This window comes from Bartonella sp. 220B (assembly GCF_026930205.1).
GTDB lineage: Bacteria > Pseudomonadota > Alphaproteobacteria > Rhizobiales > Rhizobiaceae > Bartonella.
Window position 1 is genome coordinate 173,015 of record NZ_JANHOI010000003.1, and the last position, 41,908, is coordinate 214,922.

Annotated in this window: 31 protein-coding genes, 1 tRNA gene and 1 pseudogene; 14 read left to right on the top strand and 19 right to left on the bottom strand. The window is 38.1% G+C overall.

Annotation, left to right across the window (positions count from 1 at the left end; all coding sequences use genetic code 11):
• Positions 1-21: 21 nt before the first annotated feature.
• Genes NPX99_RS03650 through petA form a run of 3 tightly spaced genes read right to left on the bottom strand, consistent with a single transcriptional unit; the run spans position 22 to position 2,706 of the window.
• Positions 22-903 (bottom strand): cytochrome c1, encoded by an 882-nt coding sequence (locus tag NPX99_RS03650; RefSeq protein ID WP_269030522.1) that lies wholly within the window; start codon positions 901-903, stop codon positions 22-24.
• Positions 897-2,153: a cytochrome b gene (locus NPX99_RS03655; RefSeq protein WP_269030524.1), complete on the bottom strand. Its 1,257-nt coding sequence runs from the start codon at positions 2,151-2,153 to the stop codon at positions 897-899. The genes NPX99_RS03650 and NPX99_RS03655 overlap by 7 nt, the downstream gene beginning before the upstream one ends.
• Before the next feature lie 4 nt (positions 2,154-2,157).
• Entirely contained in the window at positions 2,158-2,706 is a 549-nt protein-coding gene (gene petA, locus NPX99_RS03660) for a ubiquinol-cytochrome c reductase iron-sulfur subunit (RefSeq protein WP_269030526.1), read from the bottom strand.
• An 829-nt stretch (positions 2,707-3,535) separates the two neighbouring features.
• Here petA and NPX99_RS03665 point away from each other — a divergent pair.
• Positions 3,536-4,012, top strand: a complete 477-nt coding sequence (locus NPX99_RS03665; protein WP_269030528.1) for a tRNA (cytidine(34)-2'-O)-methyltransferase — start codon at positions 3,536-3,538, stop codon at positions 4,010-4,012.
• Positions 4,013-4,313: 301 nt separating this feature from the next.
• Here the strand turns inward: NPX99_RS03665 and NPX99_RS03670 are convergent, their stop codons facing one another.
• The gene (locus NPX99_RS03670) at positions 4,314-5,564 is read right to left on the bottom strand and encodes a CCA tRNA nucleotidyltransferase (protein WP_269030530.1); all 1,251 of its coding nucleotides are present in this window, start codon (positions 5,562-5,564) and stop codon (positions 4,314-4,316) included.
• Between the two features lie 237 nt (positions 5,565-5,801).
• Here NPX99_RS03670 and NPX99_RS03675 point away from each other — a divergent pair, with 237 nt between their 5' ends.
• From NPX99_RS03675 to NPX99_RS03695, 5 genes are all read left to right on the top strand, one after another.
• The gene (locus tag NPX99_RS03675; RefSeq protein WP_269030532.1) at positions 5,802-6,833 is read left to right on the top strand and encodes an AAA family ATPase; all 1,032 of its coding nucleotides are present in this window, start codon (positions 5,802-5,804) and stop codon (positions 6,831-6,833) included.
• A complete protein-coding gene (locus NPX99_RS03680; RefSeq protein WP_269030533.1) occupies positions 6,834-7,745 on the top strand; it encodes a DUF58 domain-containing protein in 912 nt (303 codons plus the stop codon).
• Entirely contained in the window at positions 7,742-10,552 is a 2,811-nt protein-coding gene (locus tag NPX99_RS03685) for a DUF4159 domain-containing protein (RefSeq protein WP_269030534.1), read from the top strand. The genes NPX99_RS03680 and NPX99_RS03685 overlap by 4 nt, the downstream gene beginning before the upstream one ends.
• Entirely contained in the window at positions 10,549-12,645 is a 2,097-nt protein-coding gene (locus NPX99_RS03690; protein WP_269030535.1) for a hypothetical protein, read from the top strand. The genes NPX99_RS03685 and NPX99_RS03690 overlap by 4 nt, the downstream gene beginning before the upstream one ends.
• A gap of 256 nt (positions 12,646-12,901) precedes the next feature.
• Positions 12,902-13,798: a metallophosphoesterase family protein gene (locus NPX99_RS03695; protein WP_269030536.1), complete on the top strand. Its 897-nt coding sequence runs from the start codon at positions 12,902-12,904 to the stop codon at positions 13,796-13,798.
• A gap of 340 nt (positions 13,799-14,138) precedes the next feature.
• On the opposite strand, the gene NPX99_RS03700 is transcribed toward NPX99_RS03695, so the two are convergent.
• Positions 14,139-15,047: a cation diffusion facilitator family transporter gene (locus tag NPX99_RS03700; protein WP_269030537.1), complete on the bottom strand. Its 909-nt coding sequence runs from the start codon at positions 15,045-15,047 to the stop codon at positions 14,139-14,141.
• Between the two features lie 790 nt (positions 15,048-15,837).
• Here NPX99_RS03700 and NPX99_RS03705 point away from each other — a divergent pair.
• Positions 15,838-16,653 carry a TrmH family RNA methyltransferase gene (locus NPX99_RS03705; RefSeq protein WP_269030539.1) on the top strand — a complete coding sequence of 272 codons (816 nt, stop codon included), beginning with the start codon at positions 15,838-15,840 and terminating at the stop codon, positions 16,651-16,653.
• A gap of 67 nt (positions 16,654-16,720) precedes the next feature.
• On the opposite strand, the gene mnmA is transcribed toward NPX99_RS03705, so the two are convergent.
• Positions 16,721-17,929 carry a tRNA 2-thiouridine(34) synthase MnmA gene (gene mnmA, locus NPX99_RS03710; protein ID WP_269030541.1) on the bottom strand — a complete coding sequence of 403 codons (1,209 nt, stop codon included), beginning with the start codon at positions 17,927-17,929 and terminating at the stop codon, positions 16,721-16,723.
• 323 nt (positions 17,930-18,252) lie between these two features.
• Here mnmA and sciP point away from each other — a divergent pair, with 323 nt between their 5' ends.
• Entirely contained in the window at positions 18,253-18,528 is a 276-nt protein-coding gene (gene sciP / locus NPX99_RS03715) for a CtrA inhibitor SciP (RefSeq protein WP_269030543.1), read from the top strand.
• 122 nt (positions 18,529-18,650) lie between these two features.
• Here the strand turns inward: sciP and NPX99_RS03720 are convergent, their stop codons facing one another.
• Complete coding sequence (locus NPX99_RS03720; RefSeq protein WP_269030545.1) at positions 18,651-19,031, bottom strand: flagellar export protein FliJ; 381 nt, start codon at positions 19,029-19,031, stop codon at positions 18,651-18,653.
• A gap of 561 nt (positions 19,032-19,592) precedes the next feature.
• Here NPX99_RS03720 and ctrA point away from each other — a divergent pair.
• Complete coding sequence (ctrA, locus tag NPX99_RS03725; protein WP_269030547.1) at positions 19,593-20,294, top strand: response regulator transcription factor CtrA; 702 nt, start codon at positions 19,593-19,595, stop codon at positions 20,292-20,294.
• Positions 20,295-20,485: 191 nt separating this feature from the next.
• Here ctrA and chpT read toward each other — a convergent pair whose 3' ends face one another.
• Complete coding sequence (gene chpT / locus NPX99_RS03730; RefSeq protein WP_269030548.1) at positions 20,486-21,124, bottom strand: histidine phosphotransferase ChpT; 639 nt, start codon at positions 21,122-21,124, stop codon at positions 20,486-20,488.
• Between the two features lie 215 nt (positions 21,125-21,339).
• On the opposite strand from chpT, the gene NPX99_RS03735 reads away from it, so the two are divergent.
• Both NPX99_RS03735 and NPX99_RS03740 read left to right on the top strand, forming a co-directional pair.
• The gene (locus NPX99_RS03735; protein WP_269030549.1) at positions 21,340-21,936 is read left to right on the top strand and encodes a DUF1134 domain-containing protein; all 597 of its coding nucleotides are present in this window, start codon (positions 21,340-21,342) and stop codon (positions 21,934-21,936) included.
• A 27-nt stretch (positions 21,937-21,963) separates the two neighbouring features.
• Positions 21,964-22,611: a hypothetical protein gene (locus NPX99_RS03740; RefSeq protein ID WP_269030550.1), complete on the top strand. Its 648-nt coding sequence runs from the start codon at positions 21,964-21,966 to the stop codon at positions 22,609-22,611.
• A 197-nt stretch (positions 22,612-22,808) separates the two neighbouring features.
• On the opposite strand, the gene NPX99_RS03745 is transcribed toward NPX99_RS03740, so the two are convergent.
• Both NPX99_RS03745 and NPX99_RS03750 read right to left on the bottom strand, forming a co-directional pair.
• Positions 22,809-23,927 carry a DegT/DnrJ/EryC1/StrS family aminotransferase gene (locus NPX99_RS03745; protein ID WP_269030551.1) on the bottom strand — a complete coding sequence of 373 codons (1,119 nt, stop codon included), beginning with the start codon at positions 23,925-23,927 and terminating at the stop codon, positions 22,809-22,811.
• A gap of 71 nt (positions 23,928-23,998) precedes the next feature.
• Positions 23,999-24,952 carry a Gfo/Idh/MocA family protein gene (locus tag NPX99_RS03750; protein WP_269030552.1) on the bottom strand — a complete coding sequence of 318 codons (954 nt, stop codon included), beginning with the start codon at positions 24,950-24,952 and terminating at the stop codon, positions 23,999-24,001.
• A 170-nt stretch (positions 24,953-25,122) separates the two neighbouring features.
• Between NPX99_RS03750 and NPX99_RS03755 the strand changes: the two genes are divergently transcribed.
• The 3 genes from NPX99_RS03755 to NPX99_RS03765 all read left to right on the top strand — a co-directional run bounded on the left by NPX99_RS03755 (position 25,123) and on the right by NPX99_RS03765 (position 29,732).
• A tRNA-Met gene (locus NPX99_RS03755) sits at positions 25,123-25,199 on the top strand.
• Between the two features lie 901 nt (positions 25,200-26,100).
• Positions 26,101-26,442 carry a hypothetical protein gene (locus NPX99_RS03760; RefSeq protein ID WP_269030554.1) on the top strand — a complete coding sequence of 114 codons (342 nt, stop codon included), beginning with the start codon at positions 26,101-26,103 and terminating at the stop codon, positions 26,440-26,442.
• 284 nt (positions 26,443-26,726) lie between these two features.
• Complete coding sequence (locus tag NPX99_RS03765) at positions 26,727-29,732, top strand: autotransporter outer membrane beta-barrel domain-containing protein (RefSeq protein WP_269030556.1); 3,006 nt, start codon at positions 26,727-26,729, stop codon at positions 29,730-29,732.
• A gap of 590 nt (positions 29,733-30,322) precedes the next feature.
• Here the strand turns inward: NPX99_RS03765 and NPX99_RS03770 are convergent.
• The 9 genes and pseudogenes from NPX99_RS03770 to NPX99_RS03810 form a co-directional block, all read right to left on the bottom strand.
• Positions 30,323-31,105, bottom strand: coding sequence for an ABC transporter ATP-binding protein (locus tag NPX99_RS03770; RefSeq protein ID WP_269030558.1), 783 nt, complete (start codon positions 31,103-31,105; stop codon positions 30,323-30,325).
• The gene (locus NPX99_RS03775) at positions 31,102-31,977 is read right to left on the bottom strand and encodes an ABC transporter ATP-binding protein (RefSeq protein WP_269030560.1); all 876 of its coding nucleotides are present in this window, start codon (positions 31,975-31,977) and stop codon (positions 31,102-31,104) included. The genes NPX99_RS03770 and NPX99_RS03775 overlap by 4 nt, the downstream gene beginning before the upstream one ends.
• A complete protein-coding gene (locus tag NPX99_RS03780; protein ID WP_269030562.1) occupies positions 31,970-32,899 on the bottom strand; it encodes an ABC transporter permease in 930 nt (309 codons plus the stop codon). Before NPX99_RS03780 ends, NPX99_RS03775 begins: the two co-directional genes overlap by 8 nt.
• Positions 32,900-32,901: 2 nt before the next feature.
• On the bottom strand, positions 32,902-33,975 hold the full coding sequence (locus NPX99_RS03785) for an ABC transporter permease (RefSeq protein ID WP_269030564.1): 1,074 nt from the start codon (positions 33,973-33,975) through the stop codon (positions 32,902-32,904).
• Positions 33,976-34,075: 100 nt separating this feature from the next.
• Entirely contained in the window at positions 34,076-35,692 is a 1,617-nt protein-coding gene (locus NPX99_RS03790; RefSeq protein WP_269030565.1) for an ABC transporter substrate-binding protein, read from the bottom strand.
• A 357-nt stretch (positions 35,693-36,049) separates the two neighbouring features.
• Positions 36,050-37,675, bottom strand: a complete 1,626-nt coding sequence (locus NPX99_RS03795; protein WP_269030566.1) for an ABC transporter substrate-binding protein — start codon at positions 37,673-37,675, stop codon at positions 36,050-36,052.
• 1,405 nt (positions 37,676-39,080) lie between these two features.
• Positions 39,081-39,707 (bottom strand): DNA-3-methyladenine glycosylase I, encoded by a 627-nt coding sequence (locus tag NPX99_RS03800; protein WP_269030568.1) that lies wholly within the window; start codon positions 39,705-39,707, stop codon positions 39,081-39,083.
• On the bottom strand, positions 39,685-41,115 hold the full coding sequence (xseA, locus tag NPX99_RS03805) for an exodeoxyribonuclease VII large subunit (RefSeq protein WP_269030570.1): 1,431 nt from the start codon (positions 41,113-41,115) through the stop codon (positions 39,685-39,687). The genes NPX99_RS03800 and xseA overlap by 23 nt, the downstream gene beginning before the upstream one ends.
• Positions 41,116-41,542: 427 nt before the next feature.
• Positions 41,543-41,908: pseudogene (locus tag NPX99_RS03810) on the bottom strand (ABC transporter substrate-binding protein); the annotation flags it as partial.

Genomic DNA, 41,908 nt, shown 5'->3' on the forward strand with positions numbered 1-41,908 from the left:
ATCTCTAAGCTTTTCTCCTTTTCAGTCTTTTTTTATCCTCTCTCCCAATTTGTCTTCTAAACAACGCCAGATACAGACTTTTAAAATATAAATCAGTCCTCCTAAAATGATTAAAAATAAGATGACACGAAAACCCGTTTTTTTCCGAATTTCCATGTGGGGATCAGCAGCCCACATCAGAAAAGCAGAGACATCCCGTGCATATTGTTCAACTGTTTCCTGGACTTCATCCCCATAGGACACAACGCCATCATGTAATGGAGGCGCCATAGTTAAAGTATCGCTTGCAATAAAATAAGGATTATACCAATAACCTTCAGCAATTTTTGTATTTTCTGGTGCCTTTTGATATCCTGTTAACAGAGCTGTAATATAATCTGGACCCGCCGTATTGTAATGCATTAATACATCAGAAATAATAGCAGGAAATGGCAAAGATATGGCGCGCGCGCGCACCATCAACGAAAGATCTGGAGGATAAGCACCATTAAGAATAAATTTTTCTTCTTCTTCATTAGCAAAAGGGGAAGGAAAAGTGTCTGTTGCAATACCAGCACGTTTAAAAAATTTTCCTTCTCGATTAGGTCCATCGCTCACTTCATATTGCTTGGCGAAATCCTGAATCTGTTTTTGATCATAGCCTAACGCCTTTAAATCACGAAAAGCCACATATTTCAGCCCATGGCAACTGGAACAAACCTGTTTATAAACCTTTAACCCACGCCGCAGCTGTGCCTTATCATAAACTCCAAATGGTCCTGAAAAACTCCATTCTTGTTTTTTAGGAACGCGTAATGGGAAAGAAACAAACTCTTGCTCTTTATCAGAAACGTCACGCGCAACACTCTGAAAAGGAAGACTAACCACCGCTATAATAATCAATCCAATAAAAACATTCACCATAATTTACTTTTTCTTTGGTTCATATCTTCAGTAATTGAAGAAGGAAGAGAACGCCCCTTTTCAAAAATAGGAAGGATCGGCAAAACAACCAAAAAGAATATAAAATAATAAGCGATTGCTAAGTACGTCCATAAAAAAGTGCTATCACTTATTTCTCTTGACCCTAACCAACCAAGAAAAAGAACATCAACAATAAATGCCCAAAAGAAAATTTTATAAAGAGGTCTATATCTTGCGGAGCATATTTTAGAACGATCTAACCATGGAACAAAAATCAGAACAAAAACTGAACTCACGACAAGAAGAACACCTAGAAAAGTTGATGAAAGAGCACCAATATTAAAAGTTATAGCACGCAGCATCGTATAAAAAGGTAGAAAATACCATTCCGGCACAACACGAAGAGGCGCTTTTAAAGGATCAGCAACGCTATAATTTTCAGCCTGTCCCATATAATCGGGCATATAAAACAAAAACCAAGCAAAAAAGATTAGAAAAACAATAATAGCAAAAATATCTTTGATAAGCGCATAAGGTGCAAAAGGAACAATTTCCTTCTCGAATTGTATTGGAAGACCGGTCGGATTACCCTGTCCAACTTGGTGAAGTGCCCAAATATGCAGCCCAACAAGAAAAAGCAAAACAAATGACAAAAAATAATGAAAAACATAAAAACGGTTCAACGTCGGTTGTCCTACGCTATAACCACCAAGAAGTGCCTCATGCAACCATGTCCCCATCAAAGGAATAGCTTTTACAAGTCCAACAACCACTGAAGCCGCAGAAACAGACATCATCCCCCAAACCAGCACATAACCAAAAAATGCTGTTGCCATCATGATCATATAGATACAAATGCCCGTGATCCAAACCATTTCTCGCATATTCTTATAAGAACCATAATAAAGTCCACGTGCTAAATGGATATAAAGAGCAATAAAAAAGAACGAAGATCCTACACAATGCCATGGACGAAAAAGCCAACCAAACTGCCCCTCTCGTCTAAATCTTTCACCAGTTTCAAAAGCCAAATGAACATCTGGCACATAATGCAGCGCCAAGACAATACCAGTCAAAAGTTGTGATAAAAGCATAACGGTCAAAATACCGCCAAATGTATAAAAATAATTCAGGTTACGGGGTACCGGAAAAATAACAAATGCATTATAAAAAAAACGGGGAAGAGGTAAACGCTTATCAAACCAACGGGCAACAGCACTTTTAGGAATATAGGGAGAAAATTTGGTCATCCTCTTATCCTATTTTCAGCAAGGTATCGGAAAGAAAGCGATAAGGTGGAATAGCTAAATTATAGTTAGCTGGGCCTGAGCGCACTCTTCCAGCTGTATCATAAACAGATCCATGACATGGACACAACCACCCTCCAAATTTCCCTGATTGTCCAAGTGTTACACAACCTAGATGCGTACAAAGATTAATAATAATAAGCCAATTCTCACGCCCCTTCCCTGCTGAACGCGCGAAATCCGTCGCGTCTTCTTCACTTTCAAGATTAGGATTGCGCGCTTGACGATCTCTCAGAATACTCAATTCGGTAGCACGCGCTTCAGCAATTTCTTTTGCGGTACGATTGCGAATAACGACAGGCTGTCCACGCCACTTAACCGTCACCGACATGCCCTCTTCAATCCCCGAAAGATCCACCTCAACAGAAGAAGAAGCCAAAACGGACTCATATGGAGACAGTTGACGAATAAACGTCCATGCAACGGCACCCAATCCAACCGCCCCTGTAAGACCTGTTACCAAAAACAGAAAATCGCGCCTTGTTTGCTCATTCATTACCTTAACTAACGAGCTCCTTCTTCAAAATACTCTTTTACTATACCCTCCTCCATTGCACAATCCCTGATTATTCAATTCCCTAAACCATGAAAAAACCTAGAAAAAACTTTCTACTATTTTTGTAATCTATCTTCTCTTAGTAAAAAATTTTATGGCACCCATTCACCAAAATGCTGCTTACTCTTTCCTGTTTTTTCTATTTTCTATCTTCCCTCCTCAAATGTAAGAAAATATCATCAAATATATTCTCTACTATCATCCGTTTATTGTAAAAATCAGCAATTCTTTTAATTCAAGCAGCGTTTTAACCATTCATTCTCAACTCAAAAGTCTTTGTTTTATAGGAAAAAATTACACTCCCCTTTTACAACCAAACTTCTACAAACAAGACACAAATTTTGCATTCAATGGAATGCTTCGTCGAAATCATAGAGTTTGGGTTTCATTGGATTGGTATGAGTAAAGGCGAATGCTTAATTTTAAATTGCTATTCCCCCACACGTTCTTTTAATGACCAATAAAGTTTTCGCTCTCATAAGCATTCACCCCATACAATAAAGTTGTACAAAGAAAATAGCCCAATATTCTAAAGAATCGAACACATTTTTATAATGATTAACACCCCTATAGAAACGCATTAATTCTCGTTGTCATTCATTGATGATCATTCTGCACATCTCATAATAAACCCAGAAACATAAGTTTTTCCTAAAATCCAAACCAAAATGGTCGTGAAAAGCAAAAACTCCACGCTTCTCAATTATATTTTTTAAATATGCAACAGAGCTTCTTTACAAACGTAAAGAAAAAATCATACCTAGAGCACATGACACTTCACATCGCTCTTTTTCAACCTGATATTGCTGGTAATACTGGAACAATTTTGCGCCTTAGTGCTTGTTTTGGTTTACATGTACATATTATTGAACCAGCCGGCTTTAATCTGTCGGATCGCAACCTTAAGCGCGCAGGATTGGATTATCTCGAATATGCTTCTCTAGAAAGACATATGGATTGGCAACATTTTATGCACACCATGAAATCCTGTAACCGTCGTCTTTTGCTTTTAAGCACAAAAGCACAAACATGCTATACGCAAATATGCTATCAGAAAAATGACGTTTTACTTTTTGGTCGTGAATCAGCAGGGGTTCCCGATTATGTTCATGAAACTGTTGATGCTGTATTGAAAATTCCCATGCAACCCCATACGCGCTCTTTAAATCTCGCAATGAGCGTAGCTATGACGACAGGGGAAGCACTTCGCCAAATTGGTTATTATGAAAAAAGAGAAACTTTATAAAAAAGATAAAAATCTTATCGCGCGATTCAATATACTGATAAAAATATCAATATTTGGTGGATAATAAGCGGTTTTTAAAAGAATGAAATCACCATATTTCTATAATCTGAGAAGAGCATGAAAATCTTACACTTCTACTAGAATAATGACAAAACGCTTTTATAAATCATCAGAAAAACTACGAAGCGTTCAATAAGCTTAAAGCTTGTAATACTTCATTGCACTATTTTCACTACCAATCATCAAGACGCAAAAACCCTCTCCTCTAAAAATAACAAAAGCTTCTTTATAAGAATCCCTATTACAAATTAATTTTTTCTAACAATGCATTACGATCCAATAAAAATCCACTTTCAATCCATATCATTTCCAGCTCTTTGAGCTTTTTTCCCAAAAGCACTCCTTTAGACACTCCTTTTTCCATCAAATCCTTGCCATTAACAGGAAAAGTGGGAACTTGCCAGTTTTGAGTAAGATGATAAAGCTTGGTATAATTTGCTTTTTGCAAAGCTTCCTCCCCGTCTAGAGCGTCGACATGTGCTGCTGCCATCCGCAAGGATAATTGATCCAAAACTGGCTGACGACCATGAAAATAAATCAGTTTTTGTACCTCCGCCTCTGAACAGTTTTGGTTAATCATTTTTAACTCTGCCCATTCCTTCAATCGCGTTATTTCCTTATGAGAGAAACGCAAACGCTGTGCCATTTCATGAAGGCGGATAGGATCAGGAGGGAGAAGACTTTCCAACCGTAACAAGGGATCGATTTTCCAACCAAGAGCTTGTTCTGCTTTTACCAATGAGTGAATTGCATCAATGCCCCATTTTTCTGTTTCGGGAAAAATGCCTGTCAAAATTCCACTTTGACGCATCCATAAAAGAGCACGTGTTGGATCTGAAGCAGCGAGAAGTTTTTTCATCTCTGCCCAAATACGCTCAGAGGAAAGTTTTTGTAGACCTTCTTTTAAACTCACACATGCTTTCAATCCTTGCACATCAGGACGTCCTGCTCCATACCAAGCAAAAAAGCGAAAAAACCGCAAAATACGTAAATAATCTTCACGAATACGATTTTCTGCAATACCGATAAAACGGACTGTTCGGCTGGCAATATCATTCAATCCCCCCACATCATCATAAAGGTTGCCAACAGCATCACAATAAAGCGCATTAATTGTAAAATCGCGCCGTTCCGCATCTTTTTGCCAATCACGACCGAATGCCACTTTTGCGTAACGACCATCCGTTTCAATATCAGAGCGAAGCGTTGTTACCTCATAAGAACACGAAGGAGAAAGCACCGTTACAGTACCAAATGCAATCCCTGTAGGAATGGTCTTAAATCCTGCTTCTTCTACACGCATTATAATCTGTTGTGGCAAACAGGTTGTGGCAATATCAATATCACTGATAGGTTGCCCTAGCAGCTGATTGCGTACAGCACCACCGACAATACGGGCCTCTTCACCATCTAAAGACAAAACATGAAGAAGTGTTTGGATATCACTATGCTGTAACCATTTAACTTGTTTGAAATTTTGTCTTCTATTCACCCTTTAACCTTTCAAAAAATTGCTCTCATTGCCTTAAACAGATATTCCCATGAGAATTTTCTAAGAGAGCCCTCAATGTATCTATTTATTTCCCCAAAAAAATAATTTGTATGTGAGAAGATGAAAAAACAACATAATACACTTCTTTTCTTCTCATTTTCTGTTACAAATTATAAAATATTCATTATCATACAGAAAAAATTACCGATTTTGCGATAAACGCCTTAAGGAAGCAATATGAGCCAATGTAATACATCATCCAATTCTCTTAAAAAGGTCAATATCAAGGATGAAGCCCAAGCGATCATTGATGATATTGATGCAGCCCATAAAGAATTGAACATTTTGCAGCAAGAAATTGACAAAGTCATTTTTGGGCAAAATCATGTGATTGAATATGCTTTAACAGCTATTTTTGCTGGTGGACATGCTCTTCTTGTTGGCGCTCCAGGACTTGCTAAAACACGTCTTGTTCAAACTTTGGGGACAGTATTAGGACTTGATGAAAAACGCATCCAATTTACCCCAGATTTAATGCCTTCAGACATTATCGGTTCTGAAATTATGGATTCAGATAAAGGTGGGAAACGTTCCTTCCGCTACGTTAAAGGTCCTATTTTTACCCAACTTCTTATGGCTGATGAAATCAATCGTGCCTCTCCGCGCACACAATCAGCTCTTTTACAAGCCATGCAGGAGTATCATGTCACCGTGGCTGGTACCCGTTATGATTTACCACAACCTTTTCATGTGCTTGCAACACAAAATCCTCTTGAACAAGAAGGAACCTACCCACTTCCTGAAGCACAACTGGACCGCTTTTTGATGCAAATTGATATTGACTATCCTGATCTAACCACAGAACGGCGTATTATTTTAGAAACAACAAGAGATAAAAAGCAAAAAGCAAAACCGATTTTGTCAACAGAAAAACTACAAGAAATTCAAAAGATCGTTCGTAAAATGCCCCTCTCAGAAACTGTTATAGAGGCCATTTTAAAGATTGTTCGTTTGTCCCGTCCTCATAAAGACAATACTCTTGCCAATACGTATGTTGCTTGGGGACCTGGCCCACGCGCTTCACAAGCACTTTCACTTTGTGTTCGTGCCCGAGCACTTTATTATGGGCGTTTAGCACCTTCACTTGATGATGTTGAAGCATTAGCTTTTCCCGTATTACAACACCGCATGGCACTTAATTTTTCTGCACACACAGAAGATATCACCGTAAAAGATATTATTAATAATCTCATGAAAGACGTTCTCTAAATGGCTATTGGCAAAAAAGTTTCCCCAATGCCCCCCATGTCGCTTGCAGCTAAACTGCATGAAGATATTGCAAAGATGCCGTCTTTTCTTCTACAAGCACGTCGGATTGCAAATACATTGATAACGGGATGGCATGAACAACGTAAACGGGGTAACGGGGAAAATTTTTGGCAATTTCGACCCTATGTTGAAGGGGAATCTATTACACGCATTGACTGGCGTCGCTCAGCGCGTGATGAACACACCTATCTACGTGAGCAAGAATGGCAAGTGACACAGACAGTTTGGCTTTGTCCTGATCAAAGAGCCTCTATGCATTATTGTTCACGCTTTTCTAAAATCTCTAAAGGTGATTATGCCATCATTCTTACTCTCATCTTGGCATCCCTGCTTACACACAGCGGCGAACATATTGCTATCCCTAACCTCATGCCCCCCACGAAAGTATCTAATGTATTAGAACGCACAGCACTAACCTTAGCAAATCATCAAAGTGGAAATCCATTTGCAAATTTTTCAACTCTTACGCGTTTTTCACACGCCATTATAGTAAGTGACTTTCTCGATTATCCTGAAAAAATCATCAAACATTTAACCATTTTATCCACAAAACAGGTCACTGCTCATTTAATCGAAATTGCTGATCCCGCAGAAGAAAATTTTCCCTATACAGGTCGTACAGAATTTTTTGATCCCGAAACAAAAGAAAAGCATATTTTCGGAAAAGCAGAAAAGCTTCGTAATCACTATTGCAAGCTCTATCAAGCAAGGCGACGAGAATTAGCAAATTTTTGCGCACGCCAAGGATGGACTTATCACGTGAGTAGAACAAATCAACCCTTCACAGAGACCATTTTGCATCTTGCAAACAAAATGGGGAGCTCTCCATCTTACTCTAGGAGGTTGTCTTGAGTTTTGCTGCTCCCTTTCTTTTACTAGGACTTTTATCTCTACCCGTCATTTGGTGGTTGTTACGAATAACACCTCCATCCCCACATAAAGAACCCTTTCCCCCTTTGCGCTTTCTACCAAAACCAGCGCATCAACAGGAAAGCGCAAAACATACACCTTGGTGGTTACTGTTATTACGCTTAACCATAGCAGCGCTGATTATTATCGCTTTGGCACGACCCACTTGGAATCAAAAACCAGTAATACTTTCCGGCTCTCAACCACTTGCACTCATTATTGATAACGGATGGGCATCAGTGAAAGAATGGAAAAAACGCCTCTCTGTTGCCGAAGCCCTCCTTACGCAAGCAGAAAAACACCAAAAAGATATTTATTTTCTTGCCACAGCTGAAAATGACATCGCCAATATAGGTCCCTTCCCTGCGAAAGTCATAAAACAACATTTAATGCATTTGCAACCCCGCCCTTGGTCTGTCAATCGTATGGATGCATTAAAAAAACTGATGGAAAGAACCAAAAGAAAACCTCTTGATATTGCATATTTAAGTGATGGGTTACAAACAAATGAAAATGATGAAACTTTTGCGCTGATTGAACAATTAAAACCCAAAACATTTTTGTGGTACTCACCTGATATTTCCGATTTAACCGCTATAACAGCCATAGAAAATAACAATGGAAACATGGTAGCGCGCGCCATCCGCTCAATGACACACAGCGAGACTCCCGTCACACTGAACCTTTATGATGCAAATAATCAACTTCTTGGTCATTTTACAACGAAATTCCTTGAAGGAGAAACAACAACGCTTGTTCCTTTTAATGTACCACTTGAACTACGCAACGCCATTGCTTGGATAAAAATTAACAACCAAAATCATGCTGCTGCTACCTTCTTAGTGGATAGCCACAATAAAATAAGTCGTGTTGCTCTCCTTTCACCCAATACGCGTGAAATGGCACAACCTTTGCTTTCTCCATTTTACTATATTATCAAAGCATTAGAAGGCACTACACAGCTTATAACAGCTGGAGGAGGAGAACTTTCAACGGATCTTGATCATTTACTCAAACAAAATCCTTCTGCTATCATTATAGGTGACATTATAAACATGTCAGAAGAAGCAGAAAAAAAACTGTCTGATTTTGTGAATAAAGGGGGAACACTCATCCGCTTTGCAGGAGAAAACCTGAGTACCGCAGAACACTATGATAGTCTGCTTCCGGTGTCACTGCGTCATGGTAAACGTTCACTTGGTAGTATTATGTCTTGGACAAAACCGCAAAAACTAGCACCATTTGCAAAAACGAGCCTATTCTCTGATCTTCCTTTTCCAGAAGAAGTCACTGTCTCACGCCAAATTTTAGCAGAACCAAGTCCAGATCTTTTTGAAAAAACGTGGCTTAGTCTCTCTGATGGAACCCCCCTCATTACAGCGACTGAACGTGGCAAAGGAACACTCATCCTTATTCACATTGCTCCCGACCCCACATGGTCAAATCTTCCACTCTCTGGTTTTTTTGCACAAATGTTGCAAAAATTGATCACATTGAGTGCCTACCAAAACACCAATCCAACACCCACAAAAAAAGAAACAGCAATAAAAAACCCTTGGCGAACAATAACCACTGATGGACAATTACAAACACCTCCCTCCTCTGTTGTTCCACTGGTCCTTGATGCCCAAAATCCACTTCGTCCCTCCTATCGTACTCCACCTGGACTCTACGGCGACAAAAATAATTTTTATGCACTCAATCTCCTCAATCATGCATCGCACTTGGTAAAACAATCGTCATTGTCCCCCTCTTTGAGCAAAAATTCTTTATCTTATGACACAAAAGAAAAGCATCTTATTGGTCCACTTTTAGGATTAGCCATCTTATTATTTGCCTTTGACAATTTTCTAACTTTATGGATGGGAGGCGCTTTTTTTCTTAACCGACAGCGCAATATGCTCCTTTTTCTCCCCCTTACAATAGGTTTCCTTGCCTTTTTTTGCCATACTCCAAGAGTTTATGCAAAAGACACAGAAAATCATTATAATGAGGACATCATTCAAGCAGCTGGTGCGACGCATCTTGCTTACGTTGTCACGCATAATCATGAAATTGATACAACGAGCAAGAGTGGCCTAGAAGCCCTCAGTCAATTTATCGCAGAACGGACAATCCTTTCGCCCAGCTCTGTGAGAGCACTTGATCTCGATAAAGATGAACTTGCTTTCTATCCTCTGATTTACTGGCCCATTGATGCCAACAGTCCTCTCCCAACACAAAAGAGCCTTGAAAAAATAAATAGCTTTATGAAAAATGGAGGCACAATTTTATTCGACACACGCGATCAGATAAAGAGCAACCTTAATCTTGAAGGAGCAGCCACCCCAGCCACACAAAGATTACGGATCATTTTAAAGGGATTAAATATTCCAAGCCTTGAACCAGCGTCAACGGATCATGTTGTTGCACGCTCTTTTTATATTATGCCGGATTTTCCCGGTCTCTACCGTGGTTCACCTTTGTGGGTTGAATCATCATCAACCAATAAAAAAGAAAAAAATTCTCTCGGCTTCGGTGATCATGTAAGTTCTCTTCTGATTACCGCAAATAACTTTGCTGGTGCTTGGGCCCTAGACGAAAAAGGCATGTGGAAATACCCCCTTGTTCCCAATGATCCAATGCAGCGCCTATGGGCATTTCGTGCAGGATTAAATATTGTTATCTACGTGCTTACAGGAAACTATAAGGCTGACCAAGTGCATGTTCCAGCTCTCTTAGAACGTTTTAAAAGAGAAAGAAGTCCATGATACCATTCTTCACTTTTCAGCCTTTTTTGCCTCTCTCTTGGATTCTCTTCTTAGGGGGGATATCTGCCCTTTTTGTCATCATTGGTCTCATTACACAGCGTCAAGGATCTTTATTACGCCTCATGGCATTGGCATCACTCATCCTTGCTTTGCTGAATCCAATGATTATAAAAGAGCAGCGTGAACCCCTTAAAAGCACCGTAGGCATTGTCATTGATCGCAGCAAAAGCCAAACATTTGCTACACGTACAAACGATACCGATAAAGCACGCACACAATTAACAAATGCATTGGCGCATTATCCACAATTTGAACCACGCTTTATTGAAGCTGGAAAACTTGCAGATCATCAATATGCACCCTCAACAAATTTGTTTCATGCTTTAACACAAGCTCTCTCTGACGTCCCACCGGCACGTTATGCAGGAACAATTTTAATCACCGATGGACAAGTGCATGACATTCCTCAAATTTCAGACCTTCATCATAAAGCACCTGTCAATGCTCTTATAACAGGGAGAGCAGATGAATTTGACCGCCAAGTCAAAATCATTTCTCCTCCTCGCTTTGCCCTTGTCAATAAACCACAAATGCTCTCCATCTTGGTAGAAGATAAAGGGCACCCTCAAAAATCTCTACCAGCGCAAGCAAATGTTACTGTAAGCATCAACGGACAAGAAGTTGGCCATTATTCTGTAACCCCTGGTATTATTTTTCAAACTGAAATTACTCTTTCTCATGCTGAAAAAAATATCATTCAAGTTGCTACTGATGTACAGAAAGGTGAATTAAGCTTTGAAAACAACCGCGCCGTAGCGATTATTGAAGGCATTAGAGAAAATTTGCGTGTCCTTCTTATCTCAGGTGCGCCTTACAACGGTGAGAGAACATGGCGTGATCTTTTGAAAGGTGACTCCAATATCGATCTTATTCATTTTACTATTTTGCGCCCCCCCAACAAAGCAGACAATACACCATCAAGCCAATTGTCCCTTGTGGTTTTTCCCACAAGAAAGCTTTTTGTTGAAGAGATTGACAATTTTGATCTCGTCATTCTTGATGGCTACCAACATTCTAGCGTTCTCCCATTAATCTATTATGATTATATTGCCCAATATGTCCAAAAGGGCGGCGCTTTGCTGATCGTAACAGGACCCGAATTTACCAAAGAAAACTCGCTTGCGAAAACACCTTTAATCAGTGTTCTCCCCGCATTACCGAATGGTGTTATTTTGCAAAAACCTTTTCGCCCTCAATTAACCAAAGAGGGGGAACGTCATCCCGTTACAAGAGATCTTGCAACTCCTGCTTATCCAGCTTCTCAATGGGGACAATGGCTACGACAAATCGCCATTCAAAACCCACACAACGGCACTGCTCTCATGAAAGGCGCTGACGAACAACCACTCTTACTTCTTTCCCATGTTGGGAAAGGACGTGTAGGCATGCTGCTTTCCGATGAAAGCTGGCTTTGGGCAAGAGGTTTCGAAGGTGGTGGCCCTTATGCAGCTCTTTATCGCCGCATTGCTCATTGGCTTATGAAAGAACCAGAACTTGAAGAGGAAAAATTAACTGCTACCAGCAACCATAATCGCTTAGCAATTCGCCGCCAAACGCTCAAAGATCATCCAGAGCCAGCTGAAATAACTTTTCCTTCTGGAAAAAAAGAAAATATCATCCTCACAAAAGAGCAGGAAGGCGTTTTTACAGCAACTCTTCATACGGATGAAACAGGAATTTTTACCATCCAAAATGGTGAGTTAACAGTACTTTCTTCTGTTGGGATAGTTGATAATCTCGAATTGTTTGATTTAATTTCCACAAAAGAAAAACTCACTCCCATCAGTCAACACACGGGTGGATATACCGTGCGTTTACACAATAAAGAAAAAGAGGACTTTCATCTTCCTCCACTTAAAATTATTCAATCGCCAACAGACCGAACATCTTCTCTTGCTCATTCAATTGTTCTAAAAGACGCAACGGAAAGCCGTTTAATCGATCGTTTCTATTTTGCGATCTTTTCTGGTGTTTTTGCGCTCATTTGTTGTCTTCTACTCTTGAACAGCATGTGGTATCGTGAAAGCCGTTAAGAAGCCTTAAGAGTTAAAACCTTGAGAATTTATGCTATAAATACAACGTATCTTACGGAAAATGACACCCTGATAAGATCACGAAGAGCATGATATAGGATGTTATCTTTTTGTTAGTGCAAAACCAATGAAGCATAAATTTCCCTCAAGCTTTTGTACATTTTCAATAAATTGTTTTTCATTTTGCAAGCTTCTCTTGCTTCAAAAATATTCTCACTTGTCTTATATTCTTATTGCCTAAATCGTTTACAACGCTATGCTATCGTCTATGTTTTACCTTGCCCATATATCAGATGTGCACCTTTCACCTCTGCCACAACCTTCTTTATTTGAACTTTGTGGGAAACGCCTTACCGGCTATCTTAATTGGCAAAAGAAACGCAAACACAAAATGGCAACGAATGTTCTAGAAACTTTAATGGATGCCTTAAAAAAAACAAATCCTGATCACCTTGTAATCTCTGGTGATCTTGTTAATCTTGCTCTGGATAAAGAATTTGAACAAGCACGCGATTGGTTACTCACCCAAGGCCAGCCTCAAAATATTTCTGTAATTTTCGGCAATCATGATGCCTATGTCCGTGGAGCATTCCAAAAAGCCTGTACTTTCTTTCAACCGTGGATAACAGGTGATTTCCCTCAAAATCCTCCCTTTCCTTATATGCGTGTTCGCAACAATGTTGCTATTATAGGAACTTCCTCAGCCATCGCTACCCCCCCTTTTCAAGCTTCTGGTTATTTTGGCAAAAGGCAAGCGCAAGCCTTATCAAAACTTTTAAACGAAGCTGCAACACGCAATCTTTTTCGAGTTGTCATGATACATCATCCTCCTTTTCATCATGCAACGTCTTGGCATAAAAAACTATGGGGTATTGATCGTTTTCTAGATGTTATCAAACACCACGGTTGCGAACTCGTTCTTCACGGTCATACCCATCTTCCCACATTGCATACTCTTAAAGGAATAAGGGGAACAATTCCTATTGTTGGTGTCGCTTCTGCATCGCAAACTTTTGGTGATAAAAAACCACCCGCAGGCTTCAACCTATTTGCTATTGACGGCTCTCACCAACAATGGAGTTGCCAATTGCAACGTTATAGTCTTGTCAATCAAAACAATAAAATTGCCTGCACTGAAATCATTAATCTTTAAACACTTTAATAAAAACAATCCCAAAGCTGCTAAAACAAGTAAAAAACAAAAATGTTTCTGCGTTATATCCCTTTAAATAAAGGCAAACCACCAATTTGATGATAGATTGCTTTCTCTTGATATGTATTTCATCTTCTGATCATTTATGGAATGCTGTAATTCACCCCACAAGCTCTACGAGTGAACCGTTCCTTAAATATCCCGTTTAACATTATTTTTCTATGTTCGCTTGACGCAAAAGAAAATGAGATACTAACAATCCTTATTTACATATGATATACCTTTATATCTCTCTTGAAACACAATATTTTGCAACATCACAGACACTGCAGGAAAATTTTTATATAAAAGGAACAACCGTTGTACCGAGAGGCAACTTAGCCTCATTTTCAGGCTCAACATGAATAGAAATACGCACATTATCAAATTCCTTTTGAAGAACAGCTTCAATTTTATCACAAATCTGATGTGCTTCTCCTACAGACATTGCAGCTGGTACAACCAAATGAAACTCTATAAAAGTGACTCTTCCAGCAACGCGGGTAAGCAAATCATGGACTTCAAGCGCACCTTGTGCATTTGCAGAAATAAGTTCGCGAATCCGCATAGTTTCATTCAACTCAACTCCAACATCCATCAGCCCTTGTACAGCACTTCTAATTACCTTCCAGCCCTGCAAAAGAATATTAACAGCAACAATGATTGCTAAAATCGGATCCAAAATACCCCACCCTCCTACAAAACCAGCAACCAAACCAATTAAAATAGCAAGAGAAGTAAAAACATCTGTTATGAAATGCACCCCATCAGCTTTAAGAGCCGGTGAACGGTGGATATTTCCTTGTCGAATAAGAACAAAACCCCACGCGTAATTGATGACACTTGCAACAAGATGAATAACCAACCACATCCCAGGTTTTTGTAATAATTTAACGGTTGAAAGAGCTATCCATGCTTCTCTCAAAATGATAATTGCTGCAATAATGATCAGGATTCCTTCAAGAATCGCAGAAAAATATTCCGCCTTATGATGTCCGAAAGGATGATCATAATCCGCAGGCTTCATACTTACTTTAACCGCCCACCACGCTGCCAATGTAGCAAGTATATTTACGATTGATTCCAATGCATCAGAATAAAGTGCAACCGAACCAGTAATGTGATACGCCCAATATTTCAAAGCAAAAACGATACAAGCAACGAAAATAGAGTATAAAGTTAAGCTTTGTATATTGGTTTTTACATTCATAACCATACCCTCTTCTTCACTCAATAAGAAAGAACACTTTTTCAACTACATGCTCTATGGTATTTTTGACATGTCACCAATATTTTCTCAATATCATAAAAACCTACTATACAATGAACTGCTCTCGCAGCGCATCATTGTTTTGCAAAAATAGCCAAGCTATAGGATATAACATAACAAATAGAATAATGTGGGTATGACTCAAACAAGAAAAAAATTCTCTCAAAAGAAATCAAACCCATTACCCTTATGATCCATAAATTCTTGAGTCGCTTAATACCGCTAAGTTCCTATAATCGCAAAAACATCTGTTTCTTTTCTCAACCTTATTGTATTTTCTATGCTGTTTATCAAACTTTTATGCATATCAAACGCATTAAGAGAGCAGTATAATTGCACACAAGCAAAAAAGATCGCTTAGCATTCTTCTGCAATACCTTAACTATATCAAAAAATATGACTGCTAAAATAACTTAAAAACTATTTTCAGAAAAAAGAAAGACAATCACTCCCCAAAAAGAATCTGGGCATTGGGGACCCAGATTCTTTTCCCTTAGAAATTTAAGGATATGCAGAGCTTAGGAAATAGCGGGGACCTAAGACCCTGCACCCGACACGAGAACAAAAAATTGTATCGCACTCGGTATCTTTTTAATATATCAATAGTTGTGCTTTGTCAACATAAATTCTACCATAGGTTTTAAATAATAATTTTTTTGTCTCTTTCTCTTCAAAATAAAGCAAACATTTAACATCTAGCAATTTTAAAAAAAGAGCACTAAAACTCCTCATGCATTTGAATATTATAACAATCTCCGAAACTGATGATACACGTTTGAGAGACTATCAGAACATCCGCGAAAAAGATCTTGTTGGTCGGCAACAGCAATTTATTGCTGAAGGTAAGGTAATATTATCAGCATTACTGCATTCGAAAGAATTTTCTACTCTCTCCCTGCTAATAGTGAGAGAACGCCTTCCTGGACTTATGCCTCTTTTAGAGAAAACACAGCCAACATGTCCCATTTATTGCGTTCCGCAAAAAATTATGGACAATATTGTAGGATTCCATGTTCATCGTGGTATACTCGGTATAGGTAAACGCAAAATGTTACCGTCATTACAAAATTTTTTACAAAACTTACCAGAAGAAGCTTTGATTCTCGTTTTATGCGGTATCTCTAACCATGATAATATGGGCGCAATTTTTCGCAACGCCGCCGCCTTTGCCAGTAATGGCATTATCGTTGACAAAACCTCATGTGATCCCCTTTACCGTAAATCAATCAGAGTTTCTGCGGGCGCTGCTCTAAAGGTACCCTATACGCAAGGTGCTGATATGAGTAACATTCTCGAAACGCTCCATAATGCAAATTTTCATACTTATGCACTTTCCCCGTCTGCTTCATGCACTCTCAAGCAAGCAAAAACACCCAAAAGAACCGCGCTTATTTTGGGAACAGAAGGTGATGGCTTGCCATCCCATATACTAGAAAAATCAGAAACTTTACGTATTCCCATGGCTCGTGGTTTCGATAGCCTCAATGTTGCTACAGCCTCAGCTATTGCACTCGCTCATTTTTGTGATTTTGCTAAACTTCACTAACAATGATAACAGTTCAAGTGGGGAAAAATATCCCCCAATCATACCATTTTTCTTCATAAAAAGCGGTTTAAGTTTGGAAAGCAACAGCCGTTTTTGTTTCCAGATTGCACAAAATGCGCTTCAACATCACTTCAGTATCAGCAGCACGCTCTGAATGTGTCACAAACCCACCCCCAAGAACACGTGCTGCATCACCATTTCCATCATAAAGAACACAAGCTTGCCCTGGTGCTACACCATTCTCACGTTCCAACAAGTCAACGGAAAAAACACCCTCTTTATAATGTAAGCGGGCAAGATGTGGAGGACGCGTTGAACGAACTTTTACAGCCACCTCAACACCCTCAGGAGGGAAATTATCCAACCTCTCATCGCCAAGCCAATTTACATCACGCAAAAAAAGCTTATGTGTTTCCAACATTTCACGCGGACCCACAATAACACGCGCATTTTCTACATCGAGATAAACCACATAAAGTGGCTCCCCCGTTGCAACACCAATACCGCGACGTTGACCAACAGTATAATTAACAATCCCCGAATGTTTTCCTAAAACCTGCCCATCAATATGCACAATAACTCCAGGATTGGCAGCTTCTGGACGCAATTTTGTAATAACATCAGAATATTTGCCTTGCGGAACAAAGCAAATATCTTGGCTGTCATGTTTATGAGCAACAACAAAGCCCATTTCTGTTGCTATTTCACGAACACGTGCTTTCGGAAGATCCCCTAGTGGAAAACGCAAATAATCAATCTGCTCTTGTGTCGTTGCGAAAAGAAAATAACTCTGATCTCGATCATTATCGAGAGGACGAAAGAGTGCTCGATGCACACCATGGGGGCGTGAACGAATATAATGCCCTGTTGCCAAAGCATCCGCACCCAATTCACGCGCAGTCGTTAATAAATCAGCAAACTTAACCGTCTGATTGCACGTAATACAGGGCACGGGTGTCTCTCCATGTGCATAACTTTCTGCAAAAGGATCAATCACCGCTTCACGAAATCGCTTTTCATAATCAAGAACATAATGAGGTATCCCCAATGTCTCTGCGACACGGCGAGCATCTTCAATATCTTGTCCAGCACAACACGCTCCCACCCGATGTGTTGCAGCACCATGATCATAAAGCTGTAACGTAATCCCAATGACATCATACCCTTCTTTTTTCAAAAGGCCTGCAACAACTGATGAATCAACCCCTCCCGACATTGCTACGACAATGCGAGAATTCTCAGGTTGTCCTGGTAAATCAAGACTATTTAAAAACATATATTCATTCTCTATTAATGGATACCCATTGGTTCATGTTCTTATGGGCGCTCTTCATTATTCATTTATATTGTTTTTTTATCCTTTTCACAACCAAGAGCACCACTTTCTTAAAAGTGCCTGCAAACAAAAAAAGAATGATAGAAATAAGGCACAACAAAAATCCGATAAAATATTGCAATAAGCTCTTCTACGCCCTTACTTTGCACTCTTATTTTTATACGCTGACTGACTTTATTAATTTTTTTTCAACATGTTTAGTTCTTTTTTAAATTTCATGTTTTACAAACGAATCAAGTCCTTGACTCAAAGTAGAGGATAAAATGACCAATTTGATAAAAACACAAATGAAATATGTTACTGGGCCAGATGGAAGTCCACTTACAATCGCCGATCTACCGCCAAAAACAACAAGGCGCTGGGTAATCCGTCGTAAGGCTGAAGTTGTTGCAGCTGTGAGAGGTGGATTGTTAAGTCTTGATGAAGCGTGTCAGCGCTATACTTTGACCGTAGAAGAATTTCTTTCATGGCAAAGTTTAATTGATGAACACGGTTTAGCTGGATTACGAACGACCAGAATTCAACATTACAGGCACTAGCTGCCATTGATAATGATTTGATAGAGGCTCAAAAACACTTTAAAACAGCCAACCTCTTAGCAAGTTTGGCTGTTTTTAGTGCTTTCTGTTTATAAGCACTTATTTCCAAAATCTTACTTTTATCATCCAGTCATTGAGTGAGAATGAATTGCATCATCATCCGCAATTGCTTTCTTTTCCCGTGCCTCAAGAAGCTGTGCATTTTGCAACTCTGCATTAATTTCATGGAGAGTAATTTTAGCATTTGTTTTTTGAATCTGCAAATCACGAATCGAATTTATAAGATTATCACGCCTTTGCCGCGCCGCACGAGCAAAAGCAGAATAAGCAAAATGGTTCACATCATTATTGCCAGATTTGCGCTCTTCATTAATAATTTGTGCTTCTAGCTCTAACACTATTCGCTCAAATTCTGCAATCATCATCTCAAGCTGTGCAATTTCACGACGTTTTCCACGCACTTGAAACATCCTTAATCGCACTATACTTTCCTTTGGCTTCATACTCACTACTCCTCGATTGTGCCGATCAAAACGCGTTCGCACTCTTAACATCTATCTTTAATTATACTCTTTCTGACGAAAACAATCCATTTTGTAATTTAAAACGATTATTTCCGCTTTTTATTAAAGCGTCTTTGAACACAATCTGCTTTAATAAAGATATGACTCTTTCTTTACTTTTCGCCTGCACTATAGAATGAAGAGGTTTAAAGCTCAGTAAACAAAAACTAAAATCGTAAAAAACTGCTTTAAAACGATCTTTTATAAGATTTTTTTTAATCAAAGTGCATGAAAAAGTGCTTCAGTTTTTCATGCAATGAAAAGATCTGTGATTTTTCTAAAATAATTTTATAGCCTCTTTCAAAAATAAAAATATTTTGTTAACCACTATCATAGATAGTGGGGAATTCAGTGGTGATTGTTACGCGTACTGCTGAAATGTTCATAGACACTTTTATTATAAGTGTTTGATTTCATGAATTGTTTTATCAAAAGCGGTCTTTCCAGCTGTGATAAAAAAATGCTTCTTTTGATTCGGAGGAGCAAAGTGAGGGATCTAAAATGCGCGTATTATTAATTGAAGATGATAAAGCGATGACTCAAAGCATTGAATTAATGCTCAAGTCAGCAAATTTTAATGTTTATATTACTGATCTCGGTGAAGAAGGAGTCGATTTAGGCAAGCTTTATGACTATGATATTATTCTGCTTGATCTCAATCTCCCTGATATGTCAGGCTATGATGTCTTGAGAACCCTAAGATTGGCAAAAATAAAGACCCCCGTCCTCATTCTTTCCGGTATGAATGCCATTGAAGACAAGGTCCGTGGTTTTGGCTTTGGTGCAGATGATTATATGACAAAGCCATTCCATAAAGATGAGCTTATTGCACGTATTCATGCGGTTGTTCGTCGCTCTAAAGGGCATGCGCAATCGGTCATTGTTACTGGTGATCTCACTGTTAACCTTGACGCAAAAACTGTAGAAGTTGCCGGACATCCTGTTCATTTAACTGGTAAAGAGTATCAGATGCTAGAGCTTCTCTCTCTACGCAAAGGTACGACACTCACCAAGGAAATGTTTCTCAATCATCTCTACGGTGGAATGGATGAACCAGAACTTAAAATTATTGATGTCTTTATCTGTAAACTGCGGAAGAAACTGGAAGCAATTTCTTCTCATGTAAACTATATTGATACCGTTTGGGGACGTGGTTATGTGTTACGTGATCCAATTGAAGAGAACGTCCGTAAAACCGCTTAAACAGTAAAATGTACATTGTGAAATCTCGGAGTGTAGCGGGCCGAGATTTTTTCTCTGTTACAAGAAACGGCTCGCACACAAATAATCTCTTGTGTATAGAGAATATTTAAGGCTTTAGTAGTCCAAACGCCAGTTTACAAATATAATCCAAACCCTCTTTTCTTTACATTGTTTAAGCGCTTCTTTTTTGTTCAAAGCTTCTTTACACTTTCCAAAATAATACAGCCTTCTGTTTCCTCGATATTTATTTGCATATCTGTTATTTCAGCAAGGAGCAATGTGTAATAAAATTGGATGGCATGAGCATCGACAAATTCTTCTTGAATGTCTCCTTTATATAACGCAATAAAATGAGACGGAAGACGTAAAATTTTACCGGAAATTTCAAATCGAAAAGAGAGCTTCTTTTCATCCTGCAAAATCATAACAACGATTTCTCCTTCACGAGAAACTGTTGCGTTTGCAATCAATAATAAATTAAGCAAAAGCTTAACGTCATTTTTTGGTAAAAGCAGAGAAGGTACCTTCCATTTTAAAATTGCTTTTTCTTCCTTCATATATTGTTGTGCAACTTGTTCAGCAGAACGTGTATCTATTTGTCCCCCACTGGCTCCTGCAAAACCAAAAGCCAATCGTGCAAATTGTAGACGTGCAGAAGCACTTGCAACGGACAAACGCACCAATTGCAAAGCATCTTCTTCAGCTCCTCCTTCATCATAGAGCTCCATCGCATTTTGAATAGCGCCAACAGGTGAAATCAAATCATGGCAAATACGACTACAAAGCAAAGCAGCAAGATCGGTAGGCTTCAAAGAAACAGCTAACGTCATAATTATTGAAAACTCCTCGATTTAAAAATAAACTTCATTTTAAAGAAAAACTCTTAACATCCAATGCATACATACAAGGAACTTTAACAATCAGGATCATTTTTTCAGAAACAAATTCAAGAATTGAAACAAATTTATATCTTATTTTTTATTGGAATAGAATAAAAATCCTCATATTATCTTTTTGTTTGTAACTAATAAAAGGGAAAAACTCTATGGCTCTCTCTCTTCTCATGCGCTGGAACAAAACTATTGTATCTATCATCTTCCTTTTATTCGTCATCATAAACACTGCAAATGCTCAACTCCGACCAATAGAACAAAATGAACCCCATTATTCGCTGCAAGAAATTATCGATTCCGGTCATACTTTTTTTGGGAAAACTGCCAGCGGTATAGCTGTAGCAATTCAAAATATCTTTTCACAATACGGTTATCCCAATGCCTATATATTAGGGGAAGAAGCTTCTGGTGCTTTTTTTGCTGGATTAACCTATGGTGAAGGAAAAATTTTTACCAAAAACTACGGTCAGCATAAAGTTTTTTGGCAAGGTCCCTCTGTGGGGTGGGATCTTGGCGGACAAGGTTCTCGTTTAATGATATTAGTTTACGATCTTAATACTATAAATAATTTATGGGGACGCTATGGCGGTATTTCAGGTTCGGCCTATTTAATTGCAGGTGTTGGCTTTCATGTTCTTAAACGCCACAATGTTTTACTCGTTCCAATACGTACAGGAATTGGCGCACGTCTTGGCATTAATGTGGGATATTTAAAATTAACGCCCAAACCAACATGGAACCCGTTTTAAATGAACTTTTACGAATAAAGAGGTTTTATGCTTATCCAATCCTTTCTTTTTTTTATTTTTGGAGTCGCTCTTACCTCTTGGTTCCTTGTGCTTTTTGCTCCTCTTATTTGGCGCAGAGCTATTCATTTTGCGCAGAAATATGTCTCTGCACAAATCCCCTTATCACACACTGAAATGCAAGCAAACTATGATTTTCTTCGTGCACAACATGCTGTAGAACAAGTGCACAATGAACAAAAATACGATTCTTTGCAAAAAAAATATGCTCAACAAAAAATACAACTTAGCCAAGTAACAGAGCAGCTTGATCGATTATGTCTTTCTACACAAGGCACCTCTTCCTCCCCAAAAGAAGTATCCGCAATCGAACAAAATTCTGATGCAACAAATATCTTTATAATGGAAATAAAAACTATGCATGAAAAAATTGCACATTATCAGAAATGTTTAGAAAAAATTCAAACTAATGAGTTTGACAGCGCGTTGAACCAAAAACTCCTAAATGAATTGCGTGAAGAAACAAAGGAATTAGCAGCAATGTTAGCTGCCCAAATAGCATTACAAGAGGGTGAATCATCCCCTATCAACATATTGACTAAAAATTCTAAAAGTAAAAATGACCTTGCCTCCCATATTCAGAAAAAAATAGCCTCCACCCCAAAAACACCTCTTTAAATTGTCTTTTAAAATCACTTAAGTGAAAACCTAAAATGATAAATATTAACAGTCTCATACAGAGAGATAAGCTATTCTCTTAACAGAAGAGCAACCCATTCTGACTTTATTTTTTAATTACAAATCAAAAATACCTTCCAAGATAGCAGCAAAACAAAACCCACACTTAAACGACCTTTAAAAAATAAAACATCCTCTCAAGAACGATAAAAATCTCTTATTTTCTGGATAACCATATCCTGGTCAGTTTGTGTTAAATAGGGATGCATCGGTAAACTTAAAACACAATCCCCTAAAGACTCAGAAACAGAAAGAGAATTTTTTACAGAAGGAAAATGTTTATAAGCGGGCTGTTGATGCAATGGAGTTTTATAATAAACCATTGTAGGAATAGATTCTTTCTGTAAATAGTCCTTTAATTTGTCACGTTCTTTCACCTTAATCGTATATTGTGCATAAGCACACCGCACATTTTCTCCCACTTCTGGAACTGTGACAATATCTCTTAAACCCTCGGAATAACGTCGAGCAATTGCCACGCGCTTTTCCATCTCATCTTCAAAGATCTCAAGTTTTTCTAGCAAAATTGCAGCCTGAAGAGTATCCAGACGTGAATTCATACCGATACGCACATTATCATATTGCGTTTCACCTTTACCATGAAACAAAATAGAACGTAAAAGTGCTGCCAAATTATCATCATTGGTCATCATAGCGCCTCCATCACCATAACATCCCAATGGTTTTGCAGGATAAAAGCTTGTCGCGGCAACATTACCAAAAACTCCGCACATAATATTACCGCTTCTTCCCCCCATCGATTGAGCAGCATCTTCAATAACAAAAAGATTTTCCTGTACCGCGACTTTAGTAATTTGCACATAATCAGCAGGAAGCCCAAATAAATCAACAGCAATAATTGCCTTTGGTTGAAGGCGCCCCTCTTCTTTAATCATTTTGATTGTTTCACAAAGTTTTTCAACATCCATATTGAATGTATCAGGCAAAACATCCACAAAAACAGGCTCCGCTCCAACTAAAGCAACAACTTCAGCGGTTGCGGAAAACGTGAAACTAGGACAAAAAACAGCATCCCCTACACCGATATTATGAGCCATAAGAGGCATTTTCAATGCATCAGTTCCATTCGCGCATGCAACCACATGCTTAACCCCAAGATAATCTGCCAATCGCTCTTCAAACTCTGTGACTTTTGGCCCTAAAATATACTGACCACTAGCGACCACATGCGCAATTGCAGAATTAATTTTATCTTCAATGCGCATACGTTGCGCTCCAAGGTCGATGAATTGCATATTAACTCCATTGATCATCACAATAATACACGAGCATTACTTCTCTATTTTAATAAGAATTGACACTTTCTTTAATAAGAATTGACACTAGCAGCAGTTAAAATCCGTAAAACAGCAACAGCATCATCGCCATTTGTGCGAGGCGATTGACGCGTTTCAACACAATGAAGGAAATGTTGCAATTCGCAAGTAAGTGGCAAACCTTCACAAACATCAATGTAATTCAACGCATCAGTGCTAAAAGCCCACTCTTGATTCTCTTTCCAAACAGCAAAAGGGTGCAATGCTAATTTACGGTTCCAGGGTTCCATATCATCAAAAACGAGCATAGCTTTTGTGCCAACAACCGTTAAACGCCTTTCACGATAGGGACTAAGACGTGAAGTAAAAAGATGACTCCCTATACCATTTGGAAAATTCATATGAATATGCGCAAAGTCAGAATGCTTATCAATGACACCAGCCCCCTCGCCACGAACCTCAGAAGGTTCACATCCTGTCAAAGCCAAAATCATTGAGAGATCATGAGGAGCAAGATCCCATAAGGCATCACTTTGTGTATGAAATTTTCCAAAACCTAATCGGTGAGAATAAATATAACGGATATCTCCCAGTTCTCCCTTTGCGATCAATTCACACATTTTTTCAAACGCAGGGTGAAACCGTAAAATATGACCAACCATAAAAATTCGCTCATATTCACCAGCAATTTGCACTTGATGTTCAGCATCTGCTACATTTAATGCAATTGGTTTTTCAACCAAAACATCCTTACCATTTTTGAGAGCACACAGGGCATTTTCTGTATGGAATTGTGGAGGCAAAGCCAGCACCAATGCATCAATATCTTTACGAATAAACAGATCTTCAGGCGCAATGGCTTCAACCCCATACATGCAAGCAAAGCTTTCAGCACGCTCCACATCCATATCAGAAACTGCTGCGAGAGCCCCAAGTTGTTGGAGTGTTCGTATATGATTCCCCCCCCAATGACCGCATCCTAAAACCGCTACACGTGGCACCATTTTTATGCTTTACCCCTGCCAATCAATAAAAAAATATATTTCTCTTCATTCCATATCGGGGATGAAATAGAATGACAAGAGAAAAGCTTAAAAACGATGCTTGACATCTTACTATTCTACCTCTTATATCCGCAAAAGATAAGATTGGTTGCAATGATTTTATCTGTTGCGGCGGAGTAGCTCAGTAGGTTAGAGCAGAGGAATCATAATCCTTGTGTCGGGGGTTCAAATCCCTCCTCCGCTACCATCTTATTTCCAAAATGCTTCTTAAAAATTTTTATTGTTTGTCTGTTGCACCTTGTCAGCGTTTTTTATTTCTAAGGCTCCATTTAAAACGATAAATTGACGCTTAAAAAAACATCAACAGTTACACAAAACAATTTAGCAGCTTCTCATAAAGAGAGCATTATACTTTATTATATGGATAGAATCCGCTGAGTATGAGAATCTTTTTTGCTCTTTCTATGATTTTGGGCTGATTTTGAAACTCATTTCATTTTTGATTTTTGTATCAAACTTCCATTTGAAAATAACGCATTTAATGGTAAAAATATACATTAAGACAGTATATTCGTATGTATTCCTCTCTTATTCCATCTTTCCCCACTAAGTATAAAAACTCATATCAACCGATATTTATAGCTGAGTTTTTTCAAGGTGCTTTCCAAGGTTTTTTAAAGACTTTTCAAAGGATATTTTAAGCCACCTGATCTTTTTGTAAGAACTTCCCCTAATTTTTCCCATTCTGATTCTGAAATGGCAACATCAAAAATCTTTCTTTTGCATGATTGCAGCTATACAAATACCGTCATTTTCCTTCATCATTTTTCTTTTTGGTTTTTAGGGTACCTTTATTTATTCTTTCCTCTTTTAGCCTAAATCGATTAAGCTTAGCATAAAATAATGCTTACAATTCATAAAAAACAGAAATATAATATAACTTTATATTTTAAATATATTATCAATTTCAGTTAAATACAAATAGAACAAATTATAACATTAAATAAAAACATTTGGTATTTAAATATAATTTATTATTATACTTTACATAAAAATAACCTATTCATTCTCACAACTGTCATCCATATTGATAATCCTTCTTGTAGGCGGGGGAGGAATATATGGGCTTACAAGTCAAGGAAAATTCAATGTCTAAAAAATCTCTTTTATCCTGCACAGCTGCCATAGCTGTCATACTGTTTAGTACTCATTTCAATGCAAATGCATATGCCGAAGATCTTAATGCTGGTAGCGGAGAAGTAAAAGAAAATGAATCTGGCAAATCCTATGATGCAATTAAGGCAACAGACGGTGGCAAAATTAACGGCAAAGATTTAAAAATAACTCCCTCTGATCTCGAAAAATTCCCCACTGCTGTAGAGTCAAGTGATGCTGGTAGCGAAATTAATTTAACCGGCACAACAACTCTTGAAAAAGTTAAGGAAGGACTTCTCGCACAAAAAGGGGCAAAATTGTTAGCGAAAATTTAACAATAAACGGAAGCAGTTTTGGTGTAGTAGCCAAAGGTTCTAATAGCAAGATTGCGTTAACCGGCACAACAATTATTAAAAACGTCACAGACCACGGTTTTCTGGTCGTAAATGGTGCAATCGTTGCTGAAGATTTAACACTCATTGGTTCTGAAGCCCAAGAAACAAAGAATTCTGTTGGTATAGGAGCCTACACACCTAATAGCAAAATTGAATTAAATGGCAAAACAACTATTGAAAAATTTAAAACCGGACTTGAGACCAAAAATGGCGGCATAATTAACATGACAAGTGGCTCCATTACGGCTTCTGAAATTGGTGCTTCCTTCAGCTCTAGCAAGGATAAGAAAAACACACTGGAGAATGTGAACATATCAAGCAGCAAAAATGACGCTTTGATGGAGATGGGAATAAGTGCCGAAAAAAGCACTGTGACTTTAAATAATGTAACCGTCACTAAAGCAGACCAAGGCATATTTGCAAATGATCATTCGACAATAACAATCTCTGGAGGATCATTTGAGGGAAAAACTCATGGGGTATATGCTCAAAACGGCAGCACCATTACTTTAAAAGACAATACGACTGTCTCATCATCCGGTGAAAATGGACTCCATGCAGAGGGTTCAGGATCTAAGATCACAATGGCAGGAGGAACAGTAACAATAAAGAATGAAGAAGCCATATTATTAAAAAATGGAAAAACCGCATTATCTGCGCAAAAAGGTGGACAGATTGATGCCACGAATGTTTCTCTAACAACAGAAGGCAAAGGAACCGGTGCAGTTGCACTTGGTCCTGATAGCAAAATTGAATTGCATGGCGATATAACGATTCATAATACTTTAAACGGTCTTGGAGCAGTTGATGGTGGTAAAATCACCAGCGAAAACTTAACAATAATCGGTGGTGACGCAATTGATCAAGACCCCGACAAAGAACGCTCTGGTGTATGGACAGCAGACTCTGGCAGTGAAATTAAATTAACGGGCAAAACAATCATTCAAAATGTTGATGAAGGTCTTTATGCAGACGGTGGGAGTAAAATCACTAGCGGAGATTTAACAATAACCGGTGGTGAAAGTAAAAAAATAACTGTTGGTGTAAACGTCGCGGAAGCTGGTAGTATAGTTGAATTAAAAGGTAAAACAATCATTCAAAATTTTGATTTTGGTCTTGCTGCAGAAAATAATAGCACGATTAAGATGATTAAAGATGATATTGAAGAAGAACAGAGTGCAAGAGAAAATAAAATAAATGCAAAAAAAATTGCACTATTCGTAGCAGCTGGTGGACATATTGATCTGAGGGATGTTTCTCTAACAGCAGGAATCAGCGGCTTGCAGTTCTTAGGTCTCTCTGATACAGAACTCGATGAATCAAAATATCAAAGTACTGAAATCAATTTAACCAATGCAGATATTCACGTTGAAAATGGCACTGGAATTCTGATTGGAGCTTTTACTAAAAATAACGTTGAAGATACTCAAGGCTTTTCAGTCGGTACTGTCAATCTCACAAATTCAAAAATCCATACCGATGTTTTATTAAGGGATAATATTATTTGGAATAAAAAATTATTTGATGAGAAAGATTTTAAGGTGATGTCCAACGGCACCTTCACATTAAATGCAGATCATTCCACTCTAGAGGGCAGAGCAACAATTGCTAAAGACAGAAATGTCCACTTTGATCTCAAAAACAACACCATATGGACATTGAAGAACAGTGCAAAAGAAAAAGATAAAGATGACAATCTGCTTGATATCGCACAAAGATCGCGTTCTGATATTTCCACGCTTAATCTTGATAATAGCTCCATTGTTTTTAGCAAACCAACTGAAGAACATTACCATACCTTGCATATAGGTTCTGGTAAACCAGATACATCAGCAGTCTACAATGCAACAGGAGACGCACAAATTCACTTCAACACGAAATGGAGTGATGGCATAGCAAGCGCCGATCAAAAAACCGATAGACTTTTGATCCATGGTGATGTGGAAGGCAAGACAGCGGTTTATGTCACAGGGCGTTTAGAGGAAAACAATGTTAAAGCAAACACATCTGCCTCTGCAAATGTGCGGGGTGTTTCACTTATTCAAGTTTCTGGAAAAGCACAAGAAGACTCTTTCAAACTCGTCAATGGCTATACCACAAGAAATGGTTCACCGGATATGTACACGCTGCGTGCCTATGGACCAGAGTCAAGCCAAGGCAAAGCCAATGTTGCGCAAAACCTCTTTGATGAAAAGAACAAAGATTTCTGGGATTTCCGTTTGCAACCTGAAGTTCTTGAAACGAGTTCTGGTTCTGGCCCAAGTGTAGGCGCCCTTGTACCACAAACGGTAGGCTATATCGTCATGCCCAATGCTCTCTTCTATAGTGGATTGACTGATATGGCTAAACAAAATGCGCTGTTAGCCAATATGAGAACATCTGTCTTGGGAAAAGAGGAAGAGAAAAACATTGGTTTCTTCCTTTACACCTATGGAAGTATAGGAACCTTATCCTCTGAACGTGGTCCTCTCAAATATGGTTATGGCGCGGATCTTCGCTATGCTGCTCTACAAGGTGGTGTCACATTGGCAGCAATTGAAGGACAAAACTCCACAACACATTTCGGTCTTGTCGCAACTTACGGACAATTGTCTTTCACGCCAAAGGATATGCAAGATGCTGGGAAGAACACATTAGACAAATGGTCTCTGACAGCCTATGGCAGCTCCCAGTATGACAATGGTTTCTATATTAATACACTTTTATCTTATGGCGTTATCAAAGGCGATATTACCAATGCCATCATTGGCAAAACCGCAAAATTGAAAAATGCCAAGATGTTGAGTATTTCCACCACTGTTGGTAAACAATTTGCAACTGGAACGGAAGGCTTAATATTCGAGCCGCAAGCACAACTTGCCTATCAACACTTGATGTTTGACACCATTACTGATGCCAATAATTTCACCGTTGATATGAACAATCCTCATCAATGGATGATCCGTGTTGGTGGGCGTTTGACCAAAACCCTTTCCACTGAAAACAACCGTCCTCTGTCTTTCTATGGAAAAGTCAACTTGATCAAAACATTTGGTGATGATGGTACCATCCAGATTGGCAGAGACTTTAACCTTGATCCTATGGGGGCTGCGATTGAAGGCGGCGTTGGCATTAATGCGCAACTCTCCCATAATTTCTCTCTTCATGGTGATGTCAATTATCAACAAAAGCTTCAAAAAATCGGTATATCTGGAGCAAGTTTTTCTGGGGGAATACGCTATCAGTTTTAAAGCAAAACTGTAACAACAAGCCTCTTGTTATTTCTTTATCACAAAGGGCAGCACAATGTGCTGCCCTTTGTGTATAAAATTTATTTTTCTTGTCTTTAAAAATCTCTTCTCACTTTTAAAAAGTGAACAAAGACAGTATTTTTCAATAATTATTATCAATCATTAATAAACTTATTAATAAGTTCCTTATTCTATAAATAAAATCTAATTTTTATAAAATAATAATAAATATATACTATTAAAATAATCATTTTTTCAATAAAAACAGTATTAATAATAATAAATTTGTTATTTATTTGTATTAATACTTAAAATCATAAAATAAAATCTGACAAATAATAAAATTATAAGTAAAAAATAGTCCCAACATATCAGAAAAATCACACACGCTATAAGGAATCCATGTCTTACAACACGCTATACCTTGGAGGAGTACAATATTATAGCCAAAATTCTTTCAGAAAATTTATCACTGATAAAAATCCTATAATATAAGAACAAAATACAAAAACCTATATCGCAACAACAATATGGAGCATCTCCAGAAATCTAAAATAGAAAGAAACTTATTTTCTCTTCTGTAGAAGCTCTCATACCCTTTCTTCTCTATGAACAATAGGCTCAATACTTGCTTCAAAAAACATTTTTGTATAGTGATGTTGTGCGTGCAAATTGCGCAAATCATCATTGCTAAGCTCTTCAAGAATAACCCCTTTATGCATAATTCCAACACGTTCACAGATGTGTGCAACAACAGCAAGATCATGGGACACCATCAAATAAGTGAGTTTTTTTTCCTCTCGTAATGATTTCAACAAGTTTAAAATTTCGGCCTGTACCGATACATCCAATGCAGATGTCGGCTCATCAAGCAGCAAAACCTCTGGTTCAATAATGAGAGCACGGGCAAGAGCAATACGTTGACGTTGTCCTCCCGATAACTCATGCGGATAACGATAAAGAAATGACGAGTTTAAACCAACAGAATTTAAAACATCCCGTACCCGCTCTCTTGGATTATCCATACCATGGATTTTGAGAGATTCAGAAAGAACAGTATGAACCATTTTTCTTGGATGCAGCGAAGCATAAGGATCTTGAAATACCATCTGAATTCGGCGTAGAGACTCCTTATTCCTTTTTTTGGCTACCTCTTTCCCATCAAAAGTGAAACGCCCACTATAGTCTGAAATAAGTCCAACCAATGTATTCAAAATAGTTGATTTTCCACATCCTGACTCACCAATCAACCCATAAGCTTCACCACGCTTAATATGAAAATTAACATTTTTAACAACTGTTACGGACTTATGTCTATGCCCAAAGGTTACAGATAAATTAGACACATCAAGTATATTCGCACAATGGGTCATGGAGCAACTCCTTCAACACCATTAACAATTGTAGGATTATGCAACCAATCAGGATCACGTTCAGGAACAGCCAAGACATCAACAGGATTATCAAGCCGTGGCAAGCTTGCTAACAGAGCTTTAGTATAAGGATGACAAGCGCGAGACAAATCACGTGCGGGCAGTTCTTCTAATACACGACCTGCATACATAACCAAAACACGATCACAAAAATCAGCAATCATATTCAAATCATGACTAATAAAAATAAGTCCCGTTCCAGATTGAGTCACAAGTTCATCCAACACTGATAAGACTTGGCGCCTTACTGTAATATCAAGCGCAGAAGTTGGTTCATCTGCAATAATGAGATCAGGTTTAGGAATAAGCATCATAGCAATCATCACGCGTTGCCCCATGCCACCTGATATTTCATGAGGAAAAAGACGCATCACATGTTCAGGATCACGAATATGAACAGATTCCAACATAGAAATTGTCTTGTTCCGCGCATCAGCTTTTGAAACACGGTAATGAATACAGTAAGCTTCCATAATTTGCTGCCCAATCCGTATTAACGGATTAAGTGAATATTTTGGATCCTGTAAAATCATTGAAATACGTTTACCCCGAATAGTTCGCATCTGAGGTTCACTTGCGCGCAATAAATCGATACCATCAAAATGCATTTTTTTAGCTTTGATCATTGCTGCTCTAGGACTCAATTTGAGTATTGCGCGCCCAGTCATTGATTTTCCAGACCCGGATTCGCCAACAATTCCAATTTTTTCCTTTCCCACGGAAAAACTAACGCCTCGCACAACTTCTGAAAGACCGCGCACTGTAGGAAAAGAAATACGTAAATCTTCTATCTCTAATAATTTTTTAGCCATTACGTGGATCCAATAAATCACGAAGCCCATCGCCCAAAAGATTGAAAGCAAGGCTTGTTAACAATATTGCGCAACCTGGTATCGCCGCTAACCACCAATTTGTCATCATAAATTCGCGCCCAGATGAAAGCATTGCACCCCATTCAGGGCTTGGCAGTTGAGCTCCTAGCCCTAAAAAACCAAGACCAGCAGCCGTTAAAATAATTCCAGACATATCTAACGTTAATCGAACAATCACTGAAGGAATACACATCGGTGCAACATGAAACAAAATAATTCGCAAAGTAGAAGCTCCTTGCAAGCGAACAGCAGAAACATAATCAGATGAACGTATCGTTAAAGTTTCAGCACGCGCTAAACGTGCTATTGGTGGCCACGCTGCAATTGAAATTGCAATAGATGCATTTTCAATACCTGGTCCCAATGCTGCTGAAAAAGCAAGAGCCAAAATCAAACTTGGAAAAGCGAGAAAAATATCAACAATACGCATGAGTACAGTATCAACCCACCCTCCTATATAGCCAGAGACAGTCCCAACCATCAGCCCTATCGGGCCTACAATAATTGTCGTGAGAAAAACAATATAAAGAGTAATACGTGCACCAAAAATGAGGCGACTAAAAATATCACGCCCCAATTCATCTGTCCCCAAATAATGCAACAAAGATGGAGGCTGCAATCGATGAGCAAGGTCATTACTAACAAAATCATCTGTAGCAATCCAAGGAGCAAAAATTGCACACAAGATAATAACTAGAATAATCATCAGTCCGACTACTGCCGAAAGATTATGCAAAAACTTGATGAATGCGTGAAAAATTCTTTGGACATTCGCTTGAAACATTGACCGCGGAACAGTTTCATTTAACCAACCGCCCAAAGAAAATGACGATTGTGATTTATGATGATTTATTATTGTCATATTCAACGTGTCCTTGGATCAAAGATTCGATAAAGCAAATCAGAAAATAAATTAATGATGACAAAGAAAAAACCTACAAGCAGAGTACACCCAACAACTGCATTCATATCTCCAGCCAAAAGAGCATTTGTCAAGTAATGCCCAAAACCAGGCCAAGCAAAAACCGTTTCTGTTAATACAGCACCTTCTAATAAAAAAGCATAAGACAGCGCAACCACAGTGATAATCTGAACAGCAGCATTACGAAAAGCATGCCCCCACACCGTTCGTGCTAACGATAATCCCTTCACACGTGCAGTAATGATATATTCCTGATTGAGCTGTTCAATCATAAATCCACGAGTCATACGACTAATATAGGCCATAGCACCGAATGCTAAAATTAAAGCAGGCATAATAATATGGCTAAAAGCATTACAAAAAGCGTCCCACTGTCCCTGACGAGCAGTATCCCAAAGAAAAAATCCTGTTTTGGGTTCAAAAGAATATTCATAAATAAAATCAATACGTCCTGGACCACCAATCCAGCTAAGCTTGGCATAAAATACCAATAACGCCATTAATCCAAGCCAAAAGGTCGGGGTGGAATAGCTGAGAAGTGTAAAAGTACGGACAAAATAATCGATAAATGAATCGCGATACATTGCAGCAAAAACACCAAATGGAATACCAAGGCTTGTACCAATAATAATAGCAACCGTGGAAAGCTCTAATGTTGCAGGAAAGACACGCATAATATCTTCTAAGACAGGACGCCCTGAAGTTAAAGCATCTCCAAAGTCAAACAAAAATATATTGTGAAGATAATTCCAATATTGAACAATCAACGGCTTATCAAGACCCAACCTATAAAACATTGCATCATAAGCTTCCTGACTAATATTATCACCAAGAATAGCAAGGACAGGGTCTAAAGGGAGCAAATGACCAATAAAAAAAGTGATAGTCACTAAACCAAGCAATGTGACAAAAACGGAAAGAAGCAACTTCAATCCCTTGAAAAAAAAGTCCCATACAAACATTTTTTTCTGCTTTTGAGATACTGCTCTTTCAGATTCCGGAAATGGCACAACCATTATAATATCCCCCTCCATAGCAACCAAACATAAAGCTAACACCTTTTTTATATATTAAGAAAACCCTCATAAAACATGTTTTACATGAACATGTCTATTTTTATTTTTCTGTATCATTGTAGTAAAGTCTAAAACTATTCCAAACCCATTTTTTTACTGCAGCCCTCATACCGACGGTATAATATGTCTGAAACAAATAAACCATAGGACCATGTTCCAACACATAATGCTGTAGAGCATGATACTGTGAAATACGCTTTTTTTGATCTTGCTCAAACAAAGCATTCATTACCATTTTATTGACATTTTCATCATAATACCCAGCGCGCCAAGCCAAATACATATTATGTTTTTTTGTAAATGTTGGATCAGGATTAAAAACATGATTTAATGAGGCGGGATGCCCATCAGGATCAGCACTCCCCCACCCCATAAGAGCAGTATCATAATTTCCACCACGCACACGATTCAGCAATTGATTTTGTGCCATTTTTTCAATTGTAAACTCAACACCAATTTTACGTGCATTGGCTTGGATAGACTGTGCAACAGATGACATATAACTAAGACTACCGACTAAAAGGTTAGCCTTAAAACCATTAGGATATCCCGCCTCACTGATTAACTGTTTTGCCTTTTCTAAATCTAACTTAAACGGCAACCCCTCTTTTTCATCCAAAGCACCCGGAATCCCTAACGACATATAAGTTGCACGTGGAATCCCTATACCCTTTAAAACAGTACTACCAAGACCTTCGTAATCAATCAAATAACGCAACGCCAATCTGACCTTTTCCTGAGCAAAAATTACATTTTTATTGTTCAGTGATAGATAAATAATCTGCGGTCGCAAAACACGGCTAATTTTGACCGGCCCCCCCTGCTTTTCAATATCCAAAACATCCTCTGAAGAAAGATCACGTGCTATATCCACATCTCCTTTTTCCAAAAGAAGTCTCTGGCTTGCTGATTCAGCAACATGCTGCACGACAATCTGCTTAATTTTAGGCACTCCTCCCCAATAATGTTGAGTAGCCTTTAATACAACTTTTTCTCCCGGAGACCAACGTACTAATTTATAAGGCCCAACACAAGCCGAATGGTTAACCAAATATTTATTACCCATATCCCCATTAATACTCTTTGCTTCAATTGTTTTCCGATCAAGTAAAGCAGACGCATAAGATTGTCCAATCACTGTCATTATAAGTTGGACAGGATAAGGCTTATCTAATTTTAATTGTAAAGTTCTATCATCAAGAGCCTGAATATTTGTTTCGATATTGTCTTTCGTGAATCCATAATCCATCAAAGATTGAGCATAATTCAATCCCAATCTAATAATTCGTTGCATTGACCACGCAAGATCTTGTGCTGTTGCAACTCTTCCATCATCAAATTTTAAATCATCACGAAGATAGAAAACTATTCTTTTTCCATTATCTAGAACATCCCAAGATTTTGCCATAGCAGGACGAATTTGTGTGGGATCACGCTTATCATATTGTACTAACGCACTGCAAATATTCGTCAATAATTCACTCGTGACAACTTCAACCGTTTGCGCTGGATCAAAACTACTAATGGAATCAATATTCCATGCCATGACCAACGTATCTTTAGGTGATGCACTTAAAACTGACGAGAGAGAACCATTTAAAAAACCGATAACGCCTAATAAAACACAAAAATTTTTCAATCTTGCTTTTTTTCTCATTGTACCCTCTTCTTTTGCATTTTATTTTTTTCATACAAAACACTTCTGATTTCTCTATTTGATCGATTGCGTAGCACAGTGAAAACATTCGCTTTACTGACCAAACATCCATAAAATAAATTTAATCAAGGTGCATACTCAATATCCCACAGTAAACAGACATCTACAGACATATTACTTTCCATACTACTGAACATTACTTCCCCTCAATAAACTGCCCTTAATTATAGACTTATATAAAAAGCCCCACGCATTTTATAGCTTAAAGAGCTTTAAAAACTCTACGCATGGGGACATTTTTTCATTTACTTATATCACGATAACGTTTTTCGGTATTTTACAACGTTGAATACGCGTTTATTTCTCAATTGCACTATAAAAAATACGTGGCGCGCTATTCCAAACCCATTTTTTAACATCAGGTGTCATAGCTACAATACCATATTTCTGAAAGATAAAAGCATAAGGTCCTTTTTGCATAAGTTCACGCTGTAAATCAGCATATATTTGTACCCGTTTCTGTGGATCTTTTTCAAACAATGCATCTTCAACCTTTTTATTCATCTCGGCATTAAAATATCCGTGCTGCCAACTCGGATAGGCTGTTTTTTTAGCCTCAAATCGATTATCAGGATTATAAATAACGTACGCAGCCATTGAATGGGGATCTGCAGAGTCATTATTCCAGCCAACAAAAATCGTATCAAAAGCACGTGCATAAAGTTTCGAAAACAGCTGAGTACCTGCCAAACGTTCAATTTTAAGATGCACCCCTACCTTTTTTGCATTGTCTTGGATAGACTGAGCAATTGGCAAAGCATAATGAGATGTTCCTACCAACAAATTGACTTCAAAACCATTCGGATACCCCGCCTCTGTTAAAAGTTGCTTTGCTTTTTGAAGGTCAAGTTTAAAGGGTTGCCCTTCTTTTTCATCCAAAGCACCAAAATTACCAAGAGGAATAAAGCTTGCACGGGGAATACCATCACCTTTAAGAACAGTCTTTCCAAGACCTTCATAATCAATAAGATAGCGCATCGCTAAACGCACTTTTTCATTGGAAAAAATGGGATTTGTCATATTGAATCCCCAATACATCATGGAGGGCTCCAACACTCTTTCAATCTTAACATCTGTTTTTGTTTGGAGATCAGCGAGATCTACAGGTGTCAAATCACGTGCAACATCAATATCGTGTTTTTGCAACAATAGGCGTTGTGTTCCAGGCTCCGCAACATGGCGAATTAAAATCTTCTTTAATTTAGGCGCCTCTCCCCAATAGTGACGACTTGCACGCAACAACAAAGCTTCTCCAGGGCGCCAACGACTTAACTGATAAGGACCAACACAAGCAGCATGACTGGCCAAATATTGGTTTCCCATATCACCATTTTTTTCGTGTTTCATAATTGTTTCACGATCAAGCAAAGCCGTAACAGAACCAGCAACAACATTATTAAGAATAAGCTCTACAGGATAAGGTTTATCAAATTTCATCACCACCGTTTTGTCATCCGGTGCTTGAAGAGCTTCATCCATGTTTTGTTCTGTAATCCCATATTCATTAAAGGTTGCCGCCTTAGCCATTTTCAATTTGACAACCCGCTTCATACCCCAAACAAGATCATTGGCATGAGCAGGACGACCATCATTAAACTTCAAACCATCACGCAAATGAAAAGTAAGCACCGTACCATGACCATCACTTGAAACATCCCAATGGGTTGCTAAAGAAGGAACGATTTTGGCTGGATCATCTGTAGCAGTACTGACCAAATTGTCACAAACATTGAGAACAACTTCATTTCCATAAACATCGTTGATTTTCGCGGGATCAAATGTACTTATTGCATCGATATTCCAAGCCATCACAAGGGTATCGGCAGGTGTTTTGGCTGAAACTTGTTGCACCAACATCCCCAGTGCAATAACAGCAGAAACAAAAGAAGTACTGCCTTCCAAGATCTTTTTTTTCATGTTCATAGACTTTTCCTTTTAAAGTTATTGTACCAATCCATTACTCTAAATTCTAAATTATTCTAAAATGATACGGAAAATTTATAACAATAAAGATTGAATAAACACGCTCTATCCATCCATACAGAATTACGCACTTTTAAGTTCACTCCTTCATTTCAATGAAAGAAAAGGAAATATGTGATTTTTTACCCACCCACATCCTATCAGCACCATAATAACTCGCTTGCTCACCATATACTTTTTCGCCATAATAAATGACATCTCATCTCCAAATTGATTATCGCAACTATAATCTTTGGAGAAAGACATGGCATGAAAATTGATAGTCTCAGCATTCCATTCCTTTAAACTGTATTAAAAAATAATAATATTGCAAACCTTAGAAACAGTCGTATCTTCTCACACTCTCAGTTTCACAACACACACTCAATCTTTACCACATTATTGAGATTGAATAGAACAAACAGCAAAACATAAGAAAACATCTTTGTTGAAACTCTACCCCCACAAAAATTGCTTAATAGATTGAACATTAAACAAAAAAGGAGATTCCTTTTATTTTATCAAATACAAAACGCACCAACAGAGATAAAATTGTACTGAAAAATACCAATTTCTCTAAGCTTTAACTTTTCAAGGATGGAGCAAAAGAATACACAATAAAACCCGCTTTGGTTTATTGGTAAAGACAAAATTTATTACACATTCCCCTATGAATCAAGACACGACTGAATATAAAACCTCCAATTTCAATGTTCATCATTGTTTTGCAACCACTAAAAATAAGATCTGAAACAACATACCAGAGAAACTATTTTTTTCAACGGCACGTTGAGAGATTCAATTCAGTAATTTAGTAGATATAACTTCGACTGAACCTAGGCCATCCTTCCCAAAGACTGGAGACCATACACAGCAAAATTACTCCTCAAACAAAAAGCTATCAGATAATAAAACAGAACACAAGCATTTGCTTATGAAACACCATATAAATATGATCAATTATTATATGAAACAAAATATTTTATTAATTATATTTCACTTAAGTTTAAAAATTAAACAATGTAAAAATAATTTCAAACCGAAAAAACTAGAGATTATTTTGTCAAAATCAATAAATATAATAAAATATCTGTCATTATTATAAAGTATTGTATAAATACCCATAATCAAAATTTAACCAAAATCATATGACTTCAGAAATAAAAATTTTTAAAACTATCCCTGAAAAATTTCTTACTGCTTTTCTGTACATTTTCTGAAAGCACCCTATCGCTTAAAATGCATACTATATTATCATACCTAGAAATAAGGAGCCAATGGCAACCAACAAACAATCAAAGAGCATTCCATGGTCTTTGATTCTCCTCTTGAACTATCTCTTTGAAGAAAAAGGGATTTGCAAGCTTTATCGACAAAAACATCCTTCAAGATGATCATTAACAATTCCTACAGACTGCATAAAAGCATAACAAATTGTGGGCCCAACAAATGCCCAACCGCGTTTCTTCAAATCTTTAGAAAGACGAACAGAAGCAGGTGTTATGGGGTTAGCCAACAATGTTTGAAAATCTATCTTTTCATAACGCTCCGATTGTGGAGGTCGAAAAGACCAAAAATAACGGGATAAACTCCCCCACTCTGTTATAATTTCCTGTGCTTTAAAGGCATTATGAAGCACCGACCGAATTTTTCCTTGATGACGAACAATGCCTTTATCTTGCATCAACATTTGTACCCTTACTTCATCGTAATGTGTAATTTTTTCAAAGTCAAAATCATCGAATGCATTTCGAAAAGAAGAGATTTTTTTTAAAATTGTAAACCAAGAAAGCCCTGCCTGAAAACCTTCAAGACAAATTTTTTCAAATAAACGACGATCTTCAAAAACAGGTTTTCCCCATTCATGATCATGATAAGCGCAATAAAGTGGATCTGTTCCTGCCCATGCACAACGAACTTTTCCATCTTCTCCCATGAGAAGCCCTTCATCGAGTACCACATTGATCATATTAAAAGAGCGTTCCTTGATCATCTTGCTTCGATTTTATCTGTTTAGATTTTGAAGATCGGCTGAGAGCATGATCATGTGTTGAAACGCGAATTTCACCGTCAAAAAAGCGTAGGTTTATTTGTCCTGTTTCAGGGAATTGCCGCAACCGTTTGATGGGCTTATCATCTTGTCCTAAAGCCAAAACAAAACCACGCTCTAAAATATTTTGATACGAAGTGCTTTTTAAAAGCCTAAATGCTCCCCCCAGTCGAGCACGTTGTTTTTCTACATTGCAAATAAAAGCACGATGAAGACGCATAGTATATTCCTTTGTATTGCGTTGTGCTTTTTCAGTATTTAGCAAACGTGGTGCAAGACGGATACCAAGTGCATGAAAAGAAAAACGTTTTTTATCGTAACTCACACAAAGCGCACGCTGTAAACGACTTGACACTTCATCAAAACCACGCCGCGGTAGAGCAAAAAGCTGGTCTGCAACCGGAAGTCCTCGTATCATGGCACGCAATTTTTGTCGATAAAAATCAAAATAACGCACGAGTCCCTTACGCAAACGTGCACCAAGCGACACCACATACACTTCAAGATCAAGCTTAACAGGAACAGCCTTCTCTGCTGCTGCTGTAGGAGTTGGAGCACGCCAATCAGCAACATAATCAATCAAAGTCCAATCTGTTTCATGCCCAACAGCAGCAATAACCGGAAGAGTAGACGCATAAACAGAACGAACAACAGCTTCATCATTAAACCCCCACAAATCTTCTAAACTTCCTCCTCCACGTGCAACAATAATAAGATCAGGTCTTGGCACAATTCCCCCCAAAGGGAGAGCATTAAAACCTTCAACAGCAGCAGCAACTTCTCTCCCGCTTGTTTCCCCCTGAACACGAACAGGCCAAACCAAAATATGTAATGGAAAACGATCTGATATACGATGGATAATATCGCGAATAACAGCACCTGTTGGTGATGTTACAACACCTATAATTCGAGGCATATAAGGCAAAGGTTTCTTCTTGGCTTCGTCAAACAAACCTTCATCCGCAAGCTTTTTCTTGCGATTTTCTAGAAGTGTCATCAAAGCGCCAATTCCCGTTGGTTCCAACGCTTCAATAACAATTTGATATTTTGATGACCCTGGATAAGTTGTTAGTTTGCCAACAGCAATCACTTCCATCCCTTCTTCAGGAGGAAATTTAAGCTTTTCCATAATGCCGCGCCAAATAACAGCTTCCAATCGCGCCTTATCATCTTTTAAAGCAAAGTAAGCATGCCCCGAAGCATGAGCACCACGGTAACCTGATATCTCTCCACGTACCCGCACATAACCAAACTTCTCTTCAACAACGCTCTTCAAAACCCCTGCTATTTCTGAAACAGTAAATTCTGCTACATTCGTTGCACCTGGTTTCTCATCAAACAAACTTACCATTTTTCAATTCTTTACGCTCTTTTTTGTGAATCTTTTTGAAAAAAAGCATTTTTAACCCTTTAATTTATATTTTTATTGAACTTCATAGCATCAACTAGGATATCTATATTCTTAGCTTCAAACCGATTATCAAGATTGTAAATAAGATATGAATCTATTCTATGAAAACTCATAAGGTCATTATTATTCCATCCTATAAAATTGTATCAACAACAATTGAAATATTCAATCTGAACACTCACACAAAAAAATCTTTAATCAAGATAAAATCTTTTTCTAAAAGAGAATGCTTAGCATAATATTCTTGACACAATATATCAAACCATCATCTATAAAATCTAACATATTGCAAAGTTCTTAAACCCTTTGCAATACGTCAAATATGTTACGATTATAGTTTTTTGTATTTTATAAACTTGATACCTTCTTATTTTTCAATTGCACTATAAAAAATACGTGGTGCACTATTCCAAACCCATTTTTTAACAGCAGGGGTCATCGCTACAGTGTGATACGTCTGATAAATAAAAGCATAGGGACCTTTCTGCATAAATTCACGCTGCAAATCAGCATACAGTTGTGCCCGTTTTTGTGGATCTTTTTCAAACAATGCATCCTGAACCTTTTGATTCATGCTTTCATCAAAATAGCCATGGCACCAACTCGCATAACCTGTATTTTTTGCTTCAAACCGATTATCAGGATTGTAAATAAGGCGTGAAGCCATGGTATGAGGATCAGCAGAATCATTATTCCATCCGAAAAAAATCGTATCAAAACCACGCGCGGAAAG

What these genes read in the sequence shown, in the direction of transcription:
- NPX99_RS03650 (WP_269030522.1), bottom strand. Translation starts at nt 903, where the DNA reads ATGGTGAATGTTTTTATTGGATTGATTATTATAGCGGTGGTTAGTCTT.
- NPX99_RS03655 (WP_269030524.1), bottom strand. Translation starts at nt 2,153, where the DNA reads ATGACCAAATTTTCTCCCTATATTCCTAAAAGTGCTGTTGCCCGTTGG.
- petA (WP_269030526.1), bottom strand. Translation starts at nt 2,706, where the DNA reads ATGAATGAGCAAACAAGGCGCGATTTTCTGTTTTTGGTAACAGGTCTT.
- NPX99_RS03665 (WP_269030528.1), top strand. Translation starts at nt 3,536, where the DNA reads ATGACACTTCACATCGCTCTTTTTCAACCTGATATTGCTGGTAATACT.
- NPX99_RS03675 (WP_269030532.1), top strand. Translation starts at nt 5,802, where the DNA reads ATGAGCCAATGTAATACATCATCCAATTCTCTTAAAAAGGTCAATATC.
- NPX99_RS03680 (WP_269030533.1), top strand. Translation starts at nt 6,834, where the DNA reads ATGGCTATTGGCAAAAAAGTTTCCCCAATGCCCCCCATGTCGCTTGCA.
- NPX99_RS03690 (WP_269030535.1), top strand. Translation starts at nt 10,549, where the DNA reads ATGATACCATTCTTCACTTTTCAGCCTTTTTTGCCTCTCTCTTGGATT.
- NPX99_RS03695 (WP_269030536.1), top strand. Translation starts at nt 12,902, where the DNA reads ATGCTATCGTCTATGTTTTACCTTGCCCATATATCAGATGTGCACCTT.
- NPX99_RS03700 (WP_269030537.1), bottom strand. Translation starts at nt 15,047, where the DNA reads ATGAATGTAAAAACCAATATACAAAGCTTAACTTTATACTCTATTTTC.
- NPX99_RS03705 (WP_269030539.1), top strand. Translation starts at nt 15,838, where the DNA reads ATGCATTTGAATATTATAACAATCTCCGAAACTGATGATACACGTTTG.
- mnmA (WP_269030541.1), bottom strand. Translation starts at nt 17,929, where the DNA reads ATGTTTTTAAATAGTCTTGATTTACCAGGACAACCTGAGAATTCTCGC.
- sciP (WP_269030543.1), top strand. Translation starts at nt 18,253, where the DNA reads ATGACCAATTTGATAAAAACACAAATGAAATATGTTACTGGGCCAGAT.
- NPX99_RS03720 (WP_269030545.1), bottom strand. Translation starts at nt 19,031, where the DNA reads ATGAAGCCAAAGGAAAGTATAGTGCGATTAAGGATGTTTCAAGTGCGT.
- ctrA (WP_269030547.1), top strand. Translation starts at nt 19,593, where the DNA reads ATGCGCGTATTATTAATTGAAGATGATAAAGCGATGACTCAAAGCATT.
- chpT (WP_269030548.1), bottom strand. Translation starts at nt 21,124, where the DNA reads ATGACGTTAGCTGTTTCTTTGAAGCCTACCGATCTTGCTGCTTTGCTT.
- NPX99_RS03735 (WP_269030549.1), top strand. Translation starts at nt 21,340, where the DNA reads ATGGCTCTCTCTCTTCTCATGCGCTGGAACAAAACTATTGTATCTATC.
- NPX99_RS03740 (WP_269030550.1), top strand. Translation starts at nt 21,964, where the DNA reads ATGCTTATCCAATCCTTTCTTTTTTTTATTTTTGGAGTCGCTCTTACC.
- NPX99_RS03745 (WP_269030551.1), bottom strand. Translation starts at nt 23,927, where the DNA reads ATGCAATTCATCGACCTTGGAGCGCAACGTATGCGCATTGAAGATAAA.
- NPX99_RS03750 (WP_269030552.1), bottom strand. Translation starts at nt 24,952, where the DNA reads ATGGTGCCACGTGTAGCGGTTTTAGGATGCGGTCATTGGGGGGGGAAT.
- NPX99_RS03760 (WP_269030554.1), top strand. Translation starts at nt 26,101, where the DNA reads ATGTCTAAAAAATCTCTTTTATCCTGCACAGCTGCCATAGCTGTCATA.
- NPX99_RS03765 (WP_269030556.1), top strand. Translation starts at nt 26,727, where the DNA reads ATGACAAGTGGCTCCATTACGGCTTCTGAAATTGGTGCTTCCTTCAGC.
- NPX99_RS03770 (WP_269030558.1), bottom strand. Translation starts at nt 31,105, where the DNA reads ATGACCCATTGTGCGAATATACTTGATGTGTCTAATTTATCTGTAACC.
- NPX99_RS03775 (WP_269030560.1), bottom strand. Translation starts at nt 31,977, where the DNA reads ATGGCTAAAAAATTATTAGAGATAGAAGATTTACGTATTTCTTTTCCT.
- NPX99_RS03780 (WP_269030562.1), bottom strand. Translation starts at nt 32,899, where the DNA reads ATGACAATAATAAATCATCATAAATCACAATCGTCATTTTCTTTGGGC.
- NPX99_RS03785 (WP_269030564.1), bottom strand. Translation starts at nt 33,975, where the DNA reads ATGGTTGTGCCATTTCCGGAATCTGAAAGAGCAGTATCTCAAAAGCAG.
- NPX99_RS03790 (WP_269030565.1), bottom strand. Translation starts at nt 35,692, where the DNA reads ATGAGAAAAAAAGCAAGATTGAAAAATTTTTGTGTTTTATTAGGCGTT.
- NPX99_RS03795 (WP_269030566.1), bottom strand. Translation starts at nt 37,675, where the DNA reads ATGAACATGAAAAAAAAGATCTTGGAAGGCAGTACTTCTTTTGTTTCT.
- NPX99_RS03800 (WP_269030568.1), bottom strand. Translation starts at nt 39,707, where the DNA reads ATGATCAAGGAACGCTCTTTTAATATGATCAATGTGGTACTCGATGAA.
- xseA (WP_269030570.1), bottom strand. Translation starts at nt 41,115, where the DNA reads ATGGTAAGTTTGTTTGATGAGAAACCAGGTGCAACGAATGTAGCAGAA.